Origin of the sequence: Sphingopyxis sp. NFH-91 (genome assembly GCF_021401285.1) — a bacterium.
Lineage (GTDB): Bacteria > Pseudomonadota > Alphaproteobacteria > Sphingomonadales > Sphingomonadaceae > Sphingopyxis > Sphingopyxis terrae_A.
In genome coordinates this window covers 55,869-108,915 of sequence record NZ_JACBGA010000007.1, presented here as the reverse complement: position 1 = coordinate 108,915, position 53,047 = coordinate 55,869, and the positions used below count along the sequence as shown (strand labels likewise).

The following is a 53,047-nucleotide window of genomic DNA, read 5'->3' as shown; positions in this document are numbered from 1 at the left end:
GCGTGCTGCGCCGGCCCGGCATGACCAATGCAAAGTTCAAGGCGATCCGGGGCCTGCAGGTTCCCGATCGCGTCAAGCGCGCGCGCGCCGATTTCCTGATCGAAACCGGCCGCCCGAAAAGCGAGACCCATCGTCAGATTCGGCGGATCGCCTCTTGTTTCCATGCGCAATAGGGTCCAGATTGTTTGAAAGATGCGTGAGATAATCTTCGATACGGAAACCACGGGCCTCGACCCCAGAACGGGGCACAGGCTGGTCGAAATCGGGTGCATCGAATTGATCGACCGCCGCGAATCGGGGCGGACCTTTCACGCCTATTTTCATCCCGAACGCGATATGCCCGCCGAGGCCGAGGCGGTGCACGGCCTTTCGATCCAGTTTCTGTCCGACAAGCCGCTCTTTGCCGCGCGCGTCGACGAATTGCTCGACTTTCTTGGCGATGCGCCGATGGTGGCGCACAACGCCGCTTTCGACTTCGGCTTCGTCAACGCCGAGCTGGCGCGCGTCGGCCGGCCGCCGCTCGATATGGCGCGCATGTGCTGCACCGTGCAGATGGCGCGCAAGCTTCATCCGGGCGCCAAGCACAGCCTCGATGCGCTTTGCACGCGCTACGGCATCGACCGCAGCCACCGCGTCAAGCACGGCGCGCTGCTCGACGCCGAACTGCTGGCGCACCTTTATATCGAAATGACCGGCGGGCGGCAGATCGGGCTGGGGCTCGCCGCCGAACCCGCCGCCGCGGCGCGGGGTGCCGCACCGGCACCCGTCCGATCCGTCGCCCCCACCCGCCCGTTTCGCGAACCGCGCCCGCACGGTGCAACCCCGGCCGAACTGGCGCGTCATGCAGAATTCGTCGCCACACTCAATCAACCTCTGTGGCACGATAGTCCCTGATCGCGGCTCCCCCGCGATCCCGTGGACATGACTGAAGGAGAAGAAAAATGGAAATCCGCGTCTCTGGCCACCAGATCGAAACCGGCGAAGCGCTGCAGGCGCATGTGTCGGACCGGATGAACGCGATTGCCGACAAATATTTCTCGCGCGCGATCGGGGCGCACGCGACCTTCGGAAAGGGACCGCACGACAGTTTCCAGTGCGACATTGTCGCGCATGTCATGCAGGGTCTGGTCCTGAAAGGCCATGGCCAGGCGCAGGACGCGCATGTTGCGTTCGAGGGCGCGGCCGACCGTATCGAAAAGCAGCTGCGCCGCTATATGCGCCGGCTGAAGGATCGCAACAATGGCAATGGTGCGCAGTTGGTGACGATCGAGACGATCGAGGACAATGCCAGCTATGTCGTTTTCGACGGCGGCACCGATGATGAAGATGCAGGCGATGCGCCGGCGATCATCGCCGAAACCCGCGTCGATATCCCGACGAGCAGCGTGTCCGATGCGGTCATGATGCTTGATTTGCGTGACACCAATGCGCTGCTTTTCGTCAACAGCAAGACGGGGTCGCACAACATGGTCTATCGCCGCCGCGACGGCACCATTGGCTGGGTCGAGCCGCGCTAGCAGACAATAGGGCTGGATTTTCTCTGCCGTTCGGCCTAAGGGCCGCGCCCAACAAAGCCCGAAAGCCGGACGGCGGGGGCCAGCCTAGTACGCTCAAGCGAACCAACGCCAACAGGATGACCCGCGTGGCGTCGCCTTGCGGCCATGCAGATTTGACCAGACCAATGAACCTATCCTCCCTCCTTTATCCCGCCACCGTGCGCGCCAATGTGCAGCTCGATTCCAAAAAGGCGCTGTTCCCCTATGTCGGCGAACTGGCGGCGCGGTCGCTGGGACTCGACGCGGGCGAAGTGAGCGAGGCGCTGCTCGAGCGCGAGCGGCTCGGTTCGACCGGCTTTGGTCGCGGCATTGCCTTGCCGCATGCCAAGATGGCCGATCTCAACGGCGTGCGTGGCATGTTCCTGCAGCTCGCGCGGCCGATCGATTTTCAGGCGGTCGATGGTTTGCCGGTCGATCTTCTCTTCATACTGCTGTCGCCGCTCGACGCGGGCGCCGACCATCTGAAGGCCCTCGCCGGCGTATCGCGTATGCTGCGCAATGAGAGCATTGCCGAACGATTGCGCGGTGCGAAGAATGACGAAGCGCTCTATGCCATGCTCGTCGATGCCGAAGCGCGCGACGCGGCCTGACCTTCCGGGGCGGATGCTCCGATGACGCGCTTCACCAGCCGGTTCCTCGTCGATCTTCTTATCCGCGAAACCGAGGCCGCGGGCGGATTCGCTGCGGTTCTTGCCGCGGGCGACGATCATTCCGGCTCGATCCTCGTCCAGTGCAGCGACCGAGGGGTGGCGGGGCCGCTGCTCGAACGCCGCTTTGCGATGACTGGCAATTATATATGGGAAGCGGTCGGACCCGATCCCGCGAGCGATGGTGAAGAACGCGCAAACTATCAGGACCGGCGGCGAAAAGCCGATCCCGACTTGTGGATCGTCGAACTGGATATCGCAGATGCGCCACGTCTCGTCGCGGAGTGGGGCGCGTTAACTTGACTCTGTTGCGGCGCACAATAGGTGCCCGGCCACTTGATAACGCGTAGGTCGTATCGCGGGTTGCATCCGTCTTTTCGGACAGGCCCGATTTACCGATATGGACACGCAGTCGGATGACGACCGCAGGTGGTTCAGGATCAACGATCCCCCAGCCTGTTAGATTTAGGTTCGTCAGCCGCCCTTTTGACGGATTAGATGAGTCGTATTCTGAACGCTGCCAGCGTGGCTGCCGTGGGCATCACTGCCTTTGCCGCGCTGTCGTTGGCCGAACCCGGCTTCGCCAGTGATCTGGCCGCCGACGCCAACATTCCCGCGATCACGCTGCCCGCCGCCGATGTTCCGGCCGACAGCGATGCGGCAGCTCCGTCGACCGAAGCCGAAACGCCGGTCGATACCGCCACCGACGACAGCGCTGTTGCCGATACATTGGCCCAGTTGGTCGCGGCGACCCCGAAGCCCGAGACGATCGATCCCGAACTGCGCTGCCTCGCGCAGGCGGTCTATTTCGAATCGCGCGGCGAATCGCTCGCGGGGCAGCTCGCGGTCGCACATGTCGTGATCAACCGCGCGAAGTCGGGCCGCTTCCCGACGAGCCTGTGCGGCGTCGTCCATCAGCCGAGCCAGTTCAGCTTCGTGCGCCGCGGCAAGATGCCCGCCGTGCGCAATGCCGGCCAATGGTCGAATGCGATCGCAATCGCGCAGATCGCGCGCGACGGCAGCTGGCAGAACAAGGCGCCAGGCGCGCTGTTCTTCCATGCGCGCTACGTCTCGCCCGGCTGGCGCAAGACGCGCATCGCGCAGATCGACAATCATATCTTCTATCGCTGAATTCGAGGGTGCGGGGGCCACGCCCCCCACCTCGTTCATTGCCAAGCCATTTTTGCTGGCGCATGATGCGGGCATGACGCGTCAATTTTCCGTCGCCCTGCTCGCGGCAGTGGCGCTTGCGCTCGGCGGCTGTGCCACGGCGGTTCCCCCCGTCGAGGTTACCCGCTTCCATAACAATGCAACCGCCGGCCTGGCCCCAGGCACGCGCTATGCCGTCGAAGTGCTGCCGCACGGCGATGCCTCGGCGACGGGCGGCGCGGCGCAGCCGTCACTCGAATGGAACAGTTATCGCATCGCGGTGGAGCGTCAGCTGCAGTTGCTGGGCTTCGTCGCTGCGCCCGAAGGAGCGGCCGCGCCGCTCAAGGTTCGCATAGCCTTCGACCGCAGCGATCGCATGCCGCTTGCGAAGCGTTCGCCGGTTTCGGTCGGCGTTGGCGGATCGACCGGCAGCTATGGCTCGGGGGTGGGCCTCGGTATCGGCATCAATCTTGGTGGCGGGCCGAAACAGATGCAGGATCTGCAGCTGTCGGTGCGTATCGATGACGCGGCCACGGGCCAGGCCGTGTGGGAAGGCCGGGCGCTCAGCGCGGTGCCGGTGAAGGCGCCTGCGGCACAACCGTCGATTGCTGCGGCGAAATTGGCCGAAGCCCTATTCAAGGACTTCCCCGGCGAATCGGGACGCACTATCAGCGTTCCATGACAATCAGCATCAACGCCGCTTTCGACAGCGGCAATATCGTCGTGGATTCGATCGATGGCACGCGTGCCCGCCTTTCGATCCGCAAGGATCGCGAATCCGATTTCTTCCAGTGGTTCCATTTCCGCGTGGGCTGCGCGGTGGGCGATGAACTTGAACTGGCGATCGCCGGGCTCGGCGATTCGGCCTATCCCGATGGCTGGCCCGGCTATGCCGCCTGCGCCAGCTATGACCGCGAAAACTGGTTCCGGCTCGACACCGGCTACGAAGCCGGGACGCTCACCATCAACCACAGCGCCGAAGGGCAGCTTCTGTGGATCGCCTATTTCGCGCCCTATTCGATGGAACGGCATCACGACCTGGTCGCCTCTGTCGCTGAATGCGACGGCGTTTCCTATCGCTGTCTCGGCACCAGTCTTGAGGGGCAGCCGATCGACTGCCTCGAAATGGGCACCGGGCCGGTCCAGGTGTGGCTGTATGCGCGCCAGCATCCGGGCGAGAGCATGGCCGAATGGTGGATGGAAGGCGCGCTTGAGAAGCTCACCGATCCGGCCGATCCCCATGCCCGGTCGCTACGGCAGAAATGCCGTTTCCACCTTGTACCGAACATGAACCCCGATGGGTCGCGCCGCGGTCATCTGCGCACCAACTATGCCGGGGTGAATCTCAACCGCGAATGGGACAATCCGACTGCCGATCGCAGCCCCGAAGTGCTCGCGGTGCGCAATGCGATGGACGAAAGCGGCGTCGATTGGGCGATGGACGTTCATGGCGACGAGGCGATTCCGGCGGTGTTCCTGGCGGGTTTCGAGGGCATCCCGTCGTTGAAGGACGAGCAACAGGCGCGCTATCTGGCCTTCCAGTCCGCCCTTGCCGCCAACACGCCCGATTTCCAGACCGCGCTCGGCTATGAAAGCTCAGCGCCGGGCAAGGCCAATCTGTCGATGTCGACGACGCAGCTCGCCGAGCGCTTTGGTGCGGTGTCGATGACGATCGAAATGCCGTTCAAGGACAATCGCGATCTGCCCGATCCCGTCGCCGGCTGGTCGCCCGAACGCTCGAAGCTGCTCGCGCACGCGTGCCTCGCGACGCTGGATCAGATGCTTTGACCGATGCTGCAGGTCGGGACGGCTGGCATATCGTCGAGGACGATCTGTCAGGCGCCCCGATCCGCGCGCTGCTCGAACGGCATTTTGCCGGCATGCTCGCAAACTCGCCCGAGGAAAGCTGCCATTTTCTCGATTTCGAGGGACTGAAGGCCCCCGGTGTTACCTTCTGGTCGATTCATTGCGGCCCCGATCTGGCGGGTTGCGGCGCGCTGAAGCGGCTCGATGGCCGGCACGGCGAGATCAAGTCGATGCGCACCGCCGACGCCTTTCTGCGCCGCGGTGTCGCCGCCCGGATGCTGAGCCACATTATCGAAGTGGCCCGCGCGGCCGGGCTTGAGCGGCTCAGCCTCGAAACCGGGTCAGGCGCTGCCTTCAAACCGGCGCTCGCGCTCTACCGGCGACATGGCTTCACCGATTGTGGGCCATTCGCGGATTACAGGCCCGATCCATTCAGTCGCTTCATGACGCGCGCAATCTAGCAACGCCGAGCAGAAACGGGGCCCGGAAGGGACAGCCGGACCCCGTTCGTACGGCCCATTCGGACCGGCGTTAGCCGCTGGCTTACGCGGCTTTCTTGGCTTCGATCGCCGTGGGCTGCGTGCCGCCGATGGCAATCTTGTGCGGCTTCATCGCTTCGGGCACTTCGCGCACCAGGTCGATGATCAGCAGCCCGTCGGCGAGGTCAGCGCGATCGACGCGCACGAAATCGGCAAGCTGGAAGCGGCGCTCGAAGGCGCGCGTCGCAATGCCGCTATACAGAAGCTGGCGCGTTTCGCCTTCCTTCGCGGGCGCCTTGCGGCCGCTGACGGTCAGCATATTCTGCTGCGCGGTGATGTCGATCTCGTCGCTCTTGAAACCCGCCACCGCGACAGTGATGCGGAAATGGTCGTCGGCGACCTTCTCGATATCGAAGGGCGGATAATTTTCGGCAGAACCGCTGTTTTCCAGAAAGTCGAACAGACGATCGAAACCGACGGTCGAGCGGCGATAGGGGGTCCAGTCAAAGCTGTTACGCATGGGTCATTCCTTCCTTGCAAAGCGAAGTCATCGGGCCGCGGCATGGCCTGCCGCGGCTTCCATCCGGCCCCGTTTTGGCGACCGGATGTTCCGAATCTGGGATGGCGCCGACCCTTTTCAAGAGGGGCGGTGGCCCTTGCCCGAAAGCCGCGCTATGGCGCCCCCGAATCGCCCGCGCGGGCGCGCCCTTTGTCGAAAGGACATATCATGCCGCAGCTCATCCTCATCCGTCACGGCCAGTCGCAGTGGAATCTGGAGAACCGCTTCACCGGCTGGTGGGACGTCGATGTCACCGAAAAAGGCGCGGCAGAGGCGTGGGCGGCGGGCGAACTGATGAAGGAAAAGGGTATAGCACCCGACACCTGCTTCACCTCGGTCCAGACGCGCGCGATCAAGACGCTCAACCTCGCGCTCGAGGCGATGGGGCGGCTCTGGCTGCCGGTGACGAAGGATTGGCACCTCAACGAACGCCATTATGGCGGGCTCACCGGCCTCGACAAGGCGGAGACCGCGGCCAGGCATGGCGAGGATCAGGTGAAGATCTGGCGCCGCAGCTTCGACACCCCGCCGCCGCCGCTTGAGGCCGGCTCGCCTTACGATCTGTCGGGCGATCCGCGCTATGCGGGCATCGCGATCCCGGCGACCGAAAGCCTGAAAGACACCATCGCGCGCGTTCTTCCCTATTATGACAGCGCGATTGCGCCGCAGCTGCGGGACGGCAAGACGGTGCTGATCTCGGCGCACGGCAACAGCCTACGTGCGCTGGTGAAGCATTTGTCGGGCATTTCCGACGCTGACATCACCGGCCTCGAAATCCCCACTGGCCAGCCGATCGTCTATGATCTGGACGACGATCTGACGGCGCGCGAGCGCTATTATCTCAGCGAGCGGTGAGCCACCCCGTCATTGCTTCGCTTTGCTCGCAATGACGATTATCCGGGAAGCGATCAGTCGCGCAGCAGTTCGTTGATGCCCGTCTTCGCGCGCGTCTGCGCATCGACGCGCTTGACGATGACGGCGCAGTAGAGCGACGGCCCCGGCGTTCCGTCGGGAAGCGGCTTGCCCGGAAGCGAACCCGGGACAACGACCGAATAAGCCGGAACCTCGCCGATGAAGACCTCACCGGTCGCGCGGTCGATAATCTTGGTCGATGCGCCGAGATAGACGCCCATCGACAGTACCGCACCCTCGCGCACGATCACGCCCTCGGCCACTTCGGCGCGCGCGCCGATGAAGGCGCCGTCCTCGATCACCACGGGTCCGGCCTGCAGCGGTTCGAGCACGCCGCCGATCCCCGCGCCGCCCGACAGGTGGACGTTCGCGCCGATCTGCGCGCAGCTGCCGACGGTGGCCCAGGCATCGACCATCGATCCCTCGCCGACATAGGCGCCGATGTTGACGAAGCTCGGCATCAGCACGGCGCCCTTGCTGATGAAGGCGCCGCGGCGGACGATCGATCCGGGAACGGCGCGGAAGCCCGCATCGCGGAAGCGGTTCTCGCCCCAGCCGGCGAATTTCGACGGAACCTTGTCCCACCAAGTCGCGCCGCCGGCGCCGCCCTCGATAATCTCCATGTCGTTGAGGCGGAAGGAGAGCAGCACCGCCTTCTTGAGCCACTGATTGACCTGCCACGTTCCGCCGGCATCGCGCTCGGCAACGCGGAAGCTGCCGTCATCGAGGCCCGCGAGTGCCGCCTCGACCGCGTCGCGCACCGCGCCGGTCGTCGTCAGACCGAGCGTCTCGCGTGCATCCCAGGCGGCTTCGATCGTCGATTGCAGGTCGGTGCTCATGAAATTCCCCAAGGTTACGGCCCAAAATGTTCCGGAAGCGCATCAAGCCAGTCGGCGATGTCGTTCACATGAAAATCGACATGGTCCGGCAGGTGGTCGCGATGGCCGCTTTCGCTGCCATTGTCCAGCCATACGGTCGTCATTCCCAGCGCCTTGGCGGGGGTCAGATTGCGCGCCATATCCTCGACGAACAGGCTCTTCGCCGGATCGATTCCGAGATGGCCGATCATCATGCGATAAGCTTCGGCGTCGGGCTTCGGCGTATAGCGCGTCGAGCGAATATCGCAGATGCCGTCGAACAGATCGGCGATGCCCCGCGCGTCGAGCACGCGCGCCGCATAATCGGCATCGGCGTTGGTGAAGATCAGACGGCGGCCGGGCAGGCGCTCGAGTCCGGCGCGCAGCCGCGCATCGGGCGCCAGCCGGTCGAGAGGAATATCGTGGACGTCGACTAGGAAATCTTCGGGATCGACGCCGTGGTGGCGCATCAGCCCCGCCATCGTCGTGCCGTGATCGTGGAAATACTGCTTTTGTACACGCCGAGCTTCGACGGCATCGACGTCCATCAGACGCATGATGAAAGCGCCCATGCGCGCGTCGATCAGGTCGAACAGCCGCGCCGACGGATGGTAGAGCGTGTTGTCGAGATCGAAGATCCAGCAGTCGATATGATCGATCGGTACCGTCATGACGCCGCGCGCCATAGGACGCGCCGCCCGCGACGGCAAGGTAGCCGTGGCACACTTTGCAGTTCCCATGTTACCCCGCTAAGCAGGCTGCCACTGGGCAGCAGGGGACAGACTTATGAAATCGACGATGCTTCTTCCGCTCGCGCTGGCAGGCGCGCTGCTTTCGGCGCCGGTTGCGGCGCAGGCGCCGACGCGCACGGTGATCCACGCCGGCAAATTGATGGCGGAGCCCGGCAAGCCGGTGCGCGGCGCGACGACGATCATCGTCGAAAATGGCAAGGTCGTTGCGATTCTCGACGGCTACCAGCCGGCCGATGCCGGCGCGGTGCTGATCGATCTCAAGGACAAATATGTCCTGCCCGGCCTGATCGACAGCCACGTCCACCTGACCAGCGATGCTGGCGGTCTGGCGGGCCAGCTCGAGGAAGTGACGCTCAGCCCTGCGGCTCAGGCCTTCAATGCCGAGGTAAACGGCCTGAAGACCCTGCGTGCGGGCTTCACCACGGTGCGCAATCTGGGCGATGGTGACGGGGCCACGCTGGCGCTGCGCGACGCGATCCTGGCGGGGAAGGTGCAGGGGCCGCGCATCGTCGATGCGGGCAACGCGATTTCGGGTAGCGCCGGACATATGGACGGATCGCTCGGCTATCGGGACGAACTGCGCCCCTATTTCCAGGGAGCGGGGAACACTTGCAACGGTGCCGACGATTGCCGCCGTGCCGTCCGGCTTCAGGTCGGGCGCGGCGCCGACGTGATCAAATTCGCCTCGACGGGCGGCGTCAACAGCCGCATCGGTGCAGGGCTGGGCAAGCAGATGTTCGACGACGAAGCCAAGGCGATCGTCGCTACCGCGCATATGTTCGGCAAAAAGGTCGCGGTCCATGCGCACGGTGCCGACGGCATCCGCCTGGCGCTCGACGCCGGCGCCGATTCGATCGAGCACGGCACGATCCTCGACGAAGCGACGATCGCCGCCTGGACGAAGTCGAAGGCTTATTATGTTCCGACCCTGTCGACCGTGAACGGCTACAAGGAGCGGCTGGCGGCGAACGCCAATGCCTATGAACCCGATGTGCTCGCCAAGATCCGCTGGCGCATCTCGATCACCGGCAAAAGCCTCGAGCAACTCGTCCCGCGCGGCGTGCGTATCGCCTTCGGCACCGACGCGGGCGTGTCCAAGCATGGCCGCAACGCCGACGAATTCGAACTGATGGTCCAGCACGGCATGACGCCCGTTGAAGCGCTGAAGGCTGCGACGGTCAACGCCGCGGATCTGCTGGGCCTGTCGGACGAAATCGGCACGATCGCGCCGGGCAAGAGCGCGGACATCATCGCGGTGGCGAGTGACCCGGTTGCCGATGTGACGGTGCTGAAAAAGGTCGACTTCGTGATGGCGCGGGGGGCAGTGGTTGATTGACCCGCAGCATCATCGCGAGGAGCGAAGCGACGCGGCAATCCAGTGCTGCATCGACCAGCTCCGGATTGAGCCGCTTCGTTCGCAATGACGCGCTCTATTATGCCAACGCCGCGCGCAACCGCAGCCACCGCTCCAGCTTCGCCGCATAGCCCACCGTATTCGCCGCGCTGCTTGATGGCAGATCGACGAGCGCGACGCCCTCAAGCACGGGCACTTGCCTTCGCCCGATCGCTGCGGCCTTGTTGCCGTTGAAGGCGATCATGCGCAGATCGGGCAGTGCCGCGATCAGGGCGCCAAGGTCGTGCGCCTCGGCCTCGCGGATCAGCGAATCGCTGCTCGTAAGCCGCTCGGCCGAACGGATCACGTCCCATAGCCCGATCTTCGCATCCGCGAGCGCGCCCAGCCGCTCGTCATAGGTCAGGACGGCGAGCGGCCGGTCGATCGCGGCGCCTACCAGCCGCCAGAACTGGTTCGTTGGATGCGCATAATAGCGCCGCTCGGCGAGGGAACGCGCGCCGGGCAGGCTGCCGAGAATCAGCAGGCGCGTGTCGGGCGCGACGTGCGGTGCGAAGCTGGCGTGGCGGACCGGAGGCATTTACGGGGCGCTACCGGCCGGAAATCCGCGGCGCAAGCCGCTTGACGCTTGACCGCAAAGGGAATCACCGCTAGGGGCGCCCCCGATCGAAAGCGGCGGACTTCTCGCCAAACTCGTTCACAACAGCGCTTGAACATTGCTGGCGCGGATGGAGCCTCCGGAGGACGAATGTGTCCGCCGGGGTCTTTTGCTGTTATCAGGTCGGGGCATTTCGATGCCCCGGAGCTTCATCCACCGCGGTAGAGTAACCGTTCGCTCCGATGGGCGGACACTTGAAGGTGAAGCATTCATGCCCACGATCAACCAGCTGGTCCGCAAGGGCCGGACTCCGCAGAAAGTGAAGTCCAAGGTCCCGGCGATGGAAGCAAACCCGCAGAAGCGCGGCGTTTGCACCCGTGTCTATACGACGACCCCGAAAAAGCCGAACTCGGCGCTCCGCAAGGTTGCGAAGGTCCGCCTGACCAACCAGCGCGAAGTCATTTCCTACATCCCCGGCGAAGGCCACAACCTCCAGGAACACAGCGTCGTGCTGATCCGCGGCGGCCGTGTGCGCGACCTTCCCGGTGTCCGTTACCACGTCCTGCGCGGCGTTCTGGACACCCAGGGTGTGAAAGACCGCAAGCAGAGCCGTTCGAAATACGGTGCGAAGCGTCCGAAGTAAGGACGGCTTTTTCGGCTATTTGATCATCCCGCGGGCGCGTTGCGCCGGGATGCTGTTGTAAAAGGAATTACCTATGGCTCGTCGTCGTCGTCCTGAACGCCGCGAAATCCTGCCCGATCCCCGTTTCGGGGATGTCGTGCTGTCGAAGTTCATGAACAGTGTCATGCTCGACGGTAAGAAGTCGGTCGCCGAAAGCATCGTCTATGGCGCACTCGAAGCGGTCGAAGCCCGCGCCAAGAAGGAGCCGCTCGGCGTGTTCCATGAGGCGCTCGCCAATATCCGTCCGAATATCGAAGTCCGCAGCCGCCGCGTCGGCGGTGCGACCTATCAGGTTCCGGTCGAAGTCCGTCCGGACCGCGCGCAGGCGCTCGCGATCCGCTGGCTGATCACCGCGGCGCGCAACCGCAGCGAAACCACGATGGCCGCGCGCCTGTCGGGCGAACTGCTCGATGCGTCGAACAATCGCGGCAACGCGGTCAAGAAGCGCGAAGACACGCACCGCATGGCCGAAGCTAACCGCGCCTTCAGCCACTACCGCTGGTAATTTGCGAGGGCGCCCCCCGGCGTCTCGCAATCGCAACAAAACTTCCTATATCGGGGGCGGCTCCAAAGGCTTCCCCCAAAAACCGAGGAAAAGATCATGGCACGCAGCCATCCGCTCGAACGCTATCGCAATTTCGGTATCATGGCGCACATCGACGCCGGCAAGACCACGACGACCGAGCGCATTCTCTATTACACCGGCAAGTCCTACAAGATCGGCGAAGTCCACGACGGCGCTGCCACGATGGACTGGATGGAACAGGAACAGGAACGCGGCATCACGATCACGTCGGCTGCCACCACCTGCCTGTGGAAGGCCGATGAAGGTCAGGGTCCGGAACACCGCCTGAACATCATCGACACCCCCGGCCACGTTGACTTCACCATCGAAGTCGAACGCAGCTTGCGCGTCCTCGACGGCGCCGTCGCCGCGTTCGACGGCGTTGCGGGTGTCGAACCGCAGTCGGAAACCGTGTGGCGCCAGGCGGACAAGTACAAGGTTCCGCGGATGTGCTTCATCAACAAGCTCGACCGCACCGGCGCCAATTTCTATTACTGCGTTCAGACGATCATCGATCGTCTGGGTGCGGTGCCGGCCGTCCTGTACCTCCCCATCGGGGCGGAATCGGACTTCAAGGGCCTCGTCGACCTCGTCAACGAACGCGCGATCATCTGGAAGGATGAAAGCCTGGGCGCCGAATTCTTCTACGAAGACATCCCGGCCGACCTCGCCGACAAGGCTGCCGAATATCGCGAAAAGCTCGTCGAACTCGCCGTCGAACAGGACGACGATGCGATGGAAGCCTATCTCGAAGGCACGCTGCCCGACGTGGCGACGCTGAAAGCGCTGATCCGCAAGGGCACGCTCGGCCAGGCGTTCGTTCCGGTCCTGTGCGGCTCGGCGTTCAAGAACAAGGGCGTCCAGACGCTGCTCGACGCGGTTGTCGATTATCTGCCTTCGCCGCTCGACATCCCCGACGTCCAGGGCATCAACCCCGACACCGAGGAAGCCGATTCGCGTCCGACGTCGGACAGCGCACCGCTGTCGATGCTCGCGTTCAAGATCATGAACGACCCCTTCGTCGGTTCGCTCACCTTCGCGCGCATCTATTCGGGTACGCTCTCGAAGGGCACCTATCTGAACTCGGTGAAGGACAAGAAGGAAAAGATCGGCCGTATGCTCCTCATGCACGCCAACTCGCGTGAGGACATCGAAGAAGCCTATGCGGGCGACATCGTCGCGCTCGCCGGCCTCAAGGAAACCACGACCGGCGACACGATCTGCGCGAGCAATGCGCCGATCATCCTCGAACGGATGGAATTCCCCGAGCCGGTCATCGAGCTGTCGGTCGAACCCAAGACCAAGGCCGACCAGGAAAAGATGGGCGTTGCCCTCAACCGCCTGGCAGCCGAGGATCCCTCGTTCCGCGTCTCGACCGACCATGAATCGGGCCAGACGATCATCAAGGGCATGGGCGAGCTTCACCTCGACATTCTCGTCGATCGCATGAAGCGCGAATTCAAGGTCGAAGCAAATGTCGGTGCGCCGCAGGTGGCGTATCGCGAAAGCCTCGCGAAGCCGGTCGAAGTTGACTACACCCACAAGAAGCAGTCGGGTGGTTCGGGTCAGTTCGGTCGCGTCAAGGTCCAGGTCACCCCGGGCGAGCGCGGCAGCGGCGTCACCTTCACCGACGAGATCAAGGGCGGCAACATTCCGCGCGAATATATCCCGGCGGTCGAAAAGGGTTTCCGCGAATCGGCTGAAAACGGTCACATGATCGGCTTCCCGATCATCGACTTCGACATCAAGCTGATCGACGGTGCGTACCACGATGTCGACTCGTCGGCGCTGGCGTTCGAAATCGCGGGCCGTGCGGCGATGCGCGAAGTGGCGGCAAAGGCCGGCATCAAGCTGCTCGAACCGGTGATGAAGGTCGAAGTTGTTACCCCTGAAGAATTCATGGGCGACGTGATCGGCGACCTCAACAGCCGTCGTGGCCAGATCCAGGGTACGGACAGCCGCGGCAACGCCCAGGTGGTTGAAGCCATCGTGCCGCTCGCCAATATGTTCGGCTACGTCAACCAGCTGCGTTCTTTCACCCAGGGCCGGGCCCAGTACACGATGCAGTTCTCGCACTATGAAGAAGTGCCGAACAACGTCGCGGACGAGGTGAAGGCGAAGATGGCCTGATCCGGTTTGGCCGTGCGGGGCTTGCCTCGCACGGCGGACCCGGACAAGCGCGGGCTTGCACCGCGCGGCAAGACCTACTAAGGGCGGCGCCTGATTCAGCAGGCTCGTCCAGGACTGATCAACTCAACACGCGAACAAGAAGGTTCAAGAAACATGGCTAAGGCTAAATTTGAGCGGACGAAGCCGCACTGCAACATCGGCACCATCGGTCACGTCGACCATGGCAAGACCTCGCTGACCGCCGCGATCACCAAGGTGCTCGCCGAAGAAGGTCTGTCGCAGAAGGTCGACTTCGAAAACATCGACAAGGCGCCCGAAGAGCGCGAGCGCGGCATCACCATTTCGACCGCGCACGTCGAATATGAAACCAAGGAACGCCACTATGCGCACGTCGACTGCCCGGGTCACGCCGACTATGTGAAGAACATGATCACCGGCGCGGCGCAGATGGACGGCGCGATCCTGGTGGTTTCGGCTGCTGACGGCCCGATGCCGCAGACCAAGGAGCACATCCTGCTCGCGAAGCAGGTCGGCGTTCCGACCATGGTCGTCTTCCTGAACAAGGTTGACCAGCTCGACGATCCCGAACTGCTCGAACTCGTCGAGCTCGAAATCCGCGAAGAACTTTCGAAGCGCGATTTCGACGGCGACAATATTCCGATCATCGCGGGTTCGGCTCTGGCCGCCCTCGAAAGCCGCGACGACAACATCGGCAAGGAAGCTATCCTGAAGCTGATGGAAGCCGTCGACAGCTGGATCCCGCAGCCGGAACGCCCGCTCGACAAGCCCTTCCTGATGCCGATCGAAGACGTGTTCTCGATTTCGGGTCGTGGTACGGTTGTCACCGGTCGCGTCGAAACCGGTATCGTCAAGGTTGGTGAAGAAGTCGAAATCGTCGGCATCAAGGACACCAAGAAGACGACCGTCACCGGCGTCGAAATGTTCCGCAAGCTGCTCGATCAGGGCCAGGCTGGCGACAACATCGGTGCGCTGATCCGCGGCGTCGGCCGTGAAGAAGTCGAGCGTGGCCAGGTTCTGGCGAAGCCCGGCTCGATCACGCCGCACACCGAGTTCAGCTCGGAAGTGTACGTCCTGTCGAAGGACGAAGGCGGCCGTCACACGCCGTTCTTCGCGAACTATCGTCCGCAGTTCTACTTCCGTACCACTGACGTCACCGGCGAAGTCATCCTGCCGGAAGGCACGGAAATGGTCATGCCGGGCGACAACGTCCAGCTGACGGTCAAGCTCATCGCTCCGATCGCCATGGACCAGGGCCTGCGCTTCGCGATCCGCGAAGGTGGCCGCACGGTCGGCGCAGGGGTTGTGGCCTCGATCATTAAGTAATATAGGGCCTCGAGCCGCTCGAATCGGGTGATTCGGGCGGCTCGTAGCTTTTGAGATTTTTGATGGCCTTTCCGGCCTCCATGCGGGGGTCGGGACGGGCCATTTCGGCTCTTTCGCATCGTCAGACGGGATTCGACTGGAATAGTCATGGAAACGCAGAATATTCGCATTCGCCTGAAGGCCTTTGATCACCGCGTGCTCGATCAGGCCACCACCGACATCGCCGATACGGCACGTCGTACGGGCGCCCTCATTCGCGGTCCCATCCCGCTGCCGACGCGCATTGAAAAATTCACCGTGAACCGCGGTCCGCATGTCGACAAGAAGTCGCGCGAGCAGTTCGAGGTGCGTACCCACAAGCGGCTGCTCGACATCGTTCAGCCCACCCCGCAGACGGTCGATGCGCTGATGAAGCTCGACCTCGCCGCGGGCGTGAACGTCGAAATCAAGTTGGCCTAAATAGCCAGCGTGCTCCGGACTTGATCCGGAGCCCAGGGTAGAAGCGGCCGATAGGCCGCACTGAAACCGCCCTGGGTTCCTGCTTTCGCAGGGACACATTCAGGTTTCGGAGGATACCGCCGGATTTATCCGGGCTGCGTCCCCCGTCTTGCCGCTGATCCCACGGGAAAGCGGCACCTCAGCCCGGACGGGGCGATGCATCGAAATTTCGGGCTGGGAGGACCGTCATCGAGCGCAGGTTCGGTGGGGTCCACATGCCGTGCGGAAATGGTTCTGCCCGGCCTCTGTTAGGAGTGAATGATCATGCGCACTGGCGTGATCGCGAAAAAAATGGGGATGACCCGCCTGTTTCAGGACGATGGCCGCCATGTGCCCGTCACCGTTCTGAGCCTCGAAGGCTGCCAGGTCGTCTCGGTTCGCGAAAAGGAACGCGACGGCTATGTGGCCGTCCAGCTCGGTGCCGGCTCGGCAAAGGCGAAGAATGTCGCCAAGCCGCAGCGCGGGGCCTATGGCAAGGCCGAGGTTGAGCCCAAGGCGAAGCTCGTCGAATTCCGCGTCGCTGACGACGCGACGCTTGACGTCGGCGCCGAACTGTCGGCCGACCATTTCGTCGCCGGCCAGATGGTCGATATCCAGGGTGTCACCCAGGGTAAGGGCTTTGCCGGTGCGATGAAGCGCTGGGGTTTCGGCGGTATGCGCGCCACCCACGGTGTTTCCATCAGCCACCGTGCTCATGGTTCGACCGGTAACCGTCAGGATCCGGGCCGCGTCTTCAAGAACAAGAAGATGGCTGGCCACATGGGCGCGCGCAATCGCACCCAGCAGAATCTCGAAATCGTCCGCACCGACGCCGAGCGCGGTCTTCTCTTCGTCAAGGGTTCGGTCCCTGGCTCGAAGGGCGGCTGGCTGCTGGTTCGCGATGCGATGAAGCTGCCGCGCCACCCCGAAGCCCCCTATCCGGCGGCGGTCAAGAGCGCGGCGAACAGCAACAATGCCCCGGCTGAAACCCCTGCGGAAGCAGAGGTCGAAACGACCGCGGCCGACGGCGCACAGGAGTCCTGATCATGAAGGTCAAGGTACAGACCCTCGATGGCAAGGCTGGCGCCGACATCGATCTTAACGACGACGTCTTCGGCGTCGACGCGCGGGCGGACATCCTCCACCGCGTCGTCGCCTGGCAGCTGGAAAAGCGTCGCGGCCCCGCCCGCGCTGCCCGTGAGCGCAGCGACGTTGCCCGCACCGGCAAGAAGTTCGGTCGCCAGAAGGGCGGCGGTACCGCCCGTCACGGCGATCGCAAGGCGCCGATCTTCATCGGCGGTGGTAAGGCGCACGGTCCCCGGGCCCGCACTTTCGGCCACTCGCTGAACAAGAAGATCCGCACCCTTGGTCTCAAGATGGCGCTGAGCGACAAGGCAAAGGGCGGCAAGCTCGTTGTCATCGACACGCTCGAGCTCAAGGAAGCCAAGACCAAGGCGCTGGCCGGCAAGCTCGGCAAGCTCGACCTCGGTCGCCGTGCGCTCTTCATCGACGGCGATGCGGTCCATGACAGCTTCGCCCAGGCTTCGGCCAACATCGTCGGCGTCGATTCGCTGCCGGCGATCGGTGCCAACGTCTATGACATCCTTCGCGCCGACACGCTGGTCCTGACCCGCGCGGCGGTCGAAAAGCTGGAGGCCCGCTGCAATGGCTAAGGCAAAGACCATCGATGCGCGTCACTATGACGTGATCCTGTCGCCAGTGATCACCGAAAAGTCGACGCTGCTCAGCGAAAACGACGCAGTCGTCTTCCGCGTCGCCAACGACGCAACGAAGCCGGCGATCAAGGCCGCCGTCGAGGCGCTGTTCGATGTCAAGGTGCTCAGCGTGAACACGCTGGTCACCAAGGGCAAGACCAAGCGCTGGAAGGGCAAGCCCTACACCCGCAGCGACGTGAAGAAGGCGATCGTTCGCCTGGCCGAAGGCCAGTCGATCGACGTCACCACCGGCGTCTGACGGATAGGGGAAGGCAGAGAAAATGGCACTCAAATCCTATAATCCGACCAGCCCTGGACAGCGTGGCCTGATCCTCGTCGACAAATCGTCGCTGTGGAAAGGCAAGCCCGTCAAGGCGCTGACCGAAGGCAAGCGCAAGACCGGTGGCCGCAACAACAAGGGCCATGTGACCTCGCGCGGCATCGCCGGCGGTCACAAGCAAAAATATCGCTTCATCGACTTCAAGCGTCGCAAGTGGGGCGTTCCGGCGACCGTCGAACGGCTCGAATATGACCCGAACCGCACGGCGTTCATCGCGCTCATCAAATATGAGGACGGTGATCTCGCCTATATCCTGGCGCCGCAGCGCCTGGCGGTCGGCGATACTGTCGTCGCAGACAAGAAGACCGACGTGAAGCCCGGCAATGCGATGGAATTGTCGCAGATGCCGGTCGGCACGATCGTCCACAATATCGAGATGAAGCCGGGCAAGGGCGGCCAGATCGCCCGTTCGGCCGGCACTTATGCGCAGGTCGTCGGTCGTGACCGCGGTCTTGTCATCGTGCGTCTCGGTTCGGGCGAACAGCGCTACATTCGCGGCGAGTGCATGGGCACGGTCGGTGCGGTGTCGAACCCCGACAACCAGAACACCAACCTGGGCAAGGCCGGCCGCAGCCGCTGGCTCGGCAAGCGTCCGCTGACGCGCGGCGTCGCCAAGAACCCGGTCGACCACCCGCACGGCGGTGGTGAAGGCCGCACCTCGGGCGGCCGTCACCCGGTCACCCCGTGGGGCAAGCCGACCAAGGGCGCCCGTACCCGCCACAACAAGTCGACCGACAAGATGATCATCCGGTCGCGTCACGCGAAGAAGAAGAGGTAAGCCATGGCACGCTCGGTCTGGAAGGGTCCGTTCGTCGACCTTCATCTCCTCAAGAAAGCCGAAGCGGCTCAGGACGGCGGCAGCTCTGCCCCGATCAAGACCTGGTCGCGTCGCTCCACCATCCTGCCGCAGTTCGTCGGGCTGACCTTCAACGTCTACAACGGCCGCAAGTTCGTGCCGGTGTCGGTCAATGAAGACATGGTCGGCATGAAGCTGGGTGAATTTGCGCCGACGCGCTTCTTCCCCGGTCACGCGGCCGACAAGAAGGGCAAACGCTAATGGGCAAGGAAAAATCCCCTCGCCGCGTTGCGGACAATGAGGCGCTGTCGGTCGGCACGCAGATTCGCGGTTCGGCGCAGAAGCTGAACCTCGTTGCCGCGCTGATCCGCGGCCGCAAGGTCGAAGACGCGATGAACGTCCTCGCTTTCTCGAAGAAGGCGATGGCTGTCGACGTGCGCAAGGTTCTCGCCAGCGCCGTCGCCAACGCGGAAAACAATCACAACCTCGATGTCGATGCACTCGTCGTCAAGGAAGCGAGCGTCGGCAAGTCGTTCACGATGAAGCGCTGGCATGCGCGCGGTCGCGGCAAATCGACCCGGATCGAAAAGCCGTTCAGCCGCATCCGCATCGTCGTGCGCGAACAGGAAGAAGAGGCGTAAGATGGGCCAGAAGAGCAATCCGATCGGCCTGCGCCTGCAGGTCAACCGCACCTGGGACAGCCGCTGGTTCGCGGAAGGCCAGGATTATGGACGCATGCTTATCGAGGATCTGAAGATCCGCAAATATGTGTTCAAGACCCTGCCGCAGGCCGCGATTTCGAAGGTCGTCATCGAACGTCCGGCGAAGCTGTGCCGCGTGTCGATCTATGCCGCCCGTCCCGGTGTCATCATCGGCAAGAAGGGCGCCGACATCGAAAAGCTGCGCAAGGCGCTCGGTGAAATGACCGGCAGCGACGTGAGCCTGAACATCGTCGAAATCCGCAAGCCGGAAGTCGATGCCAAGCTCGTCGCGCAGGGCATTGCCGACCAGCTCGAACGCCGCGTTGCCTTCCGCCGTGCGATGAAGCGCGCGGTTCAGTCGGCGATGCGTCTGGGCGCCGAAGGCATCCGCATCAACTGTGCGGGTCGTCTCGGCGGCGCGGAAATCGCCCGCACCGAATGGTATCGCGAAGGCCGCGTTCCGCTGCACACGCTGCGTGCGAACGTCGATTATGCCGAGGCCGAAGCCCACACCGCCTATGGCGTGTGCGGCATGAAGGTCTGGATCTTCAAGGGCGAGATTCTGGGCCACGACCCGATGGCGACCGACCGGCTGATGCTCGACGCGCAGACGTCGGGCGTTCGCCCGGCGCGCGATGAACGCCGTTAAGGAACGCTGACATGTTGCAACCGAAGAAAACCAAGTTCCGCAAGGCCTTCAAGGGCCGCATCCATGGCAATGCCAAGGGTGGCACCAGCCTGAACTTCGGCTCCTACGGCCTGAAGGCGATGGAACCCGAGCGCATCACCGCGCGCCAGATCGAAGCGGCCCGCCGTGCGATCAGCCGTGCGATCAAGCGTCAGGGCCGCCTCTGGATCCGCGTGTTTCCCGACCTTCCCGTGTCGTCGAAGCCCGCCGAAGTCCGTATGGGTAAGGGCAAGGGCGCGCCCGAATATTGGGCCGCTCGCGTCAAGCCCGGCCGCATCCTGTTCGAACTCGACGGCGTTCCTGGCCCCGTGGCCGCGCTGGCGTTCGAGCGTGCGGCGATGAAGCTGCCGATCAAGACGAAGGTCGTCGCCCGCCTCGGCGACACCTCGCACCTGGAGGGTTGAGGGCCATGGCCAAGACCGAAGATGTGACCAAGAAGACCGACGACCAGCTCGCCGAACAGCTTGGCGAACTGAAGCGCGAGGCATTCAACCTCCGTTTCCAGGCCGCCACGGGCCAGCTCGAAAAGGCTTCGCGGGTCAAGGAAGTGCGGCGCACGATCGCCCGCATCAAGACCGAACAAACCGCGCGCGTTCGCGCGGCGGCGAAGTAAGGAGACTGTCATGCCGAAGCGCATTCTGACCGGCACGGTAGTGTCCGACAAGGGCGACAAGACCGTCGTGGTGAAGGTGGAGCGTAAGGTTAAGCACCCGCTCTACGGCAAGATCATCCGGCGTTCGAAGAAGTATCACGCCCATGATGAGGACAACGCCATCAAGGCTGGCGAAACCGTCCGCATCGAGGAAACGAAGCCGATTTCGAAGCTGAAGACGTGGAAGGTTCTCGAAAAGGTCGAAACCTCCACCAAGCCGAAAGCGGCCGAAGCCTGAGGGCTTCACGCAAGTTTCACGGAACCGCCGGGATGGCCCGGTAGGCCAAGGAAGAAGGAAATGCATCGATGATCCAGATGCAGTCACAACTGGAAGTCGCCGACAACAGCGGCGCGAAGCGCGTCCAGTGCATCAAGGTGCTGGGCGGCTCGAAGCGTCGCACGGCGGGCGTGGGCGACCTTATCGTCGTCTCGATCAAGGAAGCCCAGCCGCGCGGCAAGGTGAAGAAGGGCGACGTGCATCGTGCCGTCATCGTTCGCACCGCGAAGGACGTTCGTCGTGCCGACGGTTCGGTGATCCGTTTCGACAGCAACGCCGCCGTGCTCGTCAACAAGAATGAAGAGCCGATCGGCACCCGTATCTTCGGCCCCGTCGTCCGCGAACTGCGCGGCAAGGGCTATATGAAGATCATCAGCCTGGCGCCGGAGGTGCTTTGACCATGGGTATGGCCAAGATCAAGAAGGGTGACACCGTCGTCGTCCTGTCCGGCAAGGACAAGGGCAAGACCGGCGAAGTGACGCAGAGCCTGCCGAAGGACGGCAAGGTCGTCGTCGCGGGCGTCAACATCATCACCCGTCACAAGAAGCCGAACCAGCAGGATCCGCAGGGCGGCCTCGAGCGCAAGGAAGCGCCGCTGCACGTCAGCAAGGTCGCGGTTGCCGATCCCAAGACCGGCAAGCCGACGCGCGTCCGCTTTGAAACCAAGGACGGCAAGAAGGTCCGCGTGGCCGTGAAGTCCGGGGAGACGATCAATGGCTGACAACTACACCCCGCGCATGCGCAAGCTCTATGACGACCAGATCGTCAAGGCGATGACCGAAAAATTCGGTTACAAGAATGCGATGGAAGTTCCGAAGATCGAGAAGATCACGCTCAACATGGGTGTGGGCGATGCGGTCCAGGACAAGAAGAAGGTCGAAACGGCCGCGTCGGAAATGGAACTGATCGCGGGCCAGAAGCCCGTTATCACCAAGGCGAAGAAGTCGATTGCCGGCTTCAAGCTGCGTGAAGGCATGCCGATCGGCTGCAAGGTGACGCTGCGTCGCGAGCGGATGTATGAATTCCTCGACCGCCTGATCACCATCGCGATGCCGCGCATCCGCGACTTCCGCGGCGTGTCGCCGAAGAGCTTCGACGGTCGGGGCAACTATGCTCTCGGCCTGAAGGAACAGATCATCTTCCCCGAGATCAACTATGACCGCATCGATCAAGTGCGCGGCATGGATGTGATCGTGACCACGTCGGCACGTACGGACGAGGAAGCCCGCGAACTGCTCAAGCTGTTCGGCTTCCCCTTCCCGATCGAAGCCCAGGCCAAGGAAGCCGCCTGAGTCCCCGCTGGGGATCCTCGGGCCGGACAGGAACAAGGAAAGAGAACTTAAGTCATGGCGAAACTGAGTTCGGTGAACAAGAATGAGCGTCGCAAGAAGCTGGTGAAGAAATATGCCGGCCGCTATGCGAAACTGAAGGCTATTGCGGCCGACACCACGCTCGACGACGGCGAGCGTCTGATCGCGCGCCTCAAGATGGCGGAAATTCCGCGCAACGGTAACCCGACCCGTATCCGTAACCGGTGCGAACTGACGGGCCGTCCGCGCGCTTATTATCGCAAATTCCGGCTGTGCCGTATTCAGCTCCGCGATCTGGCCAACAAGGGCCTGATCCCCGGCGTTGTGAAGTCGAGCTGGTAAGGAACACGCAACATGGCAATGACCGATCCTTTGGGTGATATGCTCACCTGCATCCGCAACGGCCAGCAGGCGAAGAAGGACAGCGTCCTGACGCCGGCTTCGACGCTGCGTGTCCGCGTTCTCGACGTGCTCAAGCGCGAAGGCTACATCCGTGGCTACAGCGAAGAAGTGCTCGGCACCAAGGGCCAGCACAAGGGCATCCGCATCGAGCTCAAATATTTCGAAGGCCAGCCGGCGATCCGCCACGTGGCACGCGTCTCGAAGCCGGGCCGCCGCGTCTATTCGGGTTCGAAAGAACTGCCGGTGGTTCGCAACGGCCTGGGCATCACCATCGTGTCGACCCCGCGCGGTGTCCTTTCGGACGCCGAAGCACGCGAGCATAATGTCGGCGGCGAAGTGCTGGCGGAGGTGTTCTAATGTCGCGCATCGGTAAAAAGGCAGTGGAGATCCCCAGCGGCGTTACCGCTGCGATCGACGGCGGCCAGCTGTCGGTCAAGGGCCCCAAGGGCACGCTGGCGATGCCGCTGTCCGACAACATCAAATATGAAGTCGGCGAAGGCGCCATCTCGGTGCAGCCCGCGAACGAAAGCCGCGAAGCGCGCGCTTTCTGGGGCATGCAGCGCACGCTGGTGCAGAACCTGATCACGGGCGTGACCGAAGGTTTCACCAAGGTGCTCGAAATCACGGGTGTCGGCTACCGCGCCAACGCGCAGGGCAAGAATCTGAAGCTGCAGCTCGGCTACAGCCACGATGTCGATTTCGCGGTGCCGGAAGGCATCGAGATCAAGACGCCGGATAACACGACGATCGAGATCAGCGGCATCGACAAGCAGCAGGTCGGCCAGGTCGCGGCGGAAATCCGTCGCTGGCGCAAGCCCGAACCCTATAAGGGCAAGGGTATCAAGTATCGCGGCGAGTACATCTTCCGCAAAGAAGGCAAGAAGAAGTAAGCCATGGCACATCTTACCCCTTTCGAAAAACGCCGCCAGCGCGTTCGTACCGCACTCCGTCTGCGTGCTGCCGGGCGTCCGCGCCTTTCGGTGCACCGCTCGGGCCGCCACATCTATGCGCAGCTCATCGATGACGCCGCCGGCAAGACGCTGGCTGCGGCTTCGACGCTCGACAAGGATCTGCGCGGCAAGACCGGCGCGACGGCTTCGGCTGCTGCCGAAGTCGGCAAGCGCCTTGCCGACGCCGCCAAGAAGGCGGGCGTGACGCAGGTCGTGTTCGACCGCGGCGGCTTCCTGTTCCACGGGCGCATCAAGGCGCTGGCCGACGCGGCGCGCGAAGGCGGATTGGAGTTCTGATTATGGCTGACGAAAACACCACGGGTCAGGGCAACCAGCCCGAGGCGATCCTGGCGCCTGAAACCACCAACGCCGAAGTCACGGGTCGCCGTGGTCGCGGCGGTCGTGATGGCGGACGTGGCGGTCGCGACGGTGGCCGTGGTCGCCGCGACGATCGGCGTCCGCGCGACGAGGACGGTGGCGAAGAGCTGATTGAAAAGCTCGTTCACATCAACCGCGTCTCGAAGACCGTGAAGGGCGGCAAGCGCTTCGGTTTCGCCGCGCTCGTCGTCGTCGGTGATGGCAAGGGCCGCGCCGGTTTCGGTCATGGCAAGGCGCGCGAAGTGCCCGAAGCCATTTCGAAGGCGACCGCCGCTGCGAAGAAGGCGATGATTCGCGTTCCGCTGCGCGACGGCCGCACGCTGCACCATGACGGTCGCGGCCATTTCGGCGCCGGCAACGTCACCGTGCGTTCGGCGCCTGCCGGTACCGGCATCATCGCCGGTGGCCCGATGCGTGCCGTGTTCGAATCGCTCGGTGTTGCCGATGTGGTGACCAAGTCGGTCGGCACGTCGAACCCCTACAACATGATCCGCGCGACCTTCCAGGCGCTCGGCGAACAGACCAGCCCGAAGTCGGTTGCGCAGCGTCGCGGCAAGAAGGTTTCGGACCTGATCAAGCGCGGCGGCGTGTCCGATCGTGCAGCCGAGGCTGAAGCCGCGGCGGTGACGGAGTAAGACAATGGCCGACAAGAAGATCAAGATCCGCCAGATCGGTTCGCCGATCCGTCGTCCCAAGGACCAGCGCAAGATCCTGACCGGCCTCGGCCTGGGCAAGATGAACCGCGAAGTCGAACTGGTCGACACCCCGGAAGTGCGCGGCATGATCCGCAAGCTTCCGCACATGGTGGAAGTAATCGAGGGCTAAGGTGAAGCTCTATCGCCTGTTGACCGGTCCCGACGACGCCGCTTTCTGCGCGCGTGTCGAAGGGCTGCTCAACCGGGGGTGGCAACTTCACGGAAGTCCGTCGATCACCTGCGTCGATGGCCGCGGCTATGTGGCGCAGGCGATCGTGATGGAAAAGGCCGGGCCTTATCCCGGCTTCCAACCGTCGAGTGAAATCGAACCCGACTGAAACACCGGGTTCAAAGCGCGACAAAAGCGAAAGCGAGTGCAATGACTATCAAGCTTAACGATCTTCGTGACAACAATGGCGCCCGCAAGGGCCGTATGCGCGTCGGACGCGGCATCGGTTCGGGCAAGGGCAAGACCGCCGGCCGCGGCCAGAAGGGCCAGAAGGCCCGCAGCGGTGTCGCGATCAACGGCTTCGAAGGCGGCCAGATGCCGCTCCACATGCGCATCCCGAAGCGCGGCTTCAACAACATCTTTGGCAAGGATTTCGCGATCGTGAACCTGGGCCAGGTGCAGAAGCTGGTCGATGCCAAGAAGCTCGACCCCAAGGCGACTGTCGACCATGCGGCGCTGAAGGCGGCCGGTGTGGCCCGCGGCGGCAAGGACGGCGTCCGCCTCCTCGCCAAGGGCGAACTGACCGCGAAGCTCAACTTCGCCGTTGCCGGCGCGTCGAAGGGCGCGATCGAGGCGGTCGAAAAGGCGGGCGGCAAGGTTGACCTGCCGGCGGCCGAAGCGAAGGCCGAGTAATTCGGACAAGGGGCGGTTCCGAAAGGGATCGCCCTTCGTCTTTGTGACGATCTCTATTCCCGTTCGATAGCGCAGGTTCGAGAGGCATTCCGGCCCCGCCAGATGCGAGCGGATCGATGGGGCGAATGAACGCCCCATCAAAAATGGGCCTTTCCCCTTGCGCTTCGTAACCGCCGAACGCACATAGGCGCGGGGTCGCCGGGGGCGCGGTCCGGAATATCCTCGAGGAAACTACCCATGGCCTCTCGCGCCGACCAGCTTGCTTCCAGCATCAATTTTTCGAAGTTCGGCAAGGCGACCGAACTCAAGAACCGCATCTGGTTCACGATCGGTGCGCTGATCGTCTTCCGCTTCCTGTCGTTCGTGCCGCTGCCCGGGGTCGACCCCGTGGCGCTGTCGCGCCTTTACAGCCAGGCGGCGTCGGGCGGCATCCTCGACATCTTCAACACCTTCTCGGGCGGCAGCCTGGAGCGCATGAGCATCATCGCGCTCGGCGTCATGCCCTATATCACGGCGTCGATTGTCGTGCAGCTCGCCGCGGCGCTGGCCCCGAGCCTCGCCGCGCTCAAGAAAGAGGGCGAAAGCGGCCGCAAGAAGCTCAACCAATATACGCGCTACGGCACCGTGCTGCTCACCGCGATCCAGGGCTATTTCATTGCCGTCGGCCTGGAAACGCTCGGGCAGAGCCAGGGCATCGCCGCGGTCGTTGACCCAGGCATGATGTTCCGCGTCGGCGCAGTCATCAGCATCGTCGGCGGTACGCTGTTCCTGATGTGGCTTGGCGAACAGATCACCAGCCGCGGGATCGGCAACGGCGTCTCGCTGATCATCATGGCGGGCATTCTCGCCCAGCTTCCGCGCAGCTTTGCCCAGATGTTCACGCAGGTTCGTGAAGGATCGATGGGCGGCGGCACGATCGTCGCAGTCATCGGCGGCGCGATCATCATCATCGCCTTCATCAGCTTCATGGAACGCGCACAGCGCCGCGTGCTGGTGCAATATCCGAAGCGCGCGACGCAGCGCGGCGTGATGCAGGCCGAGCGCAGCCACCTGCCGCTGAAGGTCAATACTGCGGGCGTGATTCCGCCGATCTTCGCCTCGTCGCTGCTGCTGATGCCGCTGACCGTCACGCAGATGCTGGGCAATAATGTGAAGGGCGACACCGCCTGGGGCGATTTCCTCATCACGATCAACCAGTATCTCGCGCACGGCCAGCCGCTCTATATGGCGCTCTATGCGGCGGGCATCATCTTCTTCTGCTTCTTCTACGTCGCGGTCGTCTTCAACCCCGAGGAAACCGCCGACAATCTGAAGCGCCAGAACGGTTTCATCCCCGGCATCCGCCCGGGCAAGAATACCGCCGCCTATCTCGATTTCGTGCTGACCCGCATCACCGTTATCGGCGCCGGCTATCTTGCGCTCATCTGCCTCATCCCGGAATATTTCATCGCCGGATCGGGCCTGCCGTTCCAGCTTGGCGGCACCAGCCTGCTGATCATCGTCAATGTCACCATCGATACGATCAGCCAGATCCAGAGCCACATGCTCGCGCACCAATATGGCGATCTGATCAAGAAGGCCAAATTGAAGGGCGGCATTGCGCGCCGCTGACGCGGTCGCTAGGCGAAATCCTGACAGGGTAGGCAACAGGGGGCGTCATGACGCTGAACATCATTTTGCTTGGACCGCCGGGAGCCGGCAAGGGAACGCAGGCTTCGCGTCTGGTGGAAGAGCATGGGATGGTCCAGCTTTCCACCGGTGATATGCTCCGTGCAGCCGTCAGGGCGGGAACGCCGATCGGCCTGCAGGCCAAGGCAGTGATGGACGCGGGCGAACTGGTCTCGGACGAAATCGTCTCGGGCCTGATCGGCGAGCGGCTCGACGAGCTCGGGAACGAAACCTCGGTCATCTTCGACGGCTATCCACGCACCGCGGCGCAGGCCGAGGCGCTCGACGGCATCTTGTCGGTGCGCGGCCGCAAGCTCGACCATGTCGTCGAACTGGTCGTTGACGAAGACGCGCTCGTCGACCGGATCACCGGACGCTTTTCGTGCGCAAATTGCGGCGAAGGCTATCACGATCGCTACAAGCTGCCGAAGGTCGAAGGCACCTGCGACGTGTGCGGCAGCCATGATTTCAAGCGCCGTCCCGACGACAATGAGGAAACGGTGCGCACCCGCATGGCCGAATATCGCGCGAAGACCGAACCGATCCTTCCGATCTACGAGGCGCGCGGCATCGTCAGCAAGGTCGACGGCATGGCCGCGATCGACGTCGTCAACGATGCGATCGAAGCGATCCTGCGAAGCGACGCCAGCTAGTCAGCCCCCTTGGCGCCGTCTATGAAGATGGCGAAGGGGGAATGATCCATGCATGTGAAATCGTCTTTCGGCGCGCTCCTGTTCGCGGCGACGTGCATCGCCTCGCCGGCAGCGTCCAAGGTCATCGATCAGAGCGACATCGGTTTCACCGTCGCGCATACGGCGCAGGTCGCCGCGACGCCCGAAGACGTGTGGAAAATGCTCCGCACGCCCGACAAATGGTGGTCGAAAGAGCATAGCTGGTCGGGCGATGCCGCCAATTTCTGGCTCGATTCGCAGGCTGGTGGCTGCTTTTGCGAAAAGCTTCCCGACGAAGGACAGGGCGTCGGCAGCGTCCAACACGCGCGGATCATCTTCGCCAAGCCGGGCGAAATGATGCGCCTGTCGGGCGCATTCGGGCCGCTGCAGGGCGAGGCGGTCACGGGGACGCTGACGATCCAGATCAAAAAAACGCCGACGGGCAGTGCGATCCGCTTCGACTATGTCGTCGGCGGCTATATGCGCTTCAAGGTCGCCGACATCGCTCCCGCCGTCGACAAGGTGCTGGCCGAACAGATGGTCGGGCTCGCGAACGCGCTCGGCGGATCGCTCCCGGTCGCGCGCGGCGACAAGCCGGCCGAGGACAAGTCCGGCGAAGGCGCGGACGAAGCGGCCAAACCGGCGGATAGCAATGCCGATGCGGACGGCGCGGCGGAGGAGCCGGCACCCGCTGATTCGGGTCTCGACGCCGCGGTCGCTGATCTCGTCAAGGACGAGCCCAAGCGCGACTGAAGCCCGCTGCCGACGTCAGGAAGCGTCCTTGTCGCGCAGCTGGGCGAGCGCGCCGAAGGGGCCGGCCTGTTCTTCGGTCAGCACGCCCTTTTCGGCGAGGATGCGGTCGGCATCGGGATGGCGCGGAAAGGGCTCGAGCGCCAGCGACAGCGTCTGCACCGCGGCTTCGCCGATATCGACGCGATCGCCTTCGAGCGGCAGGACATCGCAATCGTCCGCGCTGATCTCGACCTCTTCTTCCTCGCTCGCGTCGGCGCCGATGTCGCGCAGGAAGCGCAGGTCGAAGGGGTCGGCGATGTGCGCGGGGACAGGGAGATCGGTGGCGGCGCACGCCTGCACGACGTCGGCGGTGATGCGGCCTCTTGCGGCGATCCCGCCGGCGACGGCGAACACCTCGGCCTCGACGACGAAGCGATCGAGCGCGATCAGGCCGAGTCGCTTGGCGATCGCGGCGCGGGTCGCTTCGTCGGCGTCGAGCGCGACCTTGCGGCCCTGCATCGCGTCGGCGAGGGTGACGAGGTGCGAAAGTTCGGGATTGGTCATGCGGGCTCTCCGGGCAAGCGGTCGGCGACGACCAGGTCCGCAACCGGCATCGCGGCAAGCCCCGTGCGCAGGGCCGCGACCGCTGCCATGACATGCGCCAGTCCTTCGGCGGGCGGCGCCTTGCCGCGCCACAGATTGCGCACCAGCGCTTCTTCCAGCGCCGCCGATCCGTCGGGCGCGCGATAGGCTCCCAGCCGTCCGCCCAGCGCTCCAACCATGCGACCGACCTGTTTGCCGACCACCATGTCGCCAAAGCCGATCTGGCGCATCTGCCCATCCATGTCGGCGACGAACAATTCGGTCAGTTCAACCCCCGCCAGCGCCTGCTCGGGATCATCGTCGATGCGATGGAGGACGAGCGCCAGCACCAGGCTGACCATGTCGAAGCGGCCGTCGAGCGTGTCGGGAACCTGTCCCGCCAGATACCAGTGCGGCGCACGCGCCGCCGCGACGACGGCGTCCCAGAGCGGACGCCGTGCTTCGCGGGGATCGGGGGCGGATCGGAAGAATTTGCTGATCGAGAACATAGCCCACCGCTTAGGCCCATTCGGCGTCGCGGAAAAGAGGCACCGGTCAGCCTGCAGCAAGCTTTGCGGCCGCATAAGCCGCTTGTGCGTCCCGTCCGCTTGCGGTTAAGAGGCGCACAAGCCAGCGCCTGCGCCGCCGTCCGGCGAGCCGCGCGCAACGGAGACCGATTGATGCCGAAAACCATTGCCTCGCTTACCGGCCGCCGCGCGGGCCTCATCCTTGCCGGGATCGCGCTTGCGCTGTCGGCGGGGGGATGCGCCCAGCTCAAGGGGCGTCAGGGCTATATCGTCGATCCGGTGCTGACCCAGGCGATCACCCCCGGCGTCGACAACCGCGAGTCGGTGGAAAAGACGCTCGGCCGTCCGACCTTCGTCGGCCAGTTCGGAAACAATGAATATTATTATCTGTCTCGCGAAACGCGCCAGCTCGCCTTCGCCCACCCGCGGCCGGTGTCGCAGCAGGTGCTGCGCGTCAGCTTCGATCCCGCAGGCAATGTCGTCGGCGTCGATCGCACCGGGCTCGAACAGGTGAGCAAGATCAGCCCGAACGGCGACAGCACGCCGACGCTGGGCCGTCATCGCAGCTTCTTCGAGGATATTTTCGGCAATATCGGCGCGGTCGGCGCGCCGGGTGTCGGGGGCGGCGCACAGGGCCAATAAGTCCCAGTTCGCGATCTGCGGAAGATGAATGGCGGCGCTGATCGATGGATCAGCGCCGCTTTTCGTTGGATCAGACCGCGATGCCGCCCGCCGCCAGAACCGCCAGTGTGACCAGATCCGAGGCGGTGGACGCCATGGTTGCAATCTGTACCGGCTTTTCCATCCCGATCAGCATCGGTCCGATGACCGCGCTGCCGCCGAGTTCGCGCAGCAGCTTTGCCGACAGATTGCCCGACTGCAGCCCCGGCATCACCAGAACATTCGCGGGGCCCGAGAGACGGCAGAAGGGATAATTGGCCATGACGCGGGGATTCAGCGCGACGTCGGGCGACATTTCGCCTTCATATTCGAAGGCCGGCTGGCGACCGTCGAGGATGTGGACGGCATCGCGGATATTGTCGAGCCACGATCCCGGCGGGTTGCCGAAGGTCGAATAGGACAAGAAGGCAACGCGCGGTTCGTGACCCATGCGGCGTGCGACCTGCGCCGTGCGGTCGGCGATGTCCGCGAGCATTTCGGCCGAGGGGCGTTCGTTGACCGTCGTGTCGGCCATGAAGATGGTGTGATGCTGTCCGACGAGGACGTGAATGCCGAACGCCGTCTTGCCCTCGGCAGGGTCGATCACCCGCCGCACTTCGCGCATCGTCTGCGAATAGGTGCGCGTCACGCCGGTGATCATCGCATCGCCAAGGCCGAGTTTTAGCAGCAGCGAGCCGAAGATGTTGCGATCACGGTTGACCATCCGTTCGATGTCACGGCGCAGATAGCCGCGGCGCTGGAGCCGCTCATAGAGCATCTCGACCATCTGGGGGACGTGCGGCGAATTGACGCTGTTATGAACCTCGAAGCTTTCGGGGTCGGCGACGCCCATGTCGCGCAGTTTGTTGTGCAGGCCTTCGCGCCCGACGAGGACGGGAATGCCATAGCCGCCGTCGCGGAACTGGATCGCGGCGCGCAGCACCACTTCTTCCTCGCCCTCGGCAAAGACGACGCGCTTGGGATTGGCGCGCGCCGCTTCATAGGCGAGGGTGAGGACCGAGGTGGTCGGATTGAGCCGGGCGCGCAGCTGCGTGCGATACGCCTCCAGATCGTCGATCGGCTGCTGCGCGACGCCCGTCTCCATCGCCGCTTTTGCGACCGCCGCGGGGACGATCTCCATCAGCCGCGGGTCGAAGGGCGAGGGGATGATATATTCGGGGCCGAAGCTCGACGCGCGGCCGCCATAGGCTGCGGCCACTTCCTCGGGTACCTGCTGGCGCGCGAGATCGGCAATCGCATAGGCGGCGGCGATCTTCATCTCTTCGTTGATCGCGGTCGCGCGCACGTCGAGCGCGCCGCGGAAGATGAAGGGGAAGCACAGCACATTGTTGACCTGGTTGGGATAGTCCGAACGCCCCGTTGCGATGATCGCGTCAGGGCGCGCCGCACGGGCATCGGGCGGCGAGATTTCGGGGTCGGGGTTTGCCATCGCGAAAATGATCGGCGCGGGCGCCATGTCCTTCACCATCTCGGGCTTGAGCGCGCCCGCCGCCGACAGGCCGAGGAAGACGTCCGCGCCGCGAAGCGCTTCGGTCAGGTCGCGCGCTTCGGTCGGCACGGCGTGGGCCGATTTCCACTGGTCCATTCCTTCGGTGCGGCCCTGGTAGATGGTGCCCTTGCGATCGCACATGATGACATTTTCGTGCCGCACGCCCATCGCCTTGATCAGCGCGGTGCAGGCGATGGCCGCGGCGCCGGCGCCGTTGACGACAACCTTGATGTCGGCCAGATCGCGCCCGGTCAGATGACAGGCGTTGATCAGGCCGGCGGCGGTGATGATCGCGGTGCCATGCTGGTCGTCATGGAACACCGGGATGTTCATCTTTTCCTTGAGCGCCGCCTCGATGATGAAGCAGTTGGGGGCCGCAATGTCCTCGAGGTTGATGCCGCCGAAGCTTGGCTCGAGCAGTTCGACCGCGTCGATGAACGCCTGGGGATCTTCGGTCTTGAGCTCAAGGTCGATCGAATCGACGTCGGCGAAGCGCTTGAACAGCACCGCCTTGCCTTCCATCACCGGCTTCGAGGCAAGCGCGCCGAGATTGCCGAGACCCAGAATCGCCGTGCCGTTCGAGATGACGGCGACAAGATTGCCCTTGGCGGTATAGTCATAGGCCTTGGCCGGATCCTCGGCGATTGCATTCACCGGCACCGCGACGCCCGGCGAATAGGCGAGGCTGAGGTCGCGCTGCGTTGCCATCGGCTTCGACGCGACGATCTCGATTTTCCCCGGCCGCCCATAGCTATGATAGAGCAGGGCCTCGCGGTCCGAAAATTGCACCTTGCTGCCGCCGTCCATTCTTTATCCCCTACTTCGATTATCAGGATGCGCGTCCGAGCCCATTCCCTAGCGTCGGCTTGGCGAAATGGAACCCCGTGTTTCTGGCGCGCGCGCCTTGCCATGCGAGCCCCAATCACTAAGCAGGGGCGGATGTCCGTTCCCGCTCCCGCCAACAGCAACAGCAAGGCCCCTCCCGCCGCGACGCCGATGATGGCGCAATATTGGTCGCTCAAGGAAAAGGCCGGCGATTGTCTGCTCTTCTACCGCATGGGCGATTTCTTCGAACTGTTTTTTGACGATGCCAAGGCAGCGGCCTCGACGCTCGACATCGCGCTGACCGCGCGCGGCGAGCATGGCGGCGAACCGGTGCCGATGTGCGGCGTCCCCGTCCATTCGGCCGAATCCTATCTCGCCCGCCTGATCCGCGCCGGCCATCGCGTCGCGATCGCCGAACAGGTCGAAACCCCCGCCGAGGCCAAGGCGCGTGGCGGATCGAAGGCGCTGGTCGCGCGCGACATCGTGCGCTTCGTAACGGCGGGCACGCTGACCGAAGAGGCGCTGCTCGAAGGGCGCAGCGCGAACCGGCTTGCAGCGCTTGCCGAGGTCGGCAGCGAAGGGCTGATCGCCATCGCCGCCGCCGACATCTCAACCGGGCGGTTCGAGGTCGTCGCGGTGCGGCGCGAAGCGGTCGATGCCGAACTGGCGCGGCTGGCCCCGTCCGAACTGCTGATCAGCGAAGCGGCGGACGAACAGCCGCCCTCGGCGGCGCGCCAGATCGTTCGCCGCCCCGCCGCCGAGTTCGCGAGTGGCGCAGGGCAGAAACGGCTCGAGACGTTGTTCGGGGTGCAGACGCTCGACGGCTTCGGCAATTTTTCGCGCGGTGAAATCGCCGCCATGGGCGCGATCGCCGCCTATCTCGACCATGTCGGCACCGGCGGGGCGGTCTTTCTGCAGCCGCCCGTGCGGCACGCCGCGGGCGACCGGATGGCGATCGACGCGGCGACGCGCGAGAGTCTGGAGCTGGTCCGTACCATGGCGGGCGCGCGCGACGGCAGCCTGCTTGGCACGATCGACCGTACCGTGACCGCGGCGGGCGCGCGGCTGCTTGCCGACGACCTTGCAAGCCCGCTCACCGACAAGGGCGCGATTCTCGACCGGCTCGATCTCGTCGATGCGCTGGCGCGCGATGCCTTGTGGCGCGGCGATCTGCGCGCCGCCTTGCGCGCGCTGCCCGATGCAGGACGCGCGCTCGGCCGCCTCGTCGCTGGGCGCGGCGGGCCGCGCGATCTGGCGCAGCTTCGCGACGCGCTCGGCGGTGCACGCCTCCTGCGCGAACGGCTTGCGCTGCGCGCCGATCTGCCGCCGCTGCTCGCGCGGCTGCTGCCGGGGCTCGACGGTCATGGCGCGCTGGTCGATGAACTGACGCGCGCGCTGATCGAAACCCCGCCGGTTGATGCCGCGCAGGGCGGCTATATCGCCGAAGGCTATGACGCCGCGCTCGATTCGCTGCGCGAAACCGCGCGAGACGGGCGCAAGGCGATTGCGGCGCTCGAGGCGGGCTATCGCGAACGCACGGGCATCGCGGCGCTCAAGATCCGTCACAATGGCGTGCTCGGATATCATGTCGAAGTGCCTGCGCGGCACGCCGATGCGCTGATGGCGCCTGAATCGGGTTTCACCCATCGGCAAACGCTGGCGGGCGTCGTTCGCTTCAACTCGTCGGATCTGCACGAAGCGGCGGCGCGCGTGACCCAGGCGGGAGTGCATGCGGCGGCAGCCGAAGCCGCGCATCTCGAAGCGCTGACCGAAGCCGCGACCCAGCGCCGCGAAGCGATCGCCGCGAGCTGCGACGTGCTCGCGCGAATCGACGTCGCCGCGGCGCTCGCTGATCATGCCATGAGCCACGATTGGTGCCGGCCGGACATCGCTGACGAACCGTGCCTCGACGTGACGGGCGGGCGACATCCTGTGGTCGAGGCGGCGCTGGCGAAGAGCGGCGAGCATTTCGTCCCCAATGATGTATCGCTGTCCGAAGCCGACCGGCTATGGCTTGTCACCGGCCCCAATATGGGCGGTAAATCGACCTTCCTGCGCCAGAACGCTTTGATTGTCGTGCTCGCGCAGGCGGGCGCCTTCGTGCCGGCAGGCGCCGCAACCCTCGGGCTGGTCGATCGGCTGTTCAGCCGCGTGGGGGCGAGCGACAATCTGGCGCGGGGGCGATCGACCTTCATGGTCGAGATGGTCGAGACCGCCGCGATCCTCGCGCAGGCGACCCCGCAAAGCTTCGTGATCCTCGACGAGGTCGGGCGCGGCACCTCGACCTATGACGGGCTCGCACTCGCCTGGTCGGTGGTCGAGGCGGTGCACGAGGTCAATCGGTGCCGCTGTCTGTTCGCAACCCATTATCACGAGCTGACGCGGCTTGCCGAAACGCTGAACGCGCTTTCGCTGCACCATGTTCGCGCGCGAGAATGGCAGGGCGACCTCGTCCTGCTGCACGAGGTGTCCGAGGGGCCTGCCGACCGGAGCTACGGTCTGGCGGTCGCGCGGCTTGCCGGAGTCCCCGCCGGCGTTGTGAGGCGCGCCGAGGCGGTGCTCGCCAAGCTCGAAGCGGGACGTGAGGCAACCGGCGGATTGGCGGCAGGGCTCGACGATCTGCCGCTGTTCGCAGCGTCTCTCGCCGAAGCGCCCGCAGCGGCAAAGGACGCGCTGCGCGAGGCGCTCGCCGGGATCGACCCCGACGCGCTCGCGCCGCGCGCCGCGCTCGAAGCGCTCTATCGGCTCAAGCAGATCGTGGCGGAGGAAGGATGAGCGACATTTTCAGCGACCTTCCCCACCGCCGCGCGATCATCGACCGGCGCCTGCTCGCCGACCGGCTCGATGCCATCGCCGCCGAGACCGCCGATGCCGGCAAGCGCCGCGGCGCGATGGTCGCGTTGCTGAAGGAGGCCTTGGAAGAGGGCCGCGCAGAGATCGCCCGGCGCCTGCTCGACCACCCGTCTTCGGGACGCGTCGCGGCGCAGGCGACGGCCTTTCTGATCGACCAGATCGTTCGCCTTTCCTATGATTTCACCGTCGATTATCTCTATCCCGCAAGCAATCGGTCGGCGGGCGAACGGATTACGGTGATCGCGGTCGGCGGCTATGGCCGCGCCGAAATGGCGCCGTTCAGCGACGTCGACATCGGCTTTCTTACCCCGTTCAAGCAGACGAGCTGGACCGAGCAGGTCATTGAGGCACAACTCTACACGCTGTGGGACCTGGGCCTGAAGGTGGGGCATTCGTCGCGTTCGCTCGATGAGATGGTGCGCACCGCGAAGGACGATCTGACGATCCGCACCGCGCTGCTCGAGGCGCGCTTCATCTGGGGCGAGCGGGCGCTTTACGATCAGGCGGCGGCGCGCTTCGATGCCGAGGTGATGGCGGGCAATGCCCGCGCCTTCGTCGCCGAAAAACTCGCCGAGCGCGACGAGCGGCACAAGCGCATGGGCGATTCGCGCTATGTCGTCGAGCCCAATGTGAAGGAAGGGAAGGGCGGGCTGCGCGACCTGCACACCCTGTTCTGGATCGGCAAGTTCATCCACCGCGTTCGCACCGTGCCCGAGCTCGTCGATGCGGGGCTGCTCAGTGCGCGCGAACTGCGGCAGTTCTCGCGCGCCGAAAATTTCCTGCTCGCGGTACGCTGCCACCTTCATATCCTCGCCGGACGCGCCGAGGACCGGCTGACCTTCGATTTCCAGCGCGAGATCGCCGCGCGGATGCAGTTTGCCGACCGGCCGGGCAAAAGCCCGGTCGAACGCTTCATGCAGCTCTATTTTCTCCACGCGAAGAGCGTTGGCGATTTGACGGGCACCTTTCTCGCGCATCTCGACGAGCAACTCGCGGCGCGCGGGCGGCGCTTTCTGCCGACGCTGCGGCGGCGGCCGGGCCGGCTCAACGGCTTCGTCCTCGATCGCGGCCGGCTTGCGCTGCCGTCGGACGACTATTTCCGCAAAGATCCGGTCCGCCTGCTCGAGATATTTCAGCTCGCCGACAAATATGGGCTCGAGATCCACCCGCAGGCGATGCGCCAGGCCCGCCACGATGCGAAAATGATCGACGGCAAGGTGCGGCGGATCGCGCGCGCCAATGCGCTGTTCCTCGACGTGTTGACCAGCCCGCGCGACCCCGAAACGGTGCTGCGCTGGATGAACGAGGCCGGGGTCTTCGGCCGCTTCGTTCCCGACTTCGGCCGCGTCGTCGCGCAGATGCAGTTCGACATGTATCACCATTATACGGTCGACGAGCATACGATCCGCGCGATCGGCCTGTTGTCCGACATCGAACAGAATCGGTTGAAGGACGATCATCCGCTGTCGACCGCGATCATGGACCAGATCCACTCGCGGCGCGTTATCTATGTCGCGGTACTGCTCCACGATATCGCGAAGGGACGCGGCGGCGACCATAGCGTGCTGGGCGCCGAACTGGCGCTGCGCGTCTGTCCGCGGCTCGGGCTGAACGAGGCTGAAACCGAGACCGTGTCATGGCTTGTCCGCCACCACCTGCTCATGTCGGCGACCGCCTTCAAGCGCGACCTTGCCGACTTCAAGACGATCCTCGACTTTGCGCAGCTCGTACAGAGCCCCGAGCGGCTTCGCCTTCTGCTCGTCCTCACGGTTGTCGATATTCGCGCGGTGGGCCCGGGGGTCTGGAACAGCTGGAAGCGGCAATTGCTCACCGAATTATACGATGCCGCCGAGGAAGTGCTGCGGCTTGGCCACAAGCAGCGCGGCCGCGAGGTACGGATCGCCACCAAGAAGGAGGAGGCGCAGGCGCTGCTCCAGATGGGCGACAAGGATTTCGGGAAGCTCGCCAAGCGCCTGCCCGAAAGCTACTGGATTGCCGAGCCGGTCGAGGTGATCGCGGCCAATTTGATCCATATCCAGAAGTCGTCGGGAGCGCCGCTCCATATCGCGGCAGTGCCCGACGACGATCGCGGCGCGACGCTGGTGATGGTGCTCGCTGCCGACCATCCGGGTCTGTTCTATCGCATCGCGGGCGGTATCCACCTTGCGGGCGGCAACATCATCGATGCGCGCATCCACACGACGCGCGACGGGCTGGCGCTCGACAATTTCCTGGTCCAGGATCCGCTCGGCCGCCCCTTTGCCGAGGCCGAACAGATCGTCCGGCTGACCCGCGCGATCGAGGACGCGCTCGCCAACCGGCATAAATTGCTGCCCAAGCTCGAGGCGCGGGCGCTGCCGCGGACCCGCGCCGAAGCCTTTCGTATCGCGCCCAATGTCTTCATCGACAACAAGGCTTCCAACCGGTTTACGGTGATCGAGGTCAATGCGCAGGACCGCCCGGCGCTATTGAACCAGCTCGCCTATGCGCTCTTCCAGTCGAAGGTCACGGTGCACAGCGCGCATGTCGCGACCTATGGCGAGCGTGCCGTCGACACCTTTTACGTCACCGATCTCATTGGCGACAAGATCGACAGCGCAGCGCGCGTGAAGTCGCTCGAAAAGCGCCTGCTCGAAGCCGCGGCGAGCCGCAGCGAGGAGGCGGTGGCGGCCTGACCTCAGGCGCGTTTCACCGGATTGCGTGCGTGCGCAGCAACCGCTGGCGGCAGGTCGAGCCACGCATGGCGATCGTCGCACCAGACGGCCTGTTCGGGCATCGGAAAATCCGGGTCGGCAAAGGCGCCGACTGCGACGCCGGAGAGGTGCGGCATCCGGTCGGGTTCCCACCACAGGTTCGATCCGCAATCGGCGCAGAAATGAAAGGTCACGTCATGACCGCTCGCCGAAGGCCGGCGGAAGCGCTGCGCCGAACCGGCGGCGACGGTCACCGCTTCGCGCGGGAAAAAGGCGGCGACGCTGAACAGCGAACCGGTTCGCCGCTGGCAATCGCGGCAATGGCACATCGAAATCTTGATCGGATCGCCGCTGCATCGAAGCTGCAGCAAGCCGCAGTGGCAGGTGGCGACCCGCCCGGTCATCCTGCGGCCGGAGGCGCCGTCATCGCGGCGGCGGCGGCGAGCAGCCCCGCGGTGAAGCGCTGGCTGATGGCGGCGGTCGGGATTGCGTTGAAGGCGTGGATGGCGCCGGCATAGCTGTGCAGCTCGACCGGCACCCCCGCCGCAGCGAGACGCTGGGCGTAGTCGAGATTTTCGTCGAAGAAGAGGTCGAGGCTGCCGGTCGCGATATAGGCAGGCGGCAGGCCGGAAAGATCGTCGGCGAGGCTCGGTGAAAACCAGCCGCGCCGCTCGTCGTCGGCCGCGTAGGCGCCGCGCAGCGCGCTCCATCCGAAACGATTGCTTGCGCGCGTCCAGATGAATTCGCCCGTGACCGGATTGCGATAGGGGCAGGCGTCGCCTCCCGTCCGGTGATCGAGCATCGGATAGGTCAGCAATTGCCCGGCAAGCGCTGGCCCGCCGAGGTCGCGCGCCATGATCGCCAGAGCCGCGGCGAGGCCGCCGCCCGCGCTTTCGCCTGCAACGACGATGCGCTGCGCATCGAAGCCAAGGGCATCGGCCTGTGCGGCGAGCCAGACGAGCGCCGAATGGCAATCCTCCTGCGGCGCCGGGAAGGGATTTTCGGGCGCGAGCCGATATTCGACCGAGAGCACCGGCACGCCCGCGGCCGCGGCAAGCGCCGCCGGTCCGGCCTGCATCTGCCGCACCGATCCCATCACCATGCCGCCGCCGTGGATATGCAGGATCGCACCCGCGCCGGCGCGCGCCTGTGCCGGGCGGAAGAGGAAGGCCAGCATGTCCGGCCCGCCATGGATCGACGGGATAAGCAGCTCTTCGGGCGCGATGACCGGCGGCGGCAGGATCGCATAGGTTTCGGCCGCCTTGGCGCGAATCTCTGCGATCGGCGCGGCGTCGAGGTCGACGCGTCCGAACAGGTCGATGAGAGGCTGAAGCTCGCGATCGACCAGGTGGCGCGTATCCATGATCCTTTTTCCCTTCTGCCGTCGCCGGCCTATCCGCGCAGCACCGCGCCCAGCTTTGCCGCGGCAGCGACCACCTTGTCGGCGATCGTCTTCAGCTCGGCGTCGGTGAAGCTCTTGTCCTGCGGTTGCAACGCGACCTCGACCGCCAGGCTGACCTGTCCGTCGGGGACGCCCTGGCCGGCGAAACGGTCGAACAGCCGCGCATCGATGATGCTCGCCTTGTCGGCGCCCTTGACCGCGCGGACGAGATCGCCCGCGGCCAGCGTTTCGGGCGCGAGGAAGGCGAAATCGCGGCGCACCGATTGCAGCGCGGGCGGCGTGAAGGCCGCACGCGCCGGGCCGTTCGCACGCTTCGCCGGAATCGCATCTAGGAAAATCTGCACCGCCATCACCGGCCCGTCGACATCGAAATGCTTGGCGAGGGCGGGGTGCAGCGCACCGAATTCGGCGAGCACCGCCTTCGGCCCCAGTCGTAGCGTTGCCGACTGCCCGGGATGCCAGATCGCACCATCGGCGACCGGCTCCATCACCTGCAGACGGTCGGCAGGGGCACCCGCCGCATCGAGCAGGGCGAGCGCAGCCGCCTTGGCGTCGAAAGCGTCGAACGGCGCGGCCTTGCCCGCCTGCCAGCCGCGCGGATGCTTGTCGCCGGCCATCAGCAGCGCGAGCGTCGGATGCTCGGCATCGGCCAGATAGCGCCGCCCGATCTCGAACAGACGGATGCTGTCGGCGCCGCGGTTCTGATTGCGCGCCGTGGCGGCAAGCAGCCCGGGCAGCAACGACGGCCGCATGACCTTCAGATCCTCGCTGATCGGATTGGCGAGCGTCCAGGTGCCGCCGCCGAAGGGCGCCGCTTCGCGTTCGGAGACGAAGGACCAGGTCACCGCCTCGTGGAATCCCGCCGCCGCTGCGCCCCGGCGCAGGCGCCGTTCGATCAGCTGCTCGGGGGTTGCGGTCGGCCGGGCGACGCCGTCGGCGCGGGGCAGGGCGACCGATGCGATGGCGTCGAAACCCGCGATCCGCGTCACTTCCTCGACCACGTCGGGCGCGGCATCCATGTCGCGGCGCCAGCTCGGCACCGCAATCTGCCAAGGCGTGCCTTCGGTGACGCCGAAGCCCAGAGCCTCAAGGATCGCGCGCTGCCGCGCCGGGTCGATCGCGATCCCGCCGAGCGTCGCCGACAGCGCGGGATCATAGGCGATCGTCTTCGCCTCGATCGGCGGCTCGCCCGCGCGCGTTACCCTCGAGGCCGTGCCACCACAGATATCGAGGATATATCCGGTGATGATCGCGGTCGCATCGTCGAGGAATGCGGGATCGACGCCGCGTTCGAACCGGCTGCGCGCATCGCTGGTGAGGCCGAGCGCCTGCCCGGTCAGCGCGATCCGCTCGGGCGTGAAATAAGCGACCTCGAGCAACACGTCGGTCGTCGTTTCGCTGCACCCGCTATGCTCGCCGCCCATGATACCGGCGATGTCGTGGACGCCGCTGTCGTCGCCGATCACGGTCATGCTGTCGGTCAGCACATAGTCCTTGCCGTTGAGCGCTGTCACCGTTTCGCCATCGCGCGCGCGGCGCGCAACGAGCGCGCCGTTCAGCGTTGCGCGATCGTAAACATGGCTCGGCCGGCCGAGGTCGAGCATCACGTAGTTGGTGATGTCGACCAGCGCCGAAATCGAACGCTGCCCCACCGCTTCGAGCCGCCGCCGCATCCATTCAGGAGCGGCGCCATTGGCGACGCCGCTGATCGTGCGACCGAAAAAGGCCGGGCAGCCTTCGGTGTCGTCGGTACGGATCGCGGTGGCCGGGGCGTCTTCGCCCGCGATGACGGGGACGTCGAGCGGCTTCAGCGTGCCGAGCCCGGCGGCGGCGAGGTCGCGCGCGATGCCGCGCACGCCCATGCAATCCTGCCGGTTGGGGGTGACCGAAATGTCGATCACCGGATCGGCTGCGCCCGAATAATCGGCGAAGGCGGTGCCGACCGGCGCGTCTGCGGGCAATTCGATAATGCCGTCATGATCGTCGCCGAGTTCGAGTTCGCGCGTCGAACACATCATGCCGTTCGACGTGACGCCGCGGATCGCCGAGATCTTGAGCTCCATGCCGTTTGCCGGCACCACCGCGCCGGGCAGCCCGAGCACACCGACCAGTCCCGCGCGGGCGTTGGGTGCACCGCACACGACCTGGAGCGGGGCGCCGTCGCCGGGATCGACCGTCAGCACCTGCAGCTTGTCGGCCTGGGGGTGCCGTTCGGCGGTCAGCACCTTGGCGACGCGAAAGCCCGTGAGCTTCTCGGCGGGATTCTCGACGCCCTCGACTTCGAGCCCGATGCGGTTGAGCGCCGCGATGACATCGTCGACGGTCGCATCGGTTTCGAGATGCGCCTTCAGCCATTCGAGGGTGATCTTCATGCCGAAATCCCCCCGCTCAGAGTCGGTACATTCAGCGCGCCGAACCCGTAGTGCGATAGCCAGCGCAGGTCGCCGTCGAAGAAGGCGCGCAGATCGTCCATGCCATATTTGAGCATTGCGAGCCGGTCGATACCGATGCCGAAGGCGAAACCCTGCCACGCGTCGGGATCGAGGCCGCAATTGGCAAGGACACGGCGGTTGACCATGCCGCTGCCGAGCAATTCCATCCACGCATGGCCGTCGTCATCGCCGTGCCCGCCGACGATCCGCCGCCCCTTTTCCTGGCGGTAACCGACATCGACCTCGGCCGAGGGTTCGGTGAAGGGAAAATAGGAGGGGCGCAGCCGCAGGACGATGTCGTCGCGTTCGAAAAAGGCCTTCAGGAAGGTTTCGAGCGTCCATTTGAGATGGCCCATATGGATATTGCGATCGATCACCAGCCCTTCGACCTGATGGAACATCGGCGTGTGCGTGGCGTCGCTGTCGCTGCGATAGACGCGGCCGGGCGCGATGATGCGGATCGGCGGCTCCTGGCTCATCATCGTGCGGACCTGCACCGGCGAGGTGTGGGTGCGCAGCAGCATCGCGCGGCCTTCGGCATCCTTGTCGGGGAAATAGAAGGTGTCATGCATCGCGCGCGCGGGGTGCGTTTCGGGGATGTTGAGTGCGGTGAAATTGCGCCAGTCGTCCTCGATCTCGGGCCCCGTCGCGACCGCAAAGCCCATGTCGGCGAATATTTCGGCGATTTCGTCCATGACCTGGCTAACCGGATGGACGCTGCCTTTGGGGGCGGCGTCGGCAGGCAGCGTCATGTCGAGACGCTCGGCAGCGAGCTTCGCCTCGAGCGCCGCGCCTTCGAGCGCGACCTTGCGCGCGGCGAGCGCGTTGGTGACGGCTTCGCGCAGCGCGTGGATCTGCGGCCCCTGCGTCTGGCGTTCGTCGGGGGTCATGCCGCCCAGCGTCTTGAGCAGGGCCGACACGCTGCCCGCCTTGCCAAGCGCCGCGACGCGCAGCGCCTCAACCGCGTCAAGGTCGGCGGCGGCGTCGATCTCGGCCACCAGCTTGGCCTGCATGGCCTGATAATCGCTCATCGTCTTTTTCGTCCTGCGGCGGCCGCGCACCGGTTCGCGCGCGACCGTCTTTAGCCTGTTTCTGTCCGGCCTGCGGCGGCGCAAAGCCTGCCATTGCCCCGTCGCCGCTTGCACCGAAGGACGCGCGCGGGTCAACCCCGAAGCGCGGGGGCAGGCGGTTCAGCCTGCGGGCTTGTGCAGTCCCTGAACCGCCGCACCTGCGGCGGCGGCGCGCGCCATCGCGGCGGCGCCGAGGATGGGTTTGGGCCGCGCCGCATAGTCGCGCGGGCCGATGCCCATGAAAGCCTTGAAGTCGCGGGTGAACTGCGCCTGATCGTAATAGTGATAATCGAGCGTATCGATCCACGCCATCGAGGGGTCGAGCATGAAGCGGGCAAGGCTGCGCAGGAAGCGCTGGCGGCGCAGCAGCAGCTTCGGCGAAAAGCCGAAGGCGCGCTGGCTGAGCCGCTCGACCGAGCGTTCGGACATTCCCAGCTTGTTCGCCAGATCGGCCACACTGCCAAGATCGTCATCCATAAGCGCGGCATAGGCGGCGGCGATCGCGGGATCGTCGCGCGGCGCGCTCGCAAGCATGGCGGCAAAGCGCCCGTCGATCAGCGCCGCGCCAACTTCAAGATCCTCAATAGCGGCAAGTTCGTCGAGCAGGGGGGCGAGCGCCGCGAAGGCGGGGTGCGCCGCGCCGTCGCAAAAGCGATCGGCCATCGAATCGGCCGGAATGTCGAAGAATTTCGCCCAACCTGTAGGCAAAATGCCAATCCCCCAGGCCCGCATCGCGCCGCACGAAAAGAAGGTCGCGCGGCTTGTCGGACCTGTCGCTATGAAGGGCGCGGTGGCGCTCGGCGCATCGCTGCCGACCGACGCGAGCAGTACACTTCCGGCGATAAAACGCAGATTGGCCCATTCGGGGTGCAGATAATCGTCGATGCGTACGCTCGCCGGGGCTTCGACCTCGATGTGGTAGATGATGCTGCAATAGGGGCGCAGGGCCTCTGACACGGGAAAAAAGCGCGTGGCGACGCGCACATCTTGCGGCAGCTTCTGGTTCGCCCTGGTCCCCGGCATGGCGCCACCCTGCAAAGCGAGGCAAAAAAAACAACAGGCTAGGCGGTCCGCCTGTCGGATTTTTACAATTTTTCCCGGTGATGCGGCGCCATATCTCGCTGCACAGGGATACTTCCACCGGCCGTCAGCTTATCTGCGACCCACGGCTATTCGGTACGGAGGGAGGGGGGCGATGCATCCATTCGGGTCATCGTCGAGACGGCGCGGAGCTTGCGGGCTCCGCGCCGTCTCTCTTTGGAAATCCTGTTCACCCCGCCGTTAGCCGCGCACGAAAAAGGGCGGCCCCTTGCGGGACCGCCCCTTTGTCTCGTCGGTGCCGGCGGCCTCAGGCGGCCTTGGGCAGCGCCGCCTTCGCCTGCGCGATGATGGCGGTGAAGACACCGCCTTCGTTCATCGCGAGATCGGCCATGACCTTGCGGTCGAGTTCGATACCGGCAAGCTTAACGCCGTGCATGAACTGCGAATAGGTCAGGCCTTCGGCGCGAACCGCAGCGTTGATGCGCTGGATCCACAGGGCGCGGAAGTTCCGCTTCTTCACCTTGCGGTCGCGATAGGCGTACTGGCCGGCCTTCTCGACCGCCTGCTTGGCGACGCGGATGGTGTTCTTGCGACGGCCGTAATAGCCCTTCGCCTGCGCCAGAATGCGGTTGTGCTTGGCGCGCGTGGTGGTGCCGCGTTTGATACGGGACATGGTTCAGGCGCTCCTTACTTCAGGCCGTAGGGCGCCCAGAGGCGCACATGGCCCGCATCGGCATCGCTGAGCACGCTGGTGCCGCGATTGGTGCGGATATATTTGCTATTGTGCGAAATCAGGCGGTGGCGCTTGCCGGCAACGCCGTGCTTCACCTTGCCCGAGGCGGTGAATTTGAAGCGCTTCTTCACACCGCTCTTGGTCTTCAGCTTGGGCATTTTCGTCTCCTTGGTTAGCGACGATATCGACCGGCCCTGGCAGCCCTTTCAGCCAGGCAGGTCAGCTCACTATCGTGCGAAGGCGCGCGCCTAGACGGATTCGCGCGGAAATGCAAGCGCGGCACGCAAAACCGTCATTGCGAGCGCTAGAAGCTCGCGCCGTCGACTTTCTGGATTGTCAGCGAATCGAGATCGGCATCCGGAACGCAGCGCAGGTTGACCGCTGCCATCTTCGACCGGTCCGGGCCCGTTCCGACCGAAAACCCTTGGCAGCCGCATGACACGCAGAATTGATGATCGATATTGTGCTTGTTGAATTTATAGGACGTCAACCTGTCTCCGCCGCTCGTCAGGCGGAACTGGTCTATCGGTACGAAAGCGAGCAGAAAGCCCTTGCGGCGGCAGTGCGAACAATTGCAGCTCATCGCCGTGGTCGGAATGTCGCCATCAATCGTGTAGGTCACCGCGCCGCAATGGCAGCTTCCATCGAATGCCATGTCGCTCTCCTTCGCAAGCCCGGCTCTAATGGTGGCAGGCCAGTCCCTCGATAACATCTTCGAGCCGCGCGGGATCCCCCAAGGCAATCACATGCCCGCTGCTGTCGGCGTGGAGCGGGTCACCGTTCCAGTCGCACATCGTCCCGCCGGCGCCTTCGACGATGGGAACGAGCGCTGCATAATCGTGAAGTTTCAGCCCCGCCTCGACCACCAGATCGATATGCCCGCTGGCGAGAAGGCCGTAATTGTAGCAGTCGCCGCCGAACACCATCCGCTTGTGCGCGGTCTGCGCCGCGAGCGCCATGAAATGCTCGCCGTCATGGTCGCTGAAATATTGCGGCCCCGTCGTTGCGAGCACCGCCTCTGCAAGGTTGCGGCAGGTTCGCGTCGTGGCCGGGCGGCCGTTGAACAGCGAAGGCTCGCCCATCGCGCCGGTCCAGCGTTCGCCCGCAATCGGCTGGTCGATGATACCGAGTACAGGCCAGCCGTCCTGCAACAGGGCAATCAGCGTGCCGAAGATCGGCCGGCCGGCCATGAAGCTGACCGTCCCGTCGATCGGGTCGAGCACCCACTGGCGCGCGGCGTCCGCCCGTTCGGCGCCATATTCCTCGCCGATGATCCCGTCGCGCGGAGCTTCGGCGTCCAGCAGTTTGCGCATTGCAGCTTCGGCGGCGCGATCGGCCTCGGTAACGGGCGACGCGTCGGCCTTGGCTTCGTGCGACCAGTCCGAACGGAAAAGCGGACGAATCGCGGCGCCCGCCGCATCGGCGAGGCGATGAGCAAGGGCAATGTCGGTTTCGAGCGACACGCGATCAGTCGAAGAGGCTGCTGACCGAGCTTTCGTCGGCGATGCGTTTGATCGCTTCGCCGAGCAGCGGCGCGACGGTCAGCGCGCGCACCTTGCTGCTGTCATTCACGGCGTCGGTCGGCTGGATCGAATCGGTGATGACGAGTTCAGTCAGCTCGCTCGCATCGACGCGCGCGACCGCCCCGCCAGACAGCACCCCATGGGTGCAATAAGCGACGACGCCTTCTGCCCCTGCGGCCTTCAGCGCGGCGGCGGCGTTGCACAGCGTGCCCGCCGAATCGACGATATCGTCGATCAGGACGCAGAAGCGCCCTTCGACGTCGCCGATGATGTTCATCACTTCGGATTCGCCGGCGCGTTCGCGGCGCTTGTCGACGATCGCCAGCGGCGCGTTGTCGAGCCGCTTTGCCAGCGCGCGGGCGCGCACGACGCCGCCGACGTCGGGCGACACGACCATAAGATTCTTGTCGCCGAAGCGCGCCTGGATGTCGGCGCTCATCACCGGCGCGGCGTAGAGATTGTCGGTCGGGATGTCGAAGAAGCCCTGGATCTGTCCGGCGTGCAGGTCGATTGCCAACACGCGGTCGGCCCCTGCCGTGGTGACGAGATTGGCGACCAGCTTGGCCGAAATCGGCGTGCGCGGGCCGGGTTTGCGGTCTTGGCGGGCATAACCGAAATAGGGGATCACCGCGGTGATGCGCTTTGCCGAGGCGCGGCGCAGCGCGTCGGTGATGATCAGCAATTCCATCAGATTGTCGTTCGCCGGGAAGTTGGTCGGCTGAACCACGAAAACGTCCTGACCGCGGACATTTTCGTGGATTTCGACGAAAACCTCCTCGTCGGCGAAGCGGCGCACGCTGGTATCGGTCAGCGGCAGTTCCAGATAGTCCGCGATGGCGCGGGCGAGGGGAAGATTGCTGTTGCCGGAAATCAGTTTCATGCGCGGGGCCCCTTGTCGCCGATTGGGGATGGATGCGCGCCCCTTAGCCAGCGGGCGCGCGAAGGGAAAGGGGCAATCCCGTCTAAATCCACCCCGCGGCGCGCAGTTCGGGCATCATGTCGCGCGCAACGGGCGCTTCATGGCCGCTTGTCAGCGTGACCATCGCGGTGCGACCATCGCGGCGGACGGCGGCGACGGCGGCGCGTGCGACCCACCAGCTGCGATGGATGCGCAGACCGTCGGCATCGTCCAGCCGCGCGATCGCATCGCGCATCCGCATGAGGATAAGTTCTTCCGATCGCGTACCGATTACCCGGACATAATGATCCTCGCCCTTCAGCGCGAGTATGGCGCCGAAACCGGGCGGCAGCGGTAGCGCTGCATCGGGCTGCGGTGGGACGGGGTTCGGCGGTGGCGCTGCAGGCGGCGCTGCGGCCGGGGCTGTGATCGGCGTTTCGGGAGCGGGCGGCGGGCCATCGTCGGCGCGCGGACGGAAGCTCAGCCCCATTACGCCCACGACCACCGCCGACACGATGCTGATATAGAGATACATCGTCCAGAAGCCCGGCCAGCGCAGCGCCTCGCCGAATCTCATCTGCATCGCCATCATCGTGACGACGAGCGTCACCGGAACGCTGGCGACGATCAGCGCGATGAGCCGCCCGCCAAGCGGCGGAAGACCGGTCGCGTCGCACAGCCAGCCCGCAACAACCCCGGTCGGACGATAGAAGGCGTAGCCCACGAGCAGCCACATCACCCAGTTGAGCATCCGGATGGCCGGCGGATTGTTGAAGGTGCCGAACGGCCCGAGTAGCCCGATCAACAGGCCGAGCGCGATCATCGCCAGCAGTTCGATCGTCAGCCGTTTCGCCATAGTGCCCTGCTTGTGCGTGCCATTTCACGAAGCGTCAACGGGCAAAGCTGCGCATTTGCGAACTATTCCGCCGCCTTGGCGAAGGCGCGCTTGTCCGTGAACGGCGCGCGGCCAGGAAAAGGGCAGCCGCCGGCGAGAGCGTCGGAACAGATCGGTCTTCGAAAGGAAAAGCTGCCATGACCAGCATCGCCGCCCCCGCCGCCACGGCGCGTCGTCCCGTCAAATTGTCGCACCGCATCGGGCTGACCGCGCTCCTCGTTCTCGGCGGCATCGTTGCGGCGCTGCTGGCGCGTTCGTTCATGGGGCCGTCGACCTATCGTACGCCGATGTGGGCGATCTGGCTCCATCTTGCGACTGTCGTCCCCGCGGTGCCGCTTGGCGCCTGGCTGCTATGGCGCCGCCGCAAGGGCGATCTGGCGCACAAGATCGGCGGGCGCGCCTGGGCCGCGATGATGGTCGTGACCGCGATCGACAGTTTCTGGATCCGGACCGTCACCGGGACGATCAGTCCTATCCACATCTTTTCGCTGATCGTGCTCGTCCAGCTGCCGCGGGCGATCCGGTTCGCCCGGATCGGCGACATCGACCGTCACCTCAAACTGATGCGCGGCATCTATATCGGTCTGATCGCGGCGGGCTTCTTTGCGATGGCGCCGGGCCGGACGCTGTGGACGCTGGCTTTCGGTTGAATTTGGAGCGCGGTGGCCTATTGGCGGGAGCATGACCGATGCCCCCGCCGCCACGCTGTCCATCGTCCTGTCGCAGATGACGCAGAGCGTCGGCGACCTTGCTGCCAATGTCGCTGCGATGCGCGCCGTCCGCGGTCGGCACAGCGGCGCCGACCTGATCCTCTATCCCGAACTGCAATTGATCGGTTATCCGCCCGAGGATCTGGTGCTCAAGCCCGCGCTCGCCGATCGCGCCGCGCGCCTGCTGACCGAGCTAGCGGCGGACACTGCCGATGGCGGTCCGGCGATGCTGGTGGGTTCGGTCGAGCGCGACGGCGACGGCCGCCTCTACAATATCGTCGCGCTGCTCGACGGCGGCCGGATCGTCGCGACGCGGCGCAAGCACGAATTGCCCAATTATGGCACCTTCGATGAAAAGCGCGTCTTCGCACCCGGCCCGCTGCCCGATGTCGTCGAATGGCGCGGGGTTCGGCTGGGACTGCCGATCTGCGAGGACGGCTGGTTTCCCACGGTCTGCGCGCATCTGGCGGCGCAGGGCGCGGATCTGCTGATCTCGGTCAACGGCAGCCCTTATGAAATCGACAAGGACGACCGCCGGCTGACACAAGTGTTCGCAGCGCGTGTCGCCGAAACGAAACTGCCGCTCATTTTCCTCAATCGCATCGGAGGACAGGACGAGCTGGTGTTCGACGGCTGCTCCTTCGTGCTGAACGGCGACGGGCGCGCGGCGCATCGCCTCACCGACTGGGAAGCCGAAGAGCGCGTGACCCGTTGGACGAAAGAAGCCGATGGTTGGATCTGCGGGCCCGGCGCGATCGCCGAATGGGACGCGCATCCAGCCGACATATATGATGCGATGGTGCTGTCGCTGCGCGACTATGTCGAGCGTAATCGCTTTCCCGGCGTCGTGCTGGGCCTGTCCGGCGGCATAGATTCGGCGATCTGCGCCGCAATCGCCGCCGACGCGCTCGGCCCCGACAAGGTGTGGTGCGTGATGCTGCCGAGCCGCTTTACCAGCCAGGACAGCCTCGACGATGCGGCGGGCTGCGCTGGCATGATCGGGTGCCGGCTCGACACGATTTCGATCGTCCCGGCGGTCGAGGCCTTCGATACCATACTGTCGGACAGCTTTGCCGACGCGGCGGTTGATACGACCGAGGAGAATGTCCAGTCGCGCATCCGCGGCGTCACGCTGATGGCGCTCAGCAACAAGTTCGGCCCGATGCTGATGACGACGGGGAATAAGAGCGAGATGAGCGTCGGCTATGCGACCATCTATGGCGACATGGCGGGCGGCTATAATCCGCTGAAGGATGCCTACAAGACCACGGTGTTCGCGGTGTCGCGCTGGCGCAACGCGAATGTTCCGCGCCTTTCGCGCAATCCGGTGACGCCAGTGATGCCCGACCGCATCATCACCAAGCCGCCCAGCGCCGAGCTCCGCCCCGACCAGAAGGACGAGGACAGCCTGCCGCCCTATGAGGATCTCGATCGCATGCTCCACATGCTGGTCGAAGAGGAAGCGAGCGTCGACGATGTGGTCGCGCGCTACGGCTTCGACCGCGACGTGGTGGCGCGCATCGAACGGCTGCTGGCGATCGCCGAATATAAGCGGCGCCAGGCACCGCCGGGGGTCAAGCTGTCGACGCGCAACTTCGGCCGCGACCGCCGCTATCCGATCACGCACGGCTTTCGCACCGCCTGACTCGCATCGCGCGCGAAACCGGCTATAGGCGCGCCATGACCGTCACCACCCGCTTCGCTCCCTCGCCGACCGGCAGCCTGCACGTCGGCAATGTCCGCACCGCGCTCCACAACTGGATGTGGGCGCGCAAGCATGGCGGGCGCTTCCTGCTCCGCATCGACGATACCGATCTCGAACGCTCGAAGGAGGAATATGTCGAGGGCATCCGCGCCGATCTCGCATGGCTGGGTCTCGATATCGACGGCGAGGAGCGCCAGTCGGCGCGCTTCGCGCTCTATGAGGCCGAGTTTGAAAAGCTGAAGTCGGCGGGCCGCGTCTATGCCTGTTACGAGACGCCCGAGGAGCTGGAAATCCGGCGCAAGATTTTGCTCTCGCGCGGGCTGCCGCCGGTCTATGAGCGTAAGCCCGCCGACGCGCCGGTGCCCGAAGGCGTGGCGCCGCACTGGCGCTTCCGCCTCGACGAGGGCGCGCCGATCGAATGGACGGACCTGATTCGCGGACCGCAGCATTTCGACCCCAGGACCATGTCCGACCCGGTCGTGCGCCGCGCCGACGGGAGCTGGCTCTATCTGCTGCCGAGCGTGATCGACGATATTGCCATGGGTATCACGCATGTCGTGCGCGGCGAGGATCATGTGTCGAACACCGCGGCGCAGATCCAGATGTTTCAGGCGCTCGGCGCGACGCCGCCCGCATTCGCGCACGAGGCGCTGCTCGTCGGCACCGAAGGCAAGTTGTCGAAGCGCCTCGGCTCGCTCGGCATGGCAGCGCTGCGCGAGAATGGTATCGAACCGATCGCGCTCGTCGCGCTGCTGGCGCGCCTCGGGACGAGCGATCCGGTCGAGCCGGTGACGAGCGCGGGACCGCTGATCGAAGCGATCGACTTCGCGCGCTTCGGCCGCGCGCCGGCGCGCTTCGACGAGGCCGAGCTGGCGCTGCTCAACCAGAAGATTCTGCACCACACTGATTATCATGCGGTTGCGCCGCGCCTGCCGCTCGCGATCGACGCCGCGCGCTGGAACGCGATTCGTCCCAATCTGATGACCGTGGCCGAGGCTGCGGAATGGGCTCCGGTGTTCGACGGACCGTTCGCGCCTCCTGACCCCGACGCCGCCGATCGCCCGGTACTTGCCGCCGCTGCGGCCGCGGCGGCAGCGCTCGATTGGGATGCCGACCCCTGGCACGCGCTCACTGCCGCGGTGAAGGCTGCGACCGGGGCGAAGGGGCGGGCGCTCTTTCTGCCGCTGCGCCGCGCGCTGACGGGTCGCGACCATGGGCCCGACATGGCCCAACTGCTGCCGCTGATCGCCAAGGATCAGGCGATAGCGCGTCTCTCCATTTCCTGAACGCGCGGTGCCGACGCATTCCTATCTGGCAGCTTGACAATTGTCGTGACGTTATATTATCACATAAACTGATCCGGCAGACAGCTCGGGCAGAAACGGGCGGCGCCGGTCACAGGCAAGGAGAGAGGCCATGACCCTGATTCCCCTGATCTCGGCGATCGTATCGGCGCCCGAGGCGACCACCGCAGTTGCCGGCGCCGCGCCGCCACGCCGCAATAGCTACGATCCCGGCGCGGGCCATCGGCCCGTGGCGTTCGCCTGCGCGGTCGGCCTGCCGGTGGCGCTCGTCGTTGCGGTCGCATTGTCGCCGATCATCATCGAAAAGGCGCCTGTGCTCGCGCCGCTGACCGGCACGCTGATCGAAATCGAAAAGCCCAAACCGCCCGAGGCGAAGCCCGAGGCCAAGCCCAGCCCCAGAAGCAACGCGCCGACCGAGGCGGTGCGGCCGCTGGTCGATACATTTCCCTCGGCCGACCGAGGGGTCGAGGTGAAGTCGGTGGTGCCCGACCCGCTTCCTTATGATCCCGGCCCGACGACGGTCCCGCCAGCCGATCCGCCCAAGCCGCCGCCGCTCGTCCTGGCCGAACTCGACCAGCGTTTTGCCGGCAGCTTTCAGCCCGATTATCCCGCAAGCGAGCAGCGGCGCGAGATCGAAGGCAGCGCGAAGGTGCGCGTGCTGATCGGCACCGACGGCCGGGTCAAGGCGGTCGAACTGATCAGTAGCGACAGCCCGGGCTTTTTCACCGAAACGAAACGCCGCGCGCTCGCCAAATGGCGCTTCAAGCCGGCGACGCGCGGCGGGGTGGCCGAAGAAAGCTGGAAGGTGATGGTCGTGCATTTCCAGATCCGCAACGGCTGACCCTCGTCACGAGACCCCTCCCGGGGCGGGTGCACCCCATCGACCCGCCCCCTTTTTGACCACAGATTGCTTGACATTGACCGCGAATCCGGCCAATGGCGCCCGGATAAATGAGGGCGGCGCCCGCGCGCGGCCCTCTTTG

At 64.9% G+C, this 53,047-nt stretch carries 65 protein-coding genes (1 of these 65 running past the window's edge); 47 read left to right on the top strand and 18 right to left on the bottom strand.

Going from position 1 to position 53,047, the window contains the following annotated elements:
* The 9 genes from coaE to L0963_RS15485 form a co-directional block, all read left to right on the top strand.
* Window positions 1-173: the 3' end of a dephospho-CoA kinase gene (gene coaE, locus L0963_RS15525; protein WP_062901398.1), read on the top strand. The gene continues 451 nt to the left of window position 1, outside the view; only the last 173 of its 624 coding nucleotides appear in the window; its start codon lies beyond the left edge, outside the window; it ends in the stop codon at window positions 171-173.
* Window positions 174-192: 19 nt separating this feature from the next.
* On the top strand, window positions 193-894 hold the full coding sequence (gene dnaQ / locus L0963_RS15520) for a DNA polymerase III subunit epsilon (protein ID WP_062901397.1): 702 nt from the start codon (window positions 193-195) through the stop codon (window positions 892-894).
* Between the two features lie 47 nt (window positions 895-941).
* Entirely contained in the window at window positions 942-1,517 is a 576-nt protein-coding gene (gene hpf, locus L0963_RS15515; RefSeq protein WP_003042145.1) for a ribosome hibernation-promoting factor, HPF/YfiA family, read from the top strand.
* A 164-nt stretch (window positions 1,518-1,681) separates the two neighbouring features.
* Entirely contained in the window at window positions 1,682-2,146 is a 465-nt protein-coding gene (locus tag L0963_RS15510) for a PTS sugar transporter subunit IIA (protein WP_062901396.1), read from the top strand.
* A gap of 21 nt (window positions 2,147-2,167) precedes the next feature.
* Window positions 2,168-2,506, top strand: a complete 339-nt coding sequence (locus L0963_RS15505) for a DUF1491 family protein (protein WP_062901395.1) — start codon at window positions 2,168-2,170, stop codon at window positions 2,504-2,506.
* A 195-nt stretch (window positions 2,507-2,701) separates the two neighbouring features.
* A complete protein-coding gene (locus L0963_RS15500; protein ID WP_062901394.1) occupies window positions 2,702-3,334 on the top strand; it encodes a cell wall hydrolase in 633 nt (210 codons plus the stop codon).
* A 73-nt stretch (window positions 3,335-3,407) separates the two neighbouring features.
* A complete protein-coding gene (locus L0963_RS15495; RefSeq protein WP_062903067.1) occupies window positions 3,408-4,034 on the top strand; it encodes a DUF4136 domain-containing protein in 627 nt (208 codons plus the stop codon).
* Window positions 4,031-5,140: a M14 family metallopeptidase gene (locus L0963_RS15490; protein WP_062901393.1), complete on the top strand. Its 1,110-nt coding sequence runs from the start codon at window positions 4,031-4,033 to the stop codon at window positions 5,138-5,140. The genes L0963_RS15495 and L0963_RS15490 overlap by 4 nt, the downstream gene beginning before the upstream one ends.
* Window positions 5,137-5,619, top strand: a complete 483-nt coding sequence (locus L0963_RS15485) for a GNAT family N-acetyltransferase (RefSeq protein WP_062901392.1) — start codon at window positions 5,137-5,139, stop codon at window positions 5,617-5,619. The genes L0963_RS15490 and L0963_RS15485 overlap by 4 nt, the downstream gene beginning before the upstream one ends.
* Before the next feature lie 82 nt (window positions 5,620-5,701).
* On the opposite strand, the gene L0963_RS15480 is transcribed toward L0963_RS15485, so the two are convergent.
* Window positions 5,702-6,157: an Hsp20 family protein gene (locus tag L0963_RS15480; protein ID WP_062901391.1), complete on the bottom strand. Its 456-nt coding sequence runs from the start codon at window positions 6,155-6,157 to the stop codon at window positions 5,702-5,704.
* Between the two features lie 207 nt (window positions 6,158-6,364).
* On the opposite strand from L0963_RS15480, the gene gpmA reads away from it, so the two are divergent.
* A complete protein-coding gene (gene gpmA / locus L0963_RS15475) occupies window positions 6,365-7,051 on the top strand; it encodes a 2,3-diphosphoglycerate-dependent phosphoglycerate mutase (protein WP_062903066.1) in 687 nt (228 codons plus the stop codon).
* A 53-nt stretch (window positions 7,052-7,104) separates the two neighbouring features.
* Here gpmA and dapD read toward each other — a convergent pair whose 3' ends face one another.
* Window positions 7,105-7,947 (bottom strand): 2,3,4,5-tetrahydropyridine-2,6-dicarboxylate N-succinyltransferase, encoded by an 843-nt coding sequence (dapD, locus tag L0963_RS15470; RefSeq protein WP_003042169.1) that lies wholly within the window; start codon window positions 7,945-7,947, stop codon window positions 7,105-7,107.
* 14 nt (window positions 7,948-7,961) lie between these two features.
* Window positions 7,962-8,636, bottom strand: a complete 675-nt coding sequence (locus L0963_RS15465) for a pyrimidine 5'-nucleotidase (RefSeq protein ID WP_062903065.1) — start codon at window positions 8,634-8,636, stop codon at window positions 7,962-7,964.
* Window positions 8,637-8,751: 115 nt separating this feature from the next.
* Between L0963_RS15465 and L0963_RS15460 the strand changes: the two genes are divergently transcribed.
* The gene (locus tag L0963_RS15460) at window positions 8,752-10,053 is read left to right on the top strand and encodes a metal-dependent hydrolase family protein (protein WP_062901390.1); all 1,302 of its coding nucleotides are present in this window, start codon (window positions 8,752-8,754) and stop codon (window positions 10,051-10,053) included.
* 97 nt (window positions 10,054-10,150) lie between these two features.
* On the opposite strand, the gene L0963_RS15455 is transcribed toward L0963_RS15460, so the two are convergent.
* A complete protein-coding gene (locus tag L0963_RS15455; RefSeq protein WP_062901389.1) occupies window positions 10,151-10,648 on the bottom strand; it encodes a DNA-deoxyinosine glycosylase in 498 nt (165 codons plus the stop codon).
* 289 nt (window positions 10,649-10,937) lie between these two features.
* Here L0963_RS15455 and rpsL point away from each other — a divergent pair, with 289 nt between their 5' ends.
* From rpsL to L0963_RS15310, 29 genes are all read left to right on the top strand, one after another.
* On the top strand, window positions 10,938-11,309 hold the full coding sequence (gene rpsL, locus L0963_RS15450) for a 30S ribosomal protein S12 (protein WP_003042180.1): 372 nt from the start codon (window positions 10,938-10,940) through the stop codon (window positions 11,307-11,309).
* Window positions 11,310-11,382: 73 nt separating this feature from the next.
* Complete coding sequence (gene rpsG, locus L0963_RS15445; RefSeq protein ID WP_003042192.1) at window positions 11,383-11,853, top strand: 30S ribosomal protein S7; 471 nt, start codon at window positions 11,383-11,385, stop codon at window positions 11,851-11,853.
* Between the two features lie 96 nt (window positions 11,854-11,949).
* Complete coding sequence (gene fusA, locus L0963_RS15440; RefSeq protein WP_003042194.1) at window positions 11,950-14,043, top strand: elongation factor G; 2,094 nt, start codon at window positions 11,950-11,952, stop codon at window positions 14,041-14,043.
* A 153-nt stretch (window positions 14,044-14,196) separates the two neighbouring features.
* Window positions 14,197-15,387 (top strand): elongation factor Tu, encoded by a 1,191-nt coding sequence (tuf, locus tag L0963_RS15435; protein ID WP_062901388.1) that lies wholly within the window; start codon window positions 14,197-14,199, stop codon window positions 15,385-15,387.
* A gap of 147 nt (window positions 15,388-15,534) precedes the next feature.
* Window positions 15,535-15,846 carry a 30S ribosomal protein S10 gene (gene rpsJ, locus L0963_RS15430; protein ID WP_003042199.1) on the top strand — a complete coding sequence of 104 codons (312 nt, stop codon included), beginning with the start codon at window positions 15,535-15,537 and terminating at the stop codon, window positions 15,844-15,846.
* Window positions 15,847-16,149: 303 nt separating this feature from the next.
* The gene (rplC, locus tag L0963_RS15425) at window positions 16,150-16,908 is read left to right on the top strand and encodes a 50S ribosomal protein L3 (RefSeq protein WP_040589724.1); all 759 of its coding nucleotides are present in this window, start codon (window positions 16,150-16,152) and stop codon (window positions 16,906-16,908) included.
* A gap of 2 nt (window positions 16,909-16,910) precedes the next feature.
* A complete protein-coding gene (gene rplD / locus L0963_RS15420; protein ID WP_062901387.1) occupies window positions 16,911-17,537 on the top strand; it encodes a 50S ribosomal protein L4 in 627 nt (208 codons plus the stop codon).
* Entirely contained in the window at window positions 17,530-17,838 is a 309-nt protein-coding gene (locus L0963_RS15415) for a 50S ribosomal protein L23 (protein WP_003042207.1), read from the top strand. Before rplD ends, L0963_RS15415 begins: the two co-directional genes overlap by 8 nt.
* A gap of 22 nt (window positions 17,839-17,860) precedes the next feature.
* A complete protein-coding gene (gene rplB / locus L0963_RS15410; RefSeq protein WP_003042210.1) occupies window positions 17,861-18,697 on the top strand; it encodes a 50S ribosomal protein L2 in 837 nt (278 codons plus the stop codon).
* Window positions 18,698-18,700: 3 nt separating this feature from the next.
* Entirely contained in the window at window positions 18,701-18,976 is a 276-nt protein-coding gene (gene rpsS, locus L0963_RS15405) for a 30S ribosomal protein S19 (protein WP_003042215.1), read from the top strand.
* Window positions 18,976-19,356, top strand: coding sequence for a 50S ribosomal protein L22 (rplV, locus tag L0963_RS15400; protein WP_003042218.1), 381 nt, complete (start codon window positions 18,976-18,978; stop codon window positions 19,354-19,356). Before rpsS ends, rplV begins: the two co-directional genes overlap by 1 nt.
* Window position 19,357: 1 nt before the next feature.
* Entirely contained in the window at window positions 19,358-20,065 is a 708-nt protein-coding gene (gene rpsC, locus L0963_RS15395) for a 30S ribosomal protein S3 (RefSeq protein WP_003042222.1), read from the top strand.
* A gap of 11 nt (window positions 20,066-20,076) precedes the next feature.
* Entirely contained in the window at window positions 20,077-20,508 is a 432-nt protein-coding gene (rplP, locus tag L0963_RS15390; protein ID WP_003042223.1) for a 50S ribosomal protein L16, read from the top strand.
* 5 nt (window positions 20,509-20,513) lie between these two features.
* Window positions 20,514-20,717, top strand: coding sequence for a 50S ribosomal protein L29 (gene rpmC / locus L0963_RS15385; RefSeq protein WP_003042226.1), 204 nt, complete (start codon window positions 20,514-20,516; stop codon window positions 20,715-20,717).
* Between the two features lie 10 nt (window positions 20,718-20,727).
* Entirely contained in the window at window positions 20,728-20,994 is a 267-nt protein-coding gene (gene rpsQ, locus L0963_RS15380) for a 30S ribosomal protein S17 (RefSeq protein WP_003042229.1), read from the top strand.
* A gap of 68 nt (window positions 20,995-21,062) precedes the next feature.
* Window positions 21,063-21,431 (top strand): 50S ribosomal protein L14, encoded by a 369-nt coding sequence (rplN, locus tag L0963_RS15375; RefSeq protein ID WP_003042233.1) that lies wholly within the window; start codon window positions 21,063-21,065, stop codon window positions 21,429-21,431.
* Window positions 21,432-21,433: 2 nt separating this feature from the next.
* A complete protein-coding gene (gene rplX, locus L0963_RS15370; RefSeq protein ID WP_040589516.1) occupies window positions 21,434-21,754 on the top strand; it encodes a 50S ribosomal protein L24 in 321 nt (106 codons plus the stop codon).
* A complete protein-coding gene (gene rplE, locus L0963_RS15365) occupies window positions 21,747-22,325 on the top strand; it encodes a 50S ribosomal protein L5 (protein ID WP_003042239.1) in 579 nt (192 codons plus the stop codon). Before rplX ends, rplE begins: the two co-directional genes overlap by 8 nt.
* 54 nt (window positions 22,326-22,379) lie before the next feature.
* A complete protein-coding gene (gene rpsN / locus L0963_RS15360) occupies window positions 22,380-22,685 on the top strand; it encodes a 30S ribosomal protein S14 (protein ID WP_062901386.1) in 306 nt (101 codons plus the stop codon).
* Window positions 22,686-22,697: 12 nt separating this feature from the next.
* Window positions 22,698-23,102, top strand: a complete 405-nt coding sequence (gene rpsH / locus L0963_RS15355; RefSeq protein ID WP_234180456.1) for a 30S ribosomal protein S8 — start codon at window positions 22,698-22,700, stop codon at window positions 23,100-23,102.
* A complete protein-coding gene (gene rplF, locus L0963_RS15350) occupies window positions 23,102-23,635 on the top strand; it encodes a 50S ribosomal protein L6 (protein ID WP_062901385.1) in 534 nt (177 codons plus the stop codon). The genes rpsH and rplF overlap by 1 nt, the downstream gene beginning before the upstream one ends.
* Window positions 23,636-23,638: 3 nt before the next feature.
* Window positions 23,639-23,992 carry a 50S ribosomal protein L18 gene (gene rplR / locus L0963_RS15345; RefSeq protein WP_003042250.1) on the top strand — a complete coding sequence of 118 codons (354 nt, stop codon included), beginning with the start codon at window positions 23,639-23,641 and terminating at the stop codon, window positions 23,990-23,992.
* A 2-nt stretch (window positions 23,993-23,994) separates the two neighbouring features.
* Window positions 23,995-24,708 carry a 30S ribosomal protein S5 gene (gene rpsE, locus L0963_RS15340; RefSeq protein WP_003042253.1) on the top strand — a complete coding sequence of 238 codons (714 nt, stop codon included), beginning with the start codon at window positions 23,995-23,997 and terminating at the stop codon, window positions 24,706-24,708.
* A 4-nt stretch (window positions 24,709-24,712) separates the two neighbouring features.
* Window positions 24,713-24,898 carry a 50S ribosomal protein L30 gene (rpmD, locus tag L0963_RS15335; protein WP_003042255.1) on the top strand — a complete coding sequence of 62 codons (186 nt, stop codon included), beginning with the start codon at window positions 24,713-24,715 and terminating at the stop codon, window positions 24,896-24,898.
* Window position 24,899: 1 nt separating this feature from the next.
* Complete coding sequence (locus L0963_RS15330; protein ID WP_062901384.1) at window positions 24,900-25,106, top strand: DUF1737 domain-containing protein; 207 nt, start codon at window positions 24,900-24,902, stop codon at window positions 25,104-25,106.
* A 41-nt stretch (window positions 25,107-25,147) separates the two neighbouring features.
* Window positions 25,148-25,630, top strand: a complete 483-nt coding sequence (gene rplO, locus L0963_RS15325; RefSeq protein ID WP_062767596.1) for a 50S ribosomal protein L15 — start codon at window positions 25,148-25,150, stop codon at window positions 25,628-25,630.
* A gap of 237 nt (window positions 25,631-25,867) precedes the next feature.
* Window positions 25,868-27,241, top strand: coding sequence for a preprotein translocase subunit SecY (gene secY, locus L0963_RS15320; RefSeq protein ID WP_003042263.1), 1,374 nt, complete (start codon window positions 25,868-25,870; stop codon window positions 27,239-27,241).
* A gap of 47 nt (window positions 27,242-27,288) precedes the next feature.
* Window positions 27,289-27,951 (top strand): adenylate kinase, encoded by a 663-nt coding sequence (locus L0963_RS15315; protein WP_234180454.1) that lies wholly within the window; start codon window positions 27,289-27,291, stop codon window positions 27,949-27,951.
* A 48-nt stretch (window positions 27,952-27,999) separates the two neighbouring features.
* A complete protein-coding gene (locus L0963_RS15310; RefSeq protein ID WP_058810845.1) occupies window positions 28,000-28,722 on the top strand; it encodes a hypothetical protein in 723 nt (240 codons plus the stop codon).
* 15 nt (window positions 28,723-28,737) lie between these two features.
* On the opposite strand, the gene L0963_RS15305 is transcribed toward L0963_RS15310, so the two are convergent.
* On the bottom strand, window positions 28,738-29,265 hold the full coding sequence (locus tag L0963_RS15305; protein ID WP_062901381.1) for a YceD family protein: 528 nt from the start codon (window positions 29,263-29,265) through the stop codon (window positions 28,738-28,740).
* Window positions 29,262-29,792: a ubiquinol-cytochrome C chaperone family protein gene (locus tag L0963_RS15300; protein WP_234180452.1), complete on the bottom strand. Its 531-nt coding sequence runs from the start codon at window positions 29,790-29,792 to the stop codon at window positions 29,262-29,264. The genes L0963_RS15305 and L0963_RS15300 overlap by 4 nt, the downstream gene beginning before the upstream one ends.
* Window positions 29,793-29,963: 171 nt before the next feature.
* On the opposite strand from L0963_RS15300, the gene L0963_RS15295 reads away from it, so the two are divergent.
* A complete protein-coding gene (locus tag L0963_RS15295; RefSeq protein ID WP_062901379.1) occupies window positions 29,964-30,452 on the top strand; it encodes an outer membrane protein assembly factor BamE in 489 nt (162 codons plus the stop codon).
* Between the two features lie 70 nt (window positions 30,453-30,522).
* Here L0963_RS15295 and L0963_RS15290 read toward each other — a convergent pair whose 3' ends face one another.
* On the bottom strand, window positions 30,523-32,787 hold the full coding sequence (locus tag L0963_RS15290; protein WP_186401455.1) for an NADP-dependent malic enzyme: 2,265 nt from the start codon (window positions 32,785-32,787) through the stop codon (window positions 30,523-30,525).
* Between the two features lie 132 nt (window positions 32,788-32,919).
* Here L0963_RS15290 and mutS point away from each other — a divergent pair, with 132 nt between their 5' ends.
* Window positions 32,920-35,580, top strand: coding sequence for a DNA mismatch repair protein MutS (gene mutS, locus L0963_RS15285; RefSeq protein WP_234180450.1), 2,661 nt, complete (start codon window positions 32,920-32,922; stop codon window positions 35,578-35,580).
* A complete protein-coding gene (locus L0963_RS15280) occupies window positions 35,577-38,333 on the top strand; it encodes a [protein-PII] uridylyltransferase (RefSeq protein ID WP_217372904.1) in 2,757 nt (918 codons plus the stop codon). Before mutS ends, L0963_RS15280 begins: the two co-directional genes overlap by 4 nt.
* 2 nt (window positions 38,334-38,335) lie before the next feature.
* Here L0963_RS15280 and L0963_RS15275 read toward each other — a convergent pair whose 3' ends face one another.
* The 11 genes from L0963_RS15275 to L0963_RS15225 form a co-directional block, all read right to left on the bottom strand.
* Complete coding sequence (locus tag L0963_RS15275) at window positions 38,336-38,755, bottom strand: GFA family protein (protein ID WP_186401454.1); 420 nt, start codon at window positions 38,753-38,755, stop codon at window positions 38,336-38,338.
* Entirely contained in the window at window positions 38,752-39,714 is a 963-nt protein-coding gene (locus tag L0963_RS15270) for an alpha/beta hydrolase (RefSeq protein WP_186401453.1), read from the bottom strand. Before L0963_RS15270 ends, L0963_RS15275 begins: the two co-directional genes overlap by 4 nt.
* A gap of 29 nt (window positions 39,715-39,743) precedes the next feature.
* Window positions 39,744-42,125, bottom strand: coding sequence for a phenylalanine--tRNA ligase subunit beta (gene pheT, locus L0963_RS15265; protein ID WP_234180448.1), 2,382 nt, complete (start codon window positions 42,123-42,125; stop codon window positions 39,744-39,746).
* Complete coding sequence (gene pheS, locus L0963_RS15260) at window positions 42,122-43,216, bottom strand: phenylalanine--tRNA ligase subunit alpha (RefSeq protein ID WP_062901372.1); 1,095 nt, start codon at window positions 43,214-43,216, stop codon at window positions 42,122-42,124. Before pheS ends, pheT begins: the two co-directional genes overlap by 4 nt.
* A 159-nt stretch (window positions 43,217-43,375) precedes the next feature.
* A complete protein-coding gene (locus L0963_RS15255; RefSeq protein ID WP_217372907.1) occupies window positions 43,376-44,278 on the bottom strand; it encodes a helix-turn-helix domain-containing protein in 903 nt (300 codons plus the stop codon).
* A gap of 325 nt (window positions 44,279-44,603) precedes the next feature.
* Complete coding sequence (gene rplT, locus L0963_RS15250; RefSeq protein WP_062901371.1) at window positions 44,604-44,969, bottom strand: 50S ribosomal protein L20; 366 nt, start codon at window positions 44,967-44,969, stop codon at window positions 44,604-44,606.
* Window positions 44,970-44,983: 14 nt separating this feature from the next.
* Window positions 44,984-45,187 carry a 50S ribosomal protein L35 gene (rpmI, locus tag L0963_RS15245; RefSeq protein ID WP_003042306.1) on the bottom strand — a complete coding sequence of 68 codons (204 nt, stop codon included), beginning with the start codon at window positions 45,185-45,187 and terminating at the stop codon, window positions 44,984-44,986.
* Window positions 45,188-45,333: 146 nt separating this feature from the next.
* Entirely contained in the window at window positions 45,334-45,684 is a 351-nt protein-coding gene (locus tag L0963_RS15240) for a GFA family protein (RefSeq protein ID WP_234180446.1), read from the bottom strand.
* A gap of 25 nt (window positions 45,685-45,709) precedes the next feature.
* The gene (gene hisN, locus L0963_RS15235) at window positions 45,710-46,492 is read right to left on the bottom strand and encodes a histidinol-phosphatase (RefSeq protein ID WP_186401449.1); all 783 of its coding nucleotides are present in this window, start codon (window positions 46,490-46,492) and stop codon (window positions 45,710-45,712) included.
* 4 nt (window positions 46,493-46,496) lie between these two features.
* On the bottom strand, window positions 46,497-47,432 hold the full coding sequence (locus tag L0963_RS15230) for a ribose-phosphate pyrophosphokinase (protein WP_003042312.1): 936 nt from the start codon (window positions 47,430-47,432) through the stop codon (window positions 46,497-46,499).
* A gap of 82 nt (window positions 47,433-47,514) precedes the next feature.
* Window positions 47,515-48,306, bottom strand: coding sequence for a LytTR family DNA-binding domain-containing protein (locus L0963_RS15225; RefSeq protein ID WP_234180444.1), 792 nt, complete (start codon window positions 48,304-48,306; stop codon window positions 47,515-47,517).
* 176 nt (window positions 48,307-48,482) lie between these two features.
* On the opposite strand from L0963_RS15225, the gene L0963_RS15220 reads away from it, so the two are divergent.
* The 4 genes from L0963_RS15220 (at window position 48,483) to L0963_RS15205 (ending at window position 52,905) form a co-directional block, all read left to right on the top strand.
* Window positions 48,483-48,995 carry a DUF2306 domain-containing protein gene (locus L0963_RS15220; protein WP_234180442.1) on the top strand — a complete coding sequence of 171 codons (513 nt, stop codon included), beginning with the start codon at window positions 48,483-48,485 and terminating at the stop codon, window positions 48,993-48,995.
* Between the two features lie 31 nt (window positions 48,996-49,026).
* Entirely contained in the window at window positions 49,027-50,700 is a 1,674-nt protein-coding gene (locus tag L0963_RS15215) for an NAD+ synthase (protein WP_234180439.1), read from the top strand.
* Between the two features lie 35 nt (window positions 50,701-50,735).
* Window positions 50,736-52,046, top strand: a complete 1,311-nt coding sequence (gene gltX / locus L0963_RS15210) for a glutamate--tRNA ligase (RefSeq protein WP_234180437.1) — start codon at window positions 50,736-50,738, stop codon at window positions 52,044-52,046.
* A 130-nt stretch (window positions 52,047-52,176) separates the two neighbouring features.
* Window positions 52,177-52,905, top strand: a complete 729-nt coding sequence (locus L0963_RS15205; protein WP_234180435.1) for an energy transducer TonB — start codon at window positions 52,177-52,179, stop codon at window positions 52,903-52,905.
* The last annotated feature ends 142 nt before the right edge of the window (window positions 52,906-53,047 follow it).

What these genes read in the sequence shown, in the direction of transcription:
- L0963_RS15510 (WP_062901396.1), top strand. Translation starts at nt 1,682, where the DNA reads ATGAACCTATCCTCCCTCCTTTATCCCGCCACCGTGCGCGCCAATGTG.
- rplE (WP_003042239.1), top strand. Translation starts at nt 21,747, where the DNA reads ATGGCTGACAACTACACCCCGCGCATGCGCAAGCTCTATGACGACCAG.
- L0963_RS15315 (WP_234180454.1), top strand. Translation starts at nt 27,289, where the DNA reads ATGACGCTGAACATCATTTTGCTTGGACCGCCGGGAGCCGGCAAGGGA.
- L0963_RS15480 (WP_062901391.1), bottom strand. Translation starts at nt 6,157, where the DNA reads ATGCGTAACAGCTTTGACTGGACCCCCTATCGCCGCTCGACCGTCGGT.
- L0963_RS15205 (WP_234180435.1), top strand. Translation starts at nt 52,177, where the DNA reads ATGACCCTGATTCCCCTGATCTCGGCGATCGTATCGGCGCCCGAGGCG.
- L0963_RS15225 (WP_234180444.1), bottom strand. Translation starts at nt 48,306, where the DNA reads ATGGCGAAACGGCTGACGATCGAACTGCTGGCGATGATCGCGCTCGGC.
- dapD (WP_003042169.1), bottom strand. Translation starts at nt 7,947, where the DNA reads ATGAGCACCGACCTGCAATCGACGATCGAAGCCGCCTGGGATGCACGC.
- rpmD (WP_003042255.1), top strand. Translation starts at nt 24,713, where the DNA reads ATGGCCGACAAGAAGATCAAGATCCGCCAGATCGGTTCGCCGATCCGT.
- rpsE (WP_003042253.1), top strand. Translation starts at nt 23,995, where the DNA reads ATGGCTGACGAAAACACCACGGGTCAGGGCAACCAGCCCGAGGCGATC.
- pheS (WP_062901372.1), bottom strand. Translation starts at nt 43,216, where the DNA reads ATGAGCGATTATCAGGCCATGCAGGCCAAGCTGGTGGCCGAGATCGAC.
- rplO (WP_062767596.1), top strand. Translation starts at nt 25,148, where the DNA reads ATGACTATCAAGCTTAACGATCTTCGTGACAACAATGGCGCCCGCAAG.
- L0963_RS15295 (WP_062901379.1), top strand. Translation starts at nt 29,964, where the DNA reads ATGCCGAAAACCATTGCCTCGCTTACCGGCCGCCGCGCGGGCCTCATC.
- rpsN (WP_062901386.1), top strand. Translation starts at nt 22,380, where the DNA reads ATGGCGAAACTGAGTTCGGTGAACAAGAATGAGCGTCGCAAGAAGCTG.
- L0963_RS15270 (WP_186401453.1), bottom strand. Translation starts at nt 39,714, where the DNA reads ATGGATACGCGCCACCTGGTCGATCGCGAGCTTCAGCCTCTCATCGAC.
- secY (WP_003042263.1), top strand. Translation starts at nt 25,868, where the DNA reads ATGGCCTCTCGCGCCGACCAGCTTGCTTCCAGCATCAATTTTTCGAAG.
- dnaQ (WP_062901397.1), top strand. Translation starts at nt 193, where the DNA reads ATGCGTGAGATAATCTTCGATACGGAAACCACGGGCCTCGACCCCAGA.
- rplV (WP_003042218.1), top strand. Translation starts at nt 18,976, where the DNA reads ATGGGCAAGGAAAAATCCCCTCGCCGCGTTGCGGACAATGAGGCGCTG.
- rplC (WP_040589724.1), top strand. Translation starts at nt 16,150, where the DNA reads ATGCGCACTGGCGTGATCGCGAAAAAAATGGGGATGACCCGCCTGTTT.
- L0963_RS15230 (WP_003042312.1), bottom strand. Translation starts at nt 47,432, where the DNA reads ATGAAACTGATTTCCGGCAACAGCAATCTTCCCCTCGCCCGCGCCATC.
- rpsJ (WP_003042199.1), top strand. Translation starts at nt 15,535, where the DNA reads ATGGAAACGCAGAATATTCGCATTCGCCTGAAGGCCTTTGATCACCGC.
- tuf (WP_062901388.1), top strand. Translation starts at nt 14,197, where the DNA reads ATGGCTAAGGCTAAATTTGAGCGGACGAAGCCGCACTGCAACATCGGC.
- rpmI (WP_003042306.1), bottom strand. Translation starts at nt 45,187, where the DNA reads ATGCCCAAGCTGAAGACCAAGAGCGGTGTGAAGAAGCGCTTCAAATTC.
- rplN (WP_003042233.1), top strand. Translation starts at nt 21,063, where the DNA reads ATGATCCAGATGCAGTCACAACTGGAAGTCGCCGACAACAGCGGCGCG.
- L0963_RS15255 (WP_217372907.1), bottom strand. Translation starts at nt 44,278, where the DNA reads ATGCCGGGGACCAGGGCGAACCAGAAGCTGCCGCAAGATGTGCGCGTC.
- L0963_RS15505 (WP_062901395.1), top strand. Translation starts at nt 2,168, where the DNA reads ATGACGCGCTTCACCAGCCGGTTCCTCGTCGATCTTCTTATCCGCGAA.
- L0963_RS15455 (WP_062901389.1), bottom strand. Translation starts at nt 10,648, where the DNA reads ATGCCTCCGGTCCGCCACGCCAGCTTCGCACCGCACGTCGCGCCCGAC.
- rpsS (WP_003042215.1), top strand. Translation starts at nt 18,701, where the DNA reads ATGGCACGCTCGGTCTGGAAGGGTCCGTTCGTCGACCTTCATCTCCTC.
- rpsG (WP_003042192.1), top strand. Translation starts at nt 11,383, where the DNA reads ATGGCTCGTCGTCGTCGTCCTGAACGCCGCGAAATCCTGCCCGATCCC.
- gpmA (WP_062903066.1), top strand. Translation starts at nt 6,365, where the DNA reads ATGCCGCAGCTCATCCTCATCCGTCACGGCCAGTCGCAGTGGAATCTG.
- L0963_RS15275 (WP_186401454.1), bottom strand. Translation starts at nt 38,755, where the DNA reads ATGACCGGGCGGGTCGCCACCTGCCACTGCGGCTTGCTGCAGCTTCGA.
- L0963_RS15490 (WP_062901393.1), top strand. Translation starts at nt 4,031, where the DNA reads ATGACAATCAGCATCAACGCCGCTTTCGACAGCGGCAATATCGTCGTG.
- L0963_RS15465 (WP_062903065.1), bottom strand. Translation starts at nt 8,636, where the DNA reads ATGACGGTACCGATCGATCATATCGACTGCTGGATCTTCGATCTCGAC.
- L0963_RS15415 (WP_003042207.1), top strand. Translation starts at nt 17,530, where the DNA reads ATGGCTAAGGCAAAGACCATCGATGCGCGTCACTATGACGTGATCCTG.
- rplD (WP_062901387.1), top strand. Translation starts at nt 16,911, where the DNA reads ATGAAGGTCAAGGTACAGACCCTCGATGGCAAGGCTGGCGCCGACATC.
- fusA (WP_003042194.1), top strand. Translation starts at nt 11,950, where the DNA reads ATGGCACGCAGCCATCCGCTCGAACGCTATCGCAATTTCGGTATCATG.
- rpsL (WP_003042180.1), top strand. Translation starts at nt 10,938, where the DNA reads ATGCCCACGATCAACCAGCTGGTCCGCAAGGGCCGGACTCCGCAGAAA.
- rpsQ (WP_003042229.1), top strand. Translation starts at nt 20,728, where the DNA reads ATGCCGAAGCGCATTCTGACCGGCACGGTAGTGTCCGACAAGGGCGAC.
- rplT (WP_062901371.1), bottom strand. Translation starts at nt 44,969, where the DNA reads ATGTCCCGTATCAAACGCGGCACCACCACGCGCGCCAAGCACAACCGC.
- rplF (WP_062901385.1), top strand. Translation starts at nt 23,102, where the DNA reads ATGTCGCGCATCGGTAAAAAGGCAGTGGAGATCCCCAGCGGCGTTACC.
- rplB (WP_003042210.1), top strand. Translation starts at nt 17,861, where the DNA reads ATGGCACTCAAATCCTATAATCCGACCAGCCCTGGACAGCGTGGCCTG.
- rpsC (WP_003042222.1), top strand. Translation starts at nt 19,358, where the DNA reads ATGGGCCAGAAGAGCAATCCGATCGGCCTGCGCCTGCAGGTCAACCGC.
- rpmC (WP_003042226.1), top strand. Translation starts at nt 20,514, where the DNA reads ATGGCCAAGACCGAAGATGTGACCAAGAAGACCGACGACCAGCTCGCC.
- L0963_RS15495 (WP_062903067.1), top strand. Translation starts at nt 3,408, where the DNA reads ATGACGCGTCAATTTTCCGTCGCCCTGCTCGCGGCAGTGGCGCTTGCG.
- L0963_RS15300 (WP_234180452.1), bottom strand. Translation starts at nt 29,792, where the DNA reads ATGTTCTCGATCAGCAAATTCTTCCGATCCGCCCCCGATCCCCGCGAA.
- L0963_RS15240 (WP_234180446.1), bottom strand. Translation starts at nt 45,684, where the DNA reads ATGGCATTCGATGGAAGCTGCCATTGCGGCGCGGTGACCTACACGATT.
- L0963_RS15460 (WP_062901390.1), top strand. Translation starts at nt 8,752, where the DNA reads ATGAAATCGACGATGCTTCTTCCGCTCGCGCTGGCAGGCGCGCTGCTT.
- L0963_RS15310 (WP_058810845.1), top strand. Translation starts at nt 28,000, where the DNA reads ATGCATGTGAAATCGTCTTTCGGCGCGCTCCTGTTCGCGGCGACGTGC.
- L0963_RS15305 (WP_062901381.1), bottom strand. Translation starts at nt 29,265, where the DNA reads ATGACCAATCCCGAACTTTCGCACCTCGTCACCCTCGCCGACGCGATG.
- L0963_RS15215 (WP_234180439.1), top strand. Translation starts at nt 49,027, where the DNA reads ATGACCGATGCCCCCGCCGCCACGCTGTCCATCGTCCTGTCGCAGATG.
- hpf (WP_003042145.1), top strand. Translation starts at nt 942, where the DNA reads ATGGAAATCCGCGTCTCTGGCCACCAGATCGAAACCGGCGAAGCGCTG.
- L0963_RS15500 (WP_062901394.1), top strand. Translation starts at nt 2,702, where the DNA reads ATGAGTCGTATTCTGAACGCTGCCAGCGTGGCTGCCGTGGGCATCACT.
- rplR (WP_003042250.1), top strand. Translation starts at nt 23,639, where the DNA reads ATGGCACATCTTACCCCTTTCGAAAAACGCCGCCAGCGCGTTCGTACC.
- mutS (WP_234180450.1), top strand. Translation starts at nt 32,920, where the DNA reads ATGTCCGTTCCCGCTCCCGCCAACAGCAACAGCAAGGCCCCTCCCGCC.
- L0963_RS15280 (WP_217372904.1), top strand. Translation starts at nt 35,577, where the DNA reads ATGAGCGACATTTTCAGCGACCTTCCCCACCGCCGCGCGATCATCGAC.
- rpsH (WP_234180456.1), top strand. Translation starts at nt 22,698, where the DNA reads ATGGCAATGACCGATCCTTTGGGTGATATGCTCACCTGCATCCGCAAC.
- rplP (WP_003042223.1), top strand. Translation starts at nt 20,077, where the DNA reads ATGTTGCAACCGAAGAAAACCAAGTTCCGCAAGGCCTTCAAGGGCCGC.
- rplX (WP_040589516.1), top strand. Translation starts at nt 21,434, where the DNA reads ATGGGTATGGCCAAGATCAAGAAGGGTGACACCGTCGTCGTCCTGTCC.
- L0963_RS15220 (WP_234180442.1), top strand. Translation starts at nt 48,483, where the DNA reads ATGACCAGCATCGCCGCCCCCGCCGCCACGGCGCGTCGTCCCGTCAAA.
- gltX (WP_234180437.1), top strand. Translation starts at nt 50,736, where the DNA reads ATGACCGTCACCACCCGCTTCGCTCCCTCGCCGACCGGCAGCCTGCAC.
- pheT (WP_234180448.1), bottom strand. Translation starts at nt 42,125, where the DNA reads ATGAAGATCACCCTCGAATGGCTGAAGGCGCATCTCGAAACCGATGCG.
- L0963_RS15290 (WP_186401455.1), bottom strand. Translation starts at nt 32,787, where the DNA reads ATGGACGGCGGCAGCAAGGTGCAATTTTCGGACCGCGAGGCCCTGCTC.